Raw genomic sequence first — 57,671 nt, 5'->3', positions numbered from 1 at the left:
GACCCAGCTCATTATGAATGCAGTTGTGGCGCACGTAAATAACACCTTTAAGACAGAAAAAGGTTTTATATGAGCATTGATAAAAAAACTCCGCAATGGAGTTTTTTTGCGACTACCAACTGCAAAAATTCTATCACGGAGGAATGACAAATGAATAAACAATATTCAGATGTCTTATATAGTTTGTCATACTCGCTATGGAGTTGTAAATATAGGGTTTATGCACAACTTGCCATTGTGAAAAGCAGTTTTCGGTAAAATGATAGAATATCGTGAAAAAGATTATAAAAAAATCTTTTTTGAAAGCGGTTATATTATGGAAAATGGTGTATAATAGAAGAAGATATAAGGGGTCGAGGTCATGAAAGAGAAGAAAGTAATGTATCCTTACTTTATCGTGGCATTGCTTACGGTATTTATCATTGGAACAATGGCTTATTTTTATATGGACTATTTGAATGCACAGATTGGTGAAGAAACCATGATCAGTATGAATGAAGTTAGTCAGAAGAATGCTGCAACTATAGAAAATCGTATCAAAGATAATCTGCAAATGGTAGATTCTTTATCTGAAGTTGTCATTTATGAAGATCTTAATAAGCCGCAAGAAATTGTTGAAAAGATGAAATACCTGGCTGAAAAAAATCATTTAAAGCGTATTGGTATTGCGGATGTAACGGGTGATTGCTATACCACGGATGATGAACATTTAAATATTTCCCAACGTGAATATTTTCAGAAAGCTTTAAAAGGTGAAAGCAATGTTTCGGAAGTAATAACAGATAAAATAGGTGCTGGAGATAAAATCAACGCATATGCAACACCAGTGATGCGTAATGGAGAAGTCAAGGCGGTTTTTTTCTATGTAAAAACAGTGGAAGATTTTTCACAGGATATTCTGATTACCAGCTTTGGTGGAGAAGGGCATTCTATTTTAAGTGATACAACAGGTAAAATTATTTTACGATGTGATGATTATGATGGCTTTGATGGAATCGATACAATGAAAGATTTGTGTTATTCAGGTAAAACGAAATATTTTGACGATGATAATGACAGTGGATTTATTAAATTTATCGATGCGAAGAGTGAAGACTGTTACTTATCTTTTGAAGGTATTGATTATAATGGCTGGTTTGTATTGACAGTTGTACCGGCTTCTGTTGTGACCGCAAGAATTACTTCTTTTTCAAAAATTGCCTTCCTCACATGGTTTATCATCATTCTGGTTGCGGTAATATTCTTTGTGGTATTCTATCATTTCCGTCGTCGTTCTCAGCGTCAGATGGAGGCAGCACTTTATAATGATCCATTGACTGGTCATAAGAATTTTAATAAATTTAAAACAGATGTATCGTTATTGTTGGAAACATCACCAAAACGTGATATCTTCAGTATCGTGGAATTTGATATTTGTGAATTCAAGATGTTTAATAAAATCTATGGCTATGCTTTTGGGGATGATTTGTTAATTACGATCATGTATGCAGTCAATCTGCATTTACGCTTCGGAGAGCATGCGGCACGTATCAGTGAAGATCGATTTGTCGCATTGCTACAGGAACATGAGGAAGAAGAAATCACCAAGCGAATATCTAAAATTTATGCGGAAATACAAAATGACTATACAAGGCATCATCCTGGCAGCAAATTTGCCATGCAGTTTGGTGTTTATCAGATGCATATGTATGATTATGATTTGATGAAATGTCTGGATAAAGCCATTTATGCGAAAAACAATAAGAAAAATGATCCTAAAGCATTTATTTCATTCTATAGTGAAGAAATGTATCAGGATATCGTAAGAAAAAAACAGATTGAAAGTCGTATGCAAAGTGCGATGGATCATGGAGAATTTGTTGTATATTTCCAGCCAAAGGTAGATATTGAAACAAATAAAGTGGTTGCTGCGGAAGCTCTTGTGCGCTGGAAAGATCCACAAAATGGATTGATTTCTCCAGGAGAATTTATACCGATTTTTGAAAAGAACGGATTTTTGGAAATTCTGGATATGTATGTCATTGATACGGTATTGACCTATATGTCCTCATGGCGAGGAAAATATGCGCCAATCAGTGTATCTGTCAATCTTTCTAAAACATATATTTTCCAGGAAGGATTTGCCCAGCGAATATATGACATGACACAAAAACATGGAATTGAAGCGAAATATCTGGAATTAGAGATTACAGAAAGTACGATGTTAGATAACAGTGAACGTCTGATAGCGTTAATTAAGGAATTAAAATCCTTTGGCTTTTTGATATCCATGGATGACTTTGGCAGCGGCTATTCTTCTTTGAATATGTTGAAGGAGATGCCAATCGATATCATCAAATTGGATCAGGTATTCTTACGCAGTAATGAACAGACAAGAGAAAAGAGTAAACTGATTGTTGAAGGTATTATGGATATGATCAATCTGTTAGGTATTGACAGTGTGGCAGAAGGTGTAGAAACAAAGGATCAGCTACAGCTGTTATATGATGTACATTGTCGTATTGCACAGGGATTTTATTTCTATAAACCAATGCCAATATCAGAATTTGAAAAATTATTGTAAAGGGAAACGCAAATGTTTCCTTTTTTTTCGACAACTTGCCATCTTGCTATCGCTTATAATGCAATAGGAAAGGATGAAGGGTATGGAAGGATATATAGAAGTCAGTTTTCTTTTTTGTTTTCTTACCATCTATTTATCGGTGAAGCTTGCCTGCTTCAGCTGTTTGAAGATGATCAATAAAAAACAGATGCTGTTCTATAGTGCCATCACAGCAATCCATGGATGTCTGTTTTTTGATAACGCATGGATATGTTTGATCATATGGGAGTGGTTGTGCTTTCTTCAGATATTTAAAAGCCGTAGAAAGGTTTATTTTATGGCATATGCTATTCGCATTCTTCTGTTTTTCAGCGTATTTGCATGGTATCATGGAAGCTTTCATAATGGCATGTATTATCTACCAATAGATGAACATATGTGGATGGTGTGGTTGCTTTATGCATTCCTCTTTTTTATGCTGAAAAGAAAATGGCATACCTTGCTGGCACAGGGCAATTATGTATATCCTGCGACATTATCCTTCGCCGAAAAGAAACTGCATATCAAAGGGTATCTGGACAGTGGCAACCTGCTTCGTCATAAAGATTTGCCGGTTGTTTTTCTGGATGCGAAATATGCGTCATATTTTGATGAAAAAAACATAGAATTGGTAGTAATGGATACCATACAGAAAACAGGCATGATGCAGTGTATGAAAGCACAGCTTTACATGGAAGGAGCTGGTACACAGCTAGTATATGTCAGCTTTGCGAAAACATTGCATTTACCTTTTGATTGTGAGGTACTCTTAAACATGAACGTGATGACGTTGGGGTGATGAACATGAAAAGACTATGGAAGTTATGGAAGCTGTTGTTTGGAAAAGAAACAGCAATGGATGTATTTTACATCCAGGGAAGTGATGTATTACCCAAGCCTTTGAGCAAGGAAGAAGAAACAGCTGCATTGATTGCATTGGAAGATGGAGATGAGGAAGCAAGAAACACATTGATTGAGCATAATCTAAGACTTGTTGTTTACATAGCAAAACGCTATGAAACCAATCCGATTTTTATGGAAGATCTGATCAGTATTGGTTCGATTGGACTAATCAAGGCAGTCAACACTTTTAAACGGGATAAAAATATTAAACTAGTCACATATGCCTCCCGATGTATTGAAAATGAGATCTTGATGTTTTTACGTAAAAAAAGCAGAAGGAAAGTGGAAGTCAGTTTTGATGAACCTTTGAATGTGGATTATGATGGCAATGAACTATTGTTGAGTGATATTCTGGGTACCGATGATGATCTGGTCACAAAGGAATTTGAAAAGAATGAAAATAAGCGGGAACTGATTGCCGCCATGAGCACCTTAAAAGAGCGGGAACGTATGATTCTACAAATGCGTTATGGTATTGAGCATGAAGAACTGACGCAAAAAGATATCGCTCAAAGACTTGGCATATCACAATCATATATCTCCCGTTTAGAAAAACGTATCCTAAAGAAATTGAAGGTACAGATGAAGCAAAATCAAAGATAAACAAATAAAAAAATTAAAAAATGTATTGACAGCAACCGCTTACAGTGATAAACTGAGGATGTAAAAATTGAACGGAACGTGTGTTACTGGTAAAGCAGGCATTAACGATTAAAGCATGATACAAAGGATATTTGTATATGTGGAGAAGTTAGTGCCTTTTTTGTTGGATTGCGCGCGTTCAACAGGGCACCCGTCAGTTTTACTTGATAAAATAAAAGGAGAAAAAAGTTATGAAAGATAAAATTTTCGGTGTTCTGCAACGTGTAGGTAGAAGCTTCATGCTTCCAATCGCAATTCTTCCAGTTGCTGGGTTATTCTTGGGAATCGGTGGTTCCTTTACAAATGCAACTATGATTTCTGCGTATCATTTAGAATCCATCTTAGGTCCTGGTACCTTCTTATATGCAATTTTAACAGTTATGAGTAAAGCCGGAGATATCGTATTTGCGAATCTTCCAATCATCTTCGCAATGGGTGTTGCCATCGGTATGGCAAAGAAGGAAAAAGAAGTAGCAGCACTTGCTGGTGCAATCGGCTTCTTCATTATGCATACAGCTATTGGTGCTATGTTAGATATCACTGGTGCTGCCGCAACAATGCCTAATGGTTCTGTTACACAGGTTGTTGGTATTACATCCTTACAGATGGGTGTCTTCGGTGGTATCATCGTTGGTCTGGGTGTTGCTGCATTACACAATAAATTCTATAAAATCAAACTGCCTCAGGTATTAAGCTTCTTTGGCGGTACACGTTTTGTGCCAATCATCACAGCAGTTGTATATTTGTTTGTAGGTATCGCCATGTTCTATATCTGGCCATTCATTCAGGAAGGCATTTATGCAATCGGTGATGTTGTACGAGGTTCAGGTTACTTTGGAACCTTCATCTATGGTGTTATGGAACGTGCATTGATTCCATTTGGTTTGCATCATGTATTCTATCTTCCATTCTGGCAGACAGGTGTTGGTGGAACAATGATGGTTGCTGGCAAAACAATCGAAGGTGCACAAAATATCTTCTTTGCTCAATTAGCTGATCCTAATACAGTTAAATTCTCAGTAGAAGCTACTCGCTTCATGTCTGGTAAATTCCCATTAATGATCTTTGGACTTCCAGGTGCTGCTCTTGCAATGTATCGTTGTGCAAAACCTGAAAAAAGAAATGTGGTTGGTGGTTTATTGATTTCCGCTGCCTTAACAAGTATGTTGACAGGTATTACGGAGCCATTAGAATTCACCTTCTTATTCGTCGCACCACTTCTGTATATCATGCACTGTGTATTAGCAGGACTTGCCTATATGTTTATGCATATCTTCCAGGTAGGTGTTGGTATGACATTCTCTGGTGGCTTGATCGATATGTTCTTATTTGGTATCCTGCAGGGTAATGATAAGACAAACTGGATCTGGATCGTAATCGTTGGTATTGTTTACTTTATCGTATATTACTTCCTGTTCACTTTCGTTATCAAAAAGATGAATTTAAAAACACCTGGCAGAGAAGATGACAATGAAGAAACAAAACTATATACTCGTGCAGATGTAAATGCGAGAAAAGAAACATCTACTACATCAGGAAAAGCAGATGAAAACAGTGTTTCTGCTATGATCTGTGATGGCTTGGGTGGAAAAGACAACATCTCTGATGTAGATTGCTGTGCTACCCGTTTACGTACAACTGTAAAAAATCCTGACCTTGTAAAAGAAGATGTTTTAAAAGCAAGCGGTGCTGCCGGTGTCATTAAAAAAGGCAATGGTATCCAGGTCATTTATGGGCCAAGAGTTACTGTGATTAAATCAGACTTAGAAGATTATTTATCAAAATTATAGGAGGAATCACGTATGAAGCTATATTTGAAACGCATGTGCGCTTATGCAGTAGATTTATTGATCACTGCGGTTGTATTAAACATCTTTCTGTTTTCCTATCAGGTATTTCAACTAGATCCACAAATGGCAGTCAAAGGAAATTATATGCTGTTGTGTGCAGTTTTAAGCATATTGTTTCTATTCATTTATATCCCAACCAAACAAAATGGGCAAACGATTGGGAAAATGCTGTTTCATTTACGTGTCGTAAATACAAACGGACAAAAACGTACATGGTTTCAAAGCTTCCTGCGTGAATGTGTATTAAAGTTTTCATTCATTGTATTCTTGATTCCTATGGATATCGTGTATACAATCATGGAAAGCATTCGTCAAAGAAAAATTATAATCTGTATCGGGCATGATGCATTATTGAATACTGAAGTATTAGGAGGATAAAGATATGGGATTATTTAACAGAGGTAAAAAAACAATTGAACTACAGGCAATCTGTCAAGGTGAAGTAAAAGATATTATCGAAGCCAGTGATGCGGTGTTTTCTCAAAAGATGATGGGAGATGGTGTGATGGTTATTCCAGAAAGCGGGGATATCTATGCGCCATGTGATGCCACTATCGCTATGGTATTTCCAACCAAACATGCTATGGGTTTAAAATTAAAAGATGGTAGTGAGCTGTTATTGCACTTTGGTATCGATACGGTAAACTTAAATGGAGAAGGTTTTACAGTGTGTGTAAAAGAAGGCGATCAGATCAAAGCTGGTGATGCATTATGGCATGCGGATTTAGCCTATATCAAGGAGCATGCGCCTAGTGAAGCGATGATGATCGTAGTAACTTCACTTGCGGATGGAAAAACGTTAAAAAAAGTACTTGGCAACAAAAAAACAGGCGAAAAGTTTTTGGAAATTCGTTAAACCGTGTTACAATAAATACGTAAGGTAGGGAAGGAAGTGTCATATGTATCAGATACAAAGAGTTCTAAATAATAATAGTGTACTGGTATGTGATGAGCATCAGGAACAGATCATCTTTGTGGGTAAAGGGATTGGTTTTCATCGCAAACCGACTGAATCCTTTCAATATGAAGACTGGATGGATGTCTTTCGCTTTTCAAAGAAAACGGAAAAGGGCGATGCCATGGAAATTATTGAAAGTGTGGATCCTGTGTTCATTGAAGCAGCTGCCGCTATCATTCATGAGGCACAAAAGGTGTTTGAAAAGGTGGATACCAATATATTGCTGCCATTAGCTGATCATATTGCCTTTTCCTATGAACGTATCAAATCAAACATGGTGATTTCAAATCCATTCGCAAATGAAATCCGCTTACTGTTCAATGATGAATATGAGGTTGCTTTAAAAGGCAAAGATATCATTAAGCAAAAGTGCGGTTTTGAGATCAATGAAGATGAAATCGGCTATATTACATTGCATGTTCATTCAGCAGCGTGTTCAGAAAAAGTGCCAGAATCCATGCAGGCTGCCATCATCATCAAAGAAAGCATTGAACAGGTAGAAAAAGATTTCCATATCCGTATTGATGTAAATTCTATGTCTTATATCCGATTGATGAATCATATGAAATTTCTGTTATGGCGCTTACAGACAGGTGAAAAGCTACAGGTAGATTTAAGTGATTTTGTGGCTGAAAAATTTCCGTATGCGTATCAGACCGCAGAAAAAATTTGTAAAGATTTATCAAAAGCATTAAAAAAGGAATTAAGTGAAGTAGAAATTGGTTATCTTGCGATTCATATCGAACGAATTAAATCAAGTGAATTAGAAAAAATAAAGTAAAAAGTCAGTTGTACAGAAGAAATGGTTTCTGTATAACTGTTTTTTTAATGGTATTCTTTATCTATTTTAAAAGTAAAACACCTGTGAATAAGATATCCTTGTTTTACATTTACAGGATAAATGCAAGAGGGTGAAATATCCACCGTTTGTACTGGAAATAATTATAAAAAGCTTTTGGTTTTCTGCTATTCATTATTAGAAAAATATGATAAACTAATACTGATGTTTTTAAAGGAGTTGGACCTATGTTAGGATTATTTACCCCCAATTATTATATACATCGATTCAATGCATTACGTCCTGCATATCTAAAGGAACATGGTATTGAGCTTTTGGTGTGTGATATAGACAATACCCTTGTGGCGCATGATATTGCAGTACCTGATCAGGATGTATTGGATTTTCTTACAGCGATAAAAGAAGCAGGCATACAAATTGTATTTATTTCCAATAATGTAGAAGAGCGTGTCGCAACATTTGCGAAAGGATTAGATATTCCCTATTATCCTTTTGCGTTAAAACCACTTCCTAAAACTTATTGGAAGATGCTGAAGGATTATAAAATAAATAAAAAACATGTCGCAGTTCTTGGCGATCAGCTGATGACAGATATTTTGGGTGCTAATTTTGTAGGCTTGCATACCATCTTGACTGCACCAGTTGTGGAACGTGATCTTGCATGTACAAAAATCAATCGTAAGTTTGAAAATATGGTATTTAAATTATTGAAGAAAACAAAGCGATTGACGAAAGGAGTCTATCATGAGTAAAAAATGTAAGGGCTGTGGTGTTACATTACAGACAACAGATAAAAACAGTATTGGATATACACCGAAAGCAGATGCGGATTATTGTCAGCGTTGTTTTCGTATCCGTCATTATGATGATGTGACCATCAGTATGAAGCAGGGCGTTGATGGTGATCAGGTGCTGGCACAAATTGCGCAAAAAGATGCTTTGATTGTTTGGGTTGTGGATCTGTTTGATTTTGAGGCAAATTTGATATCTGGATTAAATCGTCACTTGTTAGGGAAAGATATTATCATGGTGGCGACAAAACGCGACTTGCTGCCAGAAACTGTTGGTAATGAAAAATTAGGACAGTTTATCTTATCCCGATTGAAAGAAAACGGCATTATTGTACAGGGAATCGTAATTTGTGGTGATTTAGCAAAGCATGCAAAACGTGAAGATAACGCTTCTGTAGAAGAAGTAGAATATGCAATCGATCAATATCGTCATGGCAGAGATGTTGTGGTTATGGGAATGGCAAATGCTGGCAAGAGTACATTATTAAATGCAATCTGCGATAATCAGGAGTTAACAACTTCTCGTCATCCTGGTACCACACTTGATTTTAATGAAATTGAAATGGATGGATATACTTTGTATGATACACCGGGTATTACACGTATGGATAGTATTTTAACTCATGTGGATGATGACTTGTTGAAAACAGTGATTCCGTTAAAACCATTAAAGGCAAGAAATTATCAGTTGTATGAAGATCAGACATTATCCATTGGTGGACTGGTTCGTTTAGATTTGATAGGTTGTGAACAGGTAAGCTGTGTTTGTTACTTTTCTGAACGATTAAAGATTCATCGTAGTAAACAGGCTAAAGCAAATCAGTTATGGAGTGAGCATATCGGGGAATTATTATCTCCGGCGATGTGTGACAACTATACAGAAATGAAAACTTTTGAATTACATGACATTCATGAAAAAACGGATGTGGTAATTCATGGACTTGGATGGTTTTGTATCAGTGGACATGTAGAACATATAAAAGTATTTGTACCTGCGCAAAGCAGTGTAACATTTAGAAAGGCGATGATTTAATGTTAACAGGAAAACAAAAAAGCGAATTAAGAGGAATTGCACAGACAAAAAAAGCATTGTTTCAGATTGGTAAAGATGCAATATCAGAAAATATGGTAAAAACCATTGGTGATTCATTAGAAGCACACGAATTAGTAAAAATCAATTTATTAAAAACCTGCGCATTAAGTGCAAATGAGGCAGCTATCGAATTAAGTGCTGCAACACATAGTGAAGTAGTACAGGTAATTGGCCGTACATTCACTTTATATCGTAGAAGTAAGAAAAATAAACTGGGGATGTAGTCTTATGAGAATTGCGGTGTTAGGCGGAAGCTTTGATCCCATTCATAAAGGACATATCCAGATTGCGAAAATGGCGTTGAAAAAAATGCGAATTGATCAAGTCTGGTTCATGCCGGCAAAAGACGCTCCATTAAAGGATCATCAAAGTGTATCTTTTTATGATCGCTGTCAGATGGTCAGATGTGCCATACGACCATATCGTCATATGAAGCTTTGTACCCTGGAAGGCGAGCGGAGTGAAAAATCATATACGATTGATACAGTAAAAGAATTAAAACGACGTTATCCTAACGATGAATTCTGCTGGCTGATCGGAGATGATCAGGCAAAACAGTTTTCTGCATGGAAGGATCATGAACAATTATTGAAAGAAATCGACTTCTATGTATTCTCAAGAGAAAAAGATATGGAATTAGATGAACGTTTTCATCGGGTGACGATGCCTTTGATCGATGTATCTTCTTCACAGATACGTGAAGGAAAAAAACTTTATCAGCTTTGTAAGAGTGTACGTATATACATGGCAAAGCATGGGTTGTATTTTGACTTGATTACAGCAGCACACATGAGTGAAAAACGATATCGACACTCTTTATCTGTTGCAGATTTATGTGTGGAATTGGCAAGGGCACATGGATTAGATGAAAAGAAAGCCTATACGGCTGGCTTGATTCATGATGTGTGTAAACAAATGCCAGTTGATCAACAGCGTATTTGGATGAAGTATCATTTACCACAGTTTTTAGATGAAGCAAGTGCTATCTGGCATGGATATATTGGCGCATATTATGCAAAACACACATTGTATGTAACGGATAAAGATGTAATTCACAGTATTTATCATCATGTCAAAGGAAGAAATATCAACGATTATGAAAGAATTTTGTTTATTGCGGATAAATTGGATCCTTCTCGTGGATATGATTCTTCAAAAGAAATCAAAATCAGTAAACAGAATTTAAAAAAAGGCTATGAAGTTGTGAAACAACAACAGCAGGAATATCTGAAGAAAGAAGGGAGTATTGCCTAAATGAGCGAAATGTTAGAAGTATTAAGAAAAGCAATCGATGAAAAAAAAGGAGAACGTACCATCATTTATGAATTCAGTTCTTTGAATCCATTTATTGATCATGTCATTATTACCGAAGCAAGCAATCTGCGTCAGGTCTATGCCATCGCAAGTAATATTGTAGATCGTATGAAAGAACATAATTTCCCTGTAAGAAGCATGGAAGGGGATAAGGACAGCCGCTGGGTCTTAGTAGATTTACATAGTGTGATTGTACATGTGTTCTTAGATGAAGAACGTGATCATTTCCAATTGGAAAAATTATATGCAGATTTACCTTGTGAGGACTTTTCTTTATGATGTATCAGGTACTTGCCAAGTATTATGATGCATTGGTCAAGGACGATGAAGCAACAGCTGCATGGGTGGATCTAATCAAAGCACATATGCCAAAAGGCGATATTATGGAGCTGGCATGTGGAAGTGGTGAAATCACAATTGCACTTTCTAAAGAAGGCTATCATGTATCTGCCAGTGATTTGAGTCAGGATATGATCAATGCCGCAAAGTCAAAACCGGGAAGTGAAGCAATCAGCTGGTCTGTAATGGACATGAGTGAATTTGAAGATGAACATACCTATGATGGTATTCTTTGCCTGTGTGACAGCTTTAATTATCTGTTAAGTGATGAACAGGTAGATCATATGTTTACAAAGGTCTATGAACATCTACGTGAGCATGGTGTTTTCATTATGGATATGCACTCCATGGATCGTTTAGATGAATTTGAAGAAGAATACAATGAAGCAGGCAAAATCATGTCACATGAATATCAGTGGACAATTTATGCAGTAGAAGATCGGATCTATCAAAACTTTGCTTTTTACGATGAAGAAGGCAGAGTTACATTGGAACAGCATATCCAAAGAGTATATGATCCATTGGATATCAAGACACGTTTAGAGAAAACAGGCTTTCAGGTAGAAATTTATACGGATTTTACAGAAGAAGGAATCTGTGAAGGTGAGAAACAGTTTTTTATCTGTAGGAAGGAGTCATTATGATTGCAGTCATTGCGGCTATGGATTCAGAAGTTTCCGCAATCGTATCAAAAATGAACGCAGAAGCTAAAAAAATACAAGGCATTGAATTTTATGAAGGAACATTAGAAAATAAAGATGTTGTGGTCATGAAAAGCGGTGTTGGAAAAGGCAATGCAGCGATGTCCACAACAATTTTACTAGAGCATTATCCGGTAGAGCAGATTGTTAATATCGGGACTGCTGGTGGCTTAAAAGAAAATGAAAACATTTTAGATGCAGTTTTAAGTGAACGTGTTGTTCAACATGATTTTGATACCAGTCCCATTGATGGAGAAGCAGGAATTGGTCTATACTATGATGCTGATCCAAAACTTTTAGCAATTTGTGAAGCAGCGTTAAAAGATTTAGATGTGACAGTACACAAAGGCCTTGTGGCAAGTGGAGATCAATTTATTGCGGGGGAAGCGACAAAGAATTTATGCGATAAATTTCCAGATGCTATGTGTGCAGAAATGGAAGCTGGCGCTATTGCGCAGGTTAGCGCACATTATCAGGTACCATTTGTAATCTTAAGATCATTATCAGATGTCGCATGTAAACCTGATTCTCATATGGATTTTCAAGAATATGTAAAACATGCAAGTGAGCGAAGTGCAATGTTTACACAAGAACTAATGCGAAGATTATAATTCGCATTTTTTTATATTCTGAATTGCGGTGGATATAAAGACAAAAAGCGAAAAATTGTGTATAATAATACCATATGTGAAAGGAGTTCTTTTCATGAAATTTAATGGAAAATCAATAGCATTTACCACTTTGCTGGTAATCATATTACTGGCAGTGATTTTTATAGAAATCGCATTATTTATTACTGGTCCATCTGCCAAATATGATGCGAAAGTTGAAAAACAAATACAAAATATACAAAAAAACTATGAGAAAATTGAAAATATACAGCGTCATGTATTCCACTATATCATTTATATTGGAGAAGATGAGGATAATATCGTTTGGTTTAACGAAGAAGGAAAGCCAATCGTTACCAAAGAAAAAGCTACTTTACAAAAAGATAAGGCTGCGCAAGAAGCACAAAAACTATATGGCTGGAAAGATGTAAAAGTAACACTTGGATATGGTTATGATCAGCCGGTATATGTAATAGAAGCAAATAACTGTGAAGTTTTATTAGATTATGATACCTTAAAGGTGGTATATTATCTGGATAAGGATGTGAAGTCATGAATACAAAGTGGTATAAAGAAAAATTTATTAACCGGAGAAACTGGATATTGGATCATTTAGATGAATTAAGTGTAAGTGCAGAAGAAACTCTCGTATTGTTGCTGATTGATTTTATGAATGAATATCAAATTAGTGTATCGCATCAGGTATTAGCAAAAAAACTGAAAAAAAGTGATGATGAAATTGATGATATTTTATCAAGACTTAGCGCAAAAGGTTTTTTAAATCTGGAACTAAGAGATGGAAGGATCATTTTCGAAATCGATGGGATTTTTGAAGGTGAACAAGAAAAGCCAATCGCTATGGATACTTCCTTGTTTGATCAATATGAAACAGAATTTGGCAGACCATTATCCCAAATGGAAATGCAGCGACTGGCAGAATGGACAAATACATATCATCAAAAAATGATTATCTATGCATTACGTGAAGCGCTTACCTATGATAAGAAAAGTTTTGATTATATCGAACGTATTTTGATTGAGTGGAAGAAGCGAGGCTTAACACCAGAAGAATACGAGGAAGGGAAACGATAATGACAACGGATGAAATTTTAGATATTTTAGAAGAAATGTTTCCAAATGCAGAATGTGAATTGATTCATAAAAATGCGTTTGAATTATTGATTGCGGTGGTATTGTCTGCACAGACTACCGATGCATCCGTAAACAAAATAACTCCGGGTTTATTTGAGGCATTTCCTACACCACAGGCATTAGCAGATGCAGATATTAAAGATGTAGAAAATAAGATTAGAAGAATTGGATTGTATCGTAATAAAGCACGTTCTATCAAAGAATTAAGCAGAGCGCTGGTAGAGAACTTTGATGGTGTGGTACCAGAAACGATGAAAGAACTGAAAAGTCTTGCAGGTGTTGGACGTAAGACAGCCAATGTTGTACGCAGTGTCTGCTTTGATATCCCAAGCATTGCCGTGGATACCCATGTAGAGCGGATTAGCAAACGTTTAGGACTTGCCAAGCCACAAGACAGTGTAGAAAAAGTTGAAGAAAAGTTAAAACGAAAAATCAAAAGAGAACGCTGGAATCGTGCACATCATTTGTTTATCTTTTTTGGAAGATATCATTGTACTGCCAGAAATCCTAAATGTGAGAGTTGTCCTTTTCAATCATTCTGTAAGAAAGACAAGTTAGAAGCATATAAGAGTAAATTAAAGGTAAAATCTTGATTTACTCTTTTTTTTCACAAAGAAAAAGGGAAGCGCGAAATTGCGTTTCCCAAATTTTTTAATCCTTATGGAGCAGGTGTTTCACCTTGATTGTCTGCAGGTGGTGTTGGTGCTTCCGGTGTATTTTTTACCAATCCATTTACTGCATTCTGCAGGTTGTTTAATGCCTGATCAACTTCTGCTTGAGTAGCACTTGTGTTATCCATGACAATTTTTGCAGCCTGTCTTGCGGAATCAAGTGCCAGCCAGCTTTCTGGAGTATATTCTGCATTATTCAGGGCAGATGCACTTTGATATAATGAACTTAATGAATCTTTGCTAACGGCAGCAGTTGCTGAGATTTCTACACACTTCTCATTTGATTTTGCTTTCGCATCATCAGAGTTCTTGTACTGATAGAAACCACAAACTTTTCCAGTTTTTCCTTCAGGAATAGCACCAGATATTCTACCAGTTGTCGATGTGTAAGTTTCCTGTTTTGTTACACTGCCATCAACTGTAATCACAACTTTATAAACAATGTCACCATACATCTTAATCATATCACTGTTCTTATCACCAGGATAAGCACCGAATGTGAAGTCGATATCTGTTCCTGCAGCATTTGCTTTTGTAACAACAAAGTTCACAAGATTAGATGGTGGAGTAATGGTAGCATTTTCTAAATTCTTTGCATATTCAGATTTGATCAATCCAGAGATTGCATCTTTTGCACCTTTTGGCGCCAGCTTATAAGGATACATACCTTTCATGACAGTGATATCGGATAAGCCACTTGGTCTTTGTATTGGACCAGCGCCTCTTGATACAGTTTTTAACATCGTACTACAAATCTTTCCAGGTGTTCTTGTTGCTAATAAATCTTCATAGCTAATATAAGTGGTTCCTGTTTCAGCACCTCCATCAAAGCCTGTCCATGTCGCACATACATAATTGCTTGTATAGCCAATCATCCAGTTATCTTTGATAGCCATAGGTTCTATACCATAACTGTTTTCACCCCAGTTTGTTGTACCTGTTTTACCATATGCAGTATAAGAAGAATCTAACAGATCTCGAAGGAATGCACCCTGTACACTGTATTTTCCACTTACCGCTTTATTTAACAGATCACTCATCATATAGGCTGCCTGCGGTGACATGATAGAAGTCTTTTCATATTTAGGATCAAGGATTTTACTGCCATCTTTGAATTCTACTTTTGTGACCATATGTGGTTCTATATAATAACCACCATTCGCAAATGAGGCATAAGCCGCAGCCATTTGCGTAGGGGAAGCTTCCATTTCTGAACTACCTATACCAAATTGTGTATTAAAGTTTTCTGTGGTTATATTGTTAAATCCAGCTTTATTCATATATTCTACAACACCATCTACACCAATTTTTCCGATGATTGCTTGTAAAGATTTAATTGCTGGTGGGTTAAATGATTCTGTGATTGCCTGTTCCATAGAAACATCTCCATGATATTTTCCATCAGCATTTACTAGATTATAACCACCCATATCCACTGCTTCATCTTTTAATGTGTGAGCTGTAGACCAGCCTAATTTATCAAATGTCAATGCATAATCTAATACTGGTTTGATACTAGAACCAGGCTGTCTTGGTTCAATAGACATATCTTTCCAGTTGCCGCTTGCATAATCGACATTTAAACCAGGTCCGATTGCAACGATTTCACCTGTCTGGTTGTTCATCATTGTGAAACCAAACTGATAATACTTGTTGTCTAATAAGGTTAATCCTTCACCAGAACAAAGCTTTGTTGCCTGTTCCTGTGCATCTAAATCAATAGAAGTATAAATCTTCATCGGTGTGGTATAAGGATCTTGTCCAGTTAATTTCTGTACTTCTTTTGCGACTTGATTGGTAATGGCGTTGAAAGAAGAATCATCAGATGATGAGCTGCCACCTGCTAACTGGAATGCCAGTTTTGTAGATTTTGCCAGGGCTGCCTCTTCTTTTGTGATATAGCCATGATTGACCATCATATCCAATGTTTCATTACGTCTGTTGGTTGCGGCTTTATAATAATTGACATTACCCACAACACCGTTATAAGGGTTAAAGGCATTTGGCGCATTGATGACACCGGCTAAGAATGCACTTTCACTTAGATTTAACTCTTCTACATTTTTGCCAAAGTAATATTGAGCACCCTTTTGAATACCACGTGCATGCTGACCAAAGTTGATCTGATTTAGATAAGCAGTGATGATATACTCTTTACTTACATCATTATCTAATGCCATACTCAGATAGATTTCTTTGATCTTACTGACGATTTTATCCAGACTGCTGTAAGTTACACCATTCTTCTTATCTTCTTCCTCTTTTGGCTTGATAATATAGTTATCAATTGTCTGCATCGTTAATGTAGAACCACCCTGAGATAAATCTTTATTTTTCAGGTTGTTCATGGCACTACTGATGAAACGTGGAAGGTCAAAACCATTGTGTGAATAGAAACGGCTGTCCTCAATCGCCAAAAAAGCATCAATTGTGACCTGTGGAATCTGTTCATAGGTAATTACTTCACGACTTTCTCCACCAATTTCATTCATTAATACTTGTTTGCCATTTCTTACCCCATATATTTCTGATGGTTCCTTGCTTACAATTTTTGATGGAAGATCTTTGGTTTCTACTTCAGATACAATTTTAGCGAATACACCAAATACACTTACACCGCCAATTAATACCAGCGCCAGAAAAACAATGATCACACGATCAAGTATGCTTCTTCTGGGTTTTTTCTTTTTAACAGTTTTCTGTTTGTTATCAGGATTCTTTTCCATATGATTCCTCCTCTTTGAAGTATATTGCATCAACATTGTCCAGATAGCGAAGTCTTGGTGTTAGACTTTCTTTGATTAAAGAGCCACATTGCTGAACCTCTTGATAAGTGATTGATTTTTTCCCTTCATCCCACATTCTGATGATGATTCCCGCATCAATCAGGAATGTTTGCCCATAAGATGTGAAACGGATAATAAAAAATCCAATTCCCTTATGATAGAGAACCTTGCGCAGATGCTCTATCTGATGCTTATGTATACTTTTAAATGGGAAAGACGTTTTTGACTTTGTTTCTTTTGCCTCAAAATCGATCGGTTTCCCGCGATAGATGCCATTGTAATCTGTTGTACTTGGCGTTTTATAATACGCTTCACAGATCCTGGCGGCACTTCGTGCAGGATACTCCACTTTTACCACCTGAATCGGTGTCGGCTTTTTATGAATCAGGGCACGATCAACATGTTCATAATACGTATTGGAATCATTGAGATCTTTTTCAAGATTCATTCCACGTCCCATATGATTATCGCTTTTTTGTACCGGCTGTTCCATTTGTTTTCTATTTGGATATCCTATCAATACTATCACCATTTCTTATTATATACAATTTCACTTTTAATTTCCATAGTTAAACGAAATTCATGTGATTTTAAGAATCCTGTAAGAATTGGGAAAAACCACTTGGCAAAGATGAAAAGAAATGCAGAAATCTAAAATTTCACTTGCAATTTGTCATCTTTTTTGAGAAACTATTTAGGTGGAAGGTGAGACAGATGGAAAAAAGATTTAATTTGACTGTACAGGAAGTACTTGATAAACAGTTCAATGTGGACTTTAAGGGATACTCTTCTGTAGAAGTTGATGAATTTCTGGATCTGGTCATTGCAGATTATCAGGAATATGATGAAATGATCTCTACTTTAGGGGATAAACTTCAGGAGTATGAGAAACAGATCAATACATTAAAAGCTAAAATTATTGAATTAGAAGGAAAACAGGATCTGGCGGAGGATGCTTCAGCAATTGCCGGCAGCAATGTGGATATTCTAAAACGTCTGACTCGCTTGGAAAACGCAGTGTTTAAAAAGCAGTAAAGTAAAAACAGTTCATGACGACAGTCGCTGGCCATTATGGTTAGAGGAAAGTCCATGCTCGCACGATCTGCGATGATCGTAGTGTTTGTGCTGGATGAAAAAATAAATCCAGGCAGTGTTAAACTGACGGCTGAAGGATGCCTAAGGCTTCATGCTATGGCATAACTTCTTTAAAAGTGCCACAGAGACGAGCTTTAAGAGAAATCTTAAAGATGGAACGGGTAAACCCCGCAAGCGAGAAACCCAAATTTGGTAGGGGAATCCTTCTTTGGTGAAATGAAACCATTGGGGAACATGAGCAATCATGTAGATAAATGACTGTCACCTTGAAAAAGGCTACAGAACATGGCTTATGAAATGAACTGGTAAAAGCTGTCAGAAGACAGCTTTTTTTCTTACGAAAATTAATGGAAATTTAAGGATATAAGATTTACATATCAAAAAATGAATGCTACAATAATAGAGATTAGCAAATCAGGTCATAGTAATACAGAATAAGAGGTGCTCTATGGAAAACATCGGTAAATTATTGAAAGAAAAAAGATTAGAGCTGGGGTTGACCATTGAAGAAATCAGTGAGAAAACCAGATTAACTACAAAGCATATTAAAGCGCTGGAAGAAGGAGATATTTCATTTTTTAAGAATGATCTTTCATACCTTCGCTTTTTTGTGAAATCCTATTGTGAAGCAGTAGGGATTGATTTTGAAGATGTAAAAGATGATCTTCGTGAATGTGTAGATGACTATACAATGGCATTTACCAATACCATGACGATGGAACATGAGGAAATGGAAAAACGCATTTCTAAAACAGAATTAAGCAAAGTTTCAAAAACTGAAGAAGATGGGAAAAAAGTATTGCATCATGCGCATACAGTGAGAAAGAAAAATAAGAAGAAAATGAAAAAGCCTGATTTTTCTTTAGTATCTTTGATTGCTGTAGCAGCAGTTGTTGCAATCATTCTTATGGCGGCATTTGTCATTTATCTGAATTCCAGCAAAAAAGATGATTCTCCGGATGTAAAACCGCCAGTGGCAGATGTACCAAGTGAAGGTGCAACGAATACATATCCAAAAGAAGATGAAAAACCAAAAGAAGAAGAAGAGAAAAAAGAACTGACGATTACTAAAAATGACGCAACCCACTATACCGTCACAGATTATAAAGAAGGCGATGAAATAACGATTGGCACTTTATTTATCGGATGTGATACAGCTTATAGTGTAACGGTTGTAGAAGATGGTAAATCAAATGTTTTAAGTGATCCTGCAGGAATTATTTATTATTCAAAAGATCATGCTGAAAAACCAGTCGATGCGAAAGTGACTGCCAAGAAGGGTACAAAAGTACAACTATACTTTGGACACATTTACAATATTGGTGTAAAAGTGAATGATAAGTCATTAAAAATTGATGAATCTGTGATGTATTCTGGAGGTTCTTATACTCTGGAAATCACGTTTGGGTAATGCGTATGAATCTGCCTAATAAATTATCTATGTTTCGTATCATACTGGTACCGGTAATCGCTGTTTTATATCTGCTGCCTTATGATATGGGCACACTGGTTTGGGAGTTTCAGGGAGTAAGTGTCAGTGTGGCACCTATGGATCTTGTGGTCTTAGTATTATTTGCCATTGCTTCATTCACAGATTTTCTGGATGGAAATATTGCCAGAAAGAATAATCTTGTAACATCTTTTGGAAAATTCATTGACCCAATTGCGGATAAATTGCTGGTAAATACCATGTTTGTGCTATTTGCAGTGCAGGGTGTTGTCAGTGTGATTCCCGTTATTGTCATGATCTGGAGAGATACAATTGTAGATGGACTTCGTATGAACGCCAGCAAGTCAGGTGTTGTTGTGGCTGCTGGATGGCCGGGTAAAGTAAAAACCGTTTTACAGATGTTTGCGATTATTTTCCTGTTACTACATAATATCCCATTTGCGTTCTTTGAACTGCCTGTTGCGGATATTTTGGTATGGGGAGCAATGATTGCTTCTGTGATTAGTGGAATCAAGTATTTCATGGAATTAAAAGATATCATAATGGAGACGATGTAAATGCAGGAACTGATTGCATTATTGAAAGCAAAAAATTTAACAATAGGAAGCTGTGAAAGCTTTACGGCAGGCTTGTTTTGCGCAAGCCTTGCTTCTGTTTCTGGGGCAAGTGCGGTTTTGAAGGGTGGCGTAGTGACTTATGCAACCTGTATAAAAACGGATGTTGTACATGTAGATAAAAATATCGTTGATACCTATGGGGTCATCAGTAAAGAATGTGCAATAGAAATGGCAAAAAAAGCCCAGCAGCTATTAGATGTGGATATATGTGTTTCTTTTACTGGTAATGCTGGTCCATCAGCAATGGAAGGCAAGCCGGCAGGAGAAGTATATTGTGCAATTGCTGATCATGATGATGTAATTGCTTATCAGCTTCAAATTCAGGAAGAACGAAATAAAGTGCGTGAAGAAGCGGTGCGTTTCATGTGCCAAAAGCTTTGCGAACGCTTATCATAATAAACACTTTAGAAAGGATGACAACGGTAGAACTTATGGATGAAAAAAAGAAAAGTGCAAGTGCAGAAAAAGCAGCACAGAAAAATGATGCGGCACTAAGTGAAGCTATCAAAACAATTGAAAAAGCATATGGAAAAGGTAGCATTATGCGCTTGGGGGATCGAGCAGCAGTAGAAGTGGATGCCATTAGCAGTGGCTCATTGAAAATTGATGAAGCACTTGGAATCGGTGGATATCCAAAAGGCAGAATTATTGAAATTTATGGCCCTGAATCAAGTGGTAAAACAACCCTTGCTTTACATGCCATTGCGGAGGTACAGAAAAAGGGTGGACGTGCTGCATTTATTGATGCAGAAAATGCAATTGATCCTATTTACGCAAAAAATTTAGGTGTAGATATTGATGATTTGATTCTTTCTCAGCCAGATAGTGGAGAACAAGCACTAGATATCACAGAAATGCTGATTAAAAGTGGTGCGATTGATTTAGTCGTTGTAGACTCTGTAGCAGCGCTTGTACCACAGGCAGAATTAGATGGGGAAATGGGAGATTCACAGGTAGGTTTACAGGCTCGTTTAATGTCAAAGGCAATGCGTAAATTAAGCGGCGTCATGAATCGTAGTGAATGTACCGCAATCTTCATCAATCAGTTGCGTGAAAAAGTAGGCATCATGTTTGGTAATCCAGAAACAACGCCTGGAGGAAGAGCATTAAAATTCTATTCTTCTGTGCGTTTGGATATCAGAAGAAGTGAAGCAATTAAAAATGGTACAGAAATCATTGGTAATAAAGTAAATGTAAAAGTTGTAAAGAATAAAGTGGCGCCACCTTTTAAGACAGCGGCCATTGAAATTATGTATGGAGAAGGAATTTCTTATGTGGCAGAGCTGCTAGATTACTGTGTAGATTATGATATCATCGCTAAAAGCGGTGCTTGGTTCTCTTATAATGGAGAAAAAATCGGACAGGGTAAAGAAGCTGCGAAAAACTATTTAAAAGAACATCCTGATTTTATGAAGGAAGTAGAAGGCATCTTGAAAGAAAAGATGAATCCTAAACCTGCGGAAGAAGAAACAGCAAAGAAAAAAACAGAGAAAAAAGAAGAAAAGAAAGAAGAAGCACAAGGGTAAATCCCAGCTTCTTCTTTTCCTTTTGCGATAAAAATTATGGAAACGCTTTAGCTTTTAGCATTTTGTTTGGGAAATGTTACACTTTTCTGTTGTGAAATTTCTATTTTTTAGGTACAATAGAATACAGGAAGAAACTTACTTCCTAAAATAAACACAAGATGAATGGAGGAGATATGCTATGAATAATGGCGTAATCATCTTTTTATCTGGGTTGACAGGTCTTGCTTTAGGAATTATTGTAATGATCGTAATTTCAAAAGCGGGTTTAAATAAAGATCAGCAAAAGGCTAATCTAATGCTTAAGGAAGCAGAATCAAAAGCTGATTCTATGGTAAAACAAGCAGTATTAGATGGTCGTACACAAGCACATGAATTAAAGATTGCAGCAGAAAAAGAAATCAAAGAGAGAAAACAGGAAGTAACAGATATGGAAAACAAACTGTTACGCAGAGAAGACAACCTGAATTTCCGTGATGAAACATTAACAAGTAAAGAAAAACAAATTGATGTGAAAAATGCGCAATTAGCTGATAAAATGGCAATGCTAGATAAAAAAGATAAAGAATTACAGGCAAAGATTGATGTACAGGTACAGGAATTAGAACGTGTAGCAGCGATGACCACTGCAGAAGCGAAAGAAGAATTATTCGCAATCACTGAAAAACGCATGGAAAAAGAATTAGTATCTTACATTAAAGAAAAAGAAGAAGAAGCAAAGGCGACAGCAGATGAAAAAGCTAGAAATATTGTGGCATTAAGTATTCAACGCTTAAGCAACGATGAAGCAATTGAACGAACTGTTTCTGTTGTTGCACTACCAAGTGAAGAAATGAAAGGTAGAATTATCGGACGTGAAGGACGTAATATCAAGGCAATTGAACAGGCGACTGGTGTTGACTTGATTATTGATGATACACCGGAAACAATTACCGTCAGCTGTTTTGATCCAATCCGTCGTGAAGTTGCAAGACTTGCATTAGAGCATTTGATTAAAGATGGAAGAATTCAACCAGGACGTATTGAAGAAGTTGTCAATAAGATCAAACGTGAAATGGATACTAATATTATGAAAACTGGTGAAGATACAGTATTCAAACTTGGTATTGGTAAAATTGATCGTGAAATCGTGAAGATGATCGGACGTTTAAAATATCGTTATTCTTATGGACAGAATGCATTACAGCACAGTATGGAAGTTGCTCACTTAAGTGGTATGATGGCCGCAGAACTTGGCTTAAACCAACAATTGGCAAAGCGTGCAGGTCTGTTACATGATATCGGTAAGGCAATGGATTTTGAAGTTGAGGGAAGTCATATTGAACTTGGCTATAAATTCTGTAAGAAGCATGGTGAAAAAGAAGTTGTATTAAATGCAATCCAGTCACACCATGGGGAAGTAGAACCAGAATTCTTAATTAGTAATCTGGTTATTGCAGCAGATACATTAAGTGCAGCCCGTCCAGGTGCACGTTATGAATCTTTACAGAACTACATCAACCGTCTGGAAGAACTGGAAAAGATCACAAAATCATTTGATGGTGTGGAATCCAGTTATGCAATTCAGGCTGGTAGAGAAGTACGTGTCATGGCAATTCCAGAAAAAATGGATGATATTGCCTGCCACAAATTAGCTCGTGATATCAAAGACAAGATCGAAGCTGAATTGACATACCCTGGTCAAATCAAGGTTACTGTCATTCGTGAAACTAGATCATGTGAATTAGCAAAATAGTATGAATGTTTTATTTATTGGAGATATTGTTGGTGCCAGTGGCAGAGAGGTTGTAAAAAATCTGCTGCCCGAATTAAAGGAACGCTTTCAAGTGGACCTGGTGGTTGCCAATGGTGAAAACTCCGCACATGGAAAGGGTATTACCCGTAAGATTTATCATCAGCTGTTAAGTTATGGCGTAGATGTCATCACAATGGGGAATCATACATTTTCCAAGAATGATATCTATACTTTCATTGAAGATGCTGATCGAATGGTACGTCCAGCCAATATGGAGCCATGTGATTACGGAGAAAGTACTATTGTCGTGAATGTTTTAAATAAAAAAGTTGCGATTACAAATCTATGCGGTGAGATATGGATGAACGATGTTGTAGATTCTCCTTTCTATTGTATGGAAGATGTATTGCAGGATATTGATGCGGATATTTATCTTGTGGATCTGCATGCGGAGGCAACCAGTGAAAAAATTGCTTTTGCGTATAACTTTGCCGGACGTATCGGGGCAGTTGTAGGGACACATACACATGTGCAGACAGCCGATGAGCGTATCATAGGTGGAACTGCTGCTATTACCGACTTGGGAATGTGTGGTGCATATACCAGCGTGTTAGGTAGAGATGTGGATGAGATATTGACACGCTTCATGACAAATGAGAAAACACGATTTACAATAGCGCAAGGTCCAGCAATATTTTGTGGGGCACTTGTTAGCTTTGATGATAAAACAAATCAGGCAATTGCGATAGAACGAATTCAAATTCGACCAGATGAGAATTAAGGGAACCTTGTGTTCCCTTTCTTTTTTACAATGTAAGCATATCAATGTTGCGAAATAACATAAAAATGTTGCGTTATGAGCGTTTTTCCGCTATAATAGAAACGGTTGTAAAGGAGGAATAAAGAATGCCAGTTAATGTAAATGAAGATGCTTGCATCGGTTGCGGTGCTTGTGTAGGGGTTTGTCCAGTTGGCGCTTTATCAATGAATGGTGACGGCAAATCTGTATGCGATGAAGGAACTTGTATTGACTGCGGTTCATGTGTAAGCGCATGCCCAGTTGAAGCAATCTCTCAGTAAACCAAGCAAACGCTTGGTTTTTTTAAGGTATTCTTTAAAAATATACATCATAGATAAAAAGGAGTTGTGATCATTATGAAAAAACAGCCAGGTTGGGCACTTCCAGATTTAAAGGAAGCACAAAAAAGAACAAATGCAGAAGCACACATAGAAAAAAATCTGTTTCAGATTCCTGAACAGATCAAAATGCTTGGACAGGGTAAAAAATATTATTTGCGTACCTATGGATGTCAGGCGAATGAACGTGATTCTGAAACATTGGCAGGCATTCTGGAAGAAATGGCATTTACGCCATGTGATAATCCAGAGGATGCTGATTTTATCCTGTTAAATACCTGTGCGATAAGAAAAAACGCTGAAGATAAAGTGCTGGGGGAATTAGGCTCTTTAAAACGTTTAAAAAGAGAAAAACCAGATATTGTATTTGGATTATGCGGCTGTATGGCGCAGGAAGAAGAAATCGTAAAAACACTATTGGAAAAATATCGTCATGTTGATTTGATTTTTGGAACACATAATATCCATCGTCTGCCTGAATTATTATATCAGGTTATGATGAATGGAAAACGTAGTGTGGAAGTGTTAAGCAAGGAAGGCGATGTTATTGAAAATCTTCCTGTCAGACGCTTTGGCAAACATAAAGCATGGGTAAATATCATGTATGGATGTGATAAATTCTGTACCTATTGTATTGTGCCATATACCAGAGGAAAAGAACGTTCCCGTACTATGGAGGATGTATTGGATGAAATCCGTACATTAAAACAAGAAGGATTCAAAGAAGTAACATTGCTTGGTCAAAATGTAAATTCATATGGAAAAGATCTACATATTGCAGGTGGATTTGCGAAACTGTTGGAAGAAACTGCGAAAATCGGTATAGAACGTATTCGTTTTACAACAAGTCATCCATGGGATTTCAGTGATGAAATGGTCGATGTCATTGCTCAATATGACAATATCATGCCATTTATCCATCTTCCAGTGCAAAGCGGTGACAGTGATGTATTAAAGCTAATGGGTAGACGTTACTCTATTGAACAATATAAAACGCTGTTTCATAAGATTGAAGAAAAGATTCCCGGATGTGCAATATCTACAGATATCATCGTTGGTTTCCCAAATGAAACAAAAGAACAGTTCCAGCATACGTTGGATTTAGTTGATGAATGTAAATTTGATAATGCATTTACATTTATTTATTCTCCAAGAGAAGGAACACCTGCGGCACGAATGGAAGATAATATTCCTTTAGAAGAAAAACAAGAACGTTTACAGCAGTTAAACGAACGTTGGAATAAGTATGCATTAGAAAAAAATCTGGCATATATCGGTAAAACAGTAAAGGTGCTGGTAGATGGTCCAAGTAAGAAAAACAAAGACATTTACAGTGGATATACAGACACCAATAAACTTGTGAACTTTGTAAGAAAAGATGCAGAGCCAGGAGATATTGTAGAAGTCAAAATTACGGATGCGAAAACCTTCTCTCTGGATGGAGAACAGCTATAAAAAAGTGAGTAATCACTTTTTTTCTTGGAAAAAATTTTGAAAAATAAGCAATAATCGCCTAAGAGATGTAAAAACGTGGTATAATATAACCAGTTTATCGTGCTTTTGAAGAATTATAATCAGCAAAACATAATAACAACTATAAATTGGAGGTAAAACTATTATGGATAAAGTACGCATTTTTGCGCTTGGCGGACTTGACGAAGACGGAAAAAATATGTACGTTGTAGAAGTCAATGAAGCTATATTTATTATTGAAGCCGGTTTAAAATATCCGGATACAGACCAGTTAGGAGTGGAATTTATCATTCCGGACTTTACGTATTTAATTGAAAATAAAGATCGAATTCAGGGTATCTTTATTACACATGCACATGACGATGTCGTTGCGGCGTTGCCATATCTTTTAAAACAAATCAACATCCCTGTCTATACAGGACCATTAACTGCGAACATCATTCATGAAACACTGAAAAAAGAAGGTGTGAAGAATGCGAAGATTCATCGCATGAAACGTGCCAGCAAACAGGTAATTGGTGGTGTCAAGGTAAGAACATTCCCAATGACACATGCATTTCCTGATAATTTTGGTCTGGCTATTCAAACAGATCAGGGGTATATCGTGTATACAGGTGAATTCATCGTTGATTACGATATGCTGCAGGAAGAATTCCTGTGTGATTTAAATGAATTAAGTGATATTGGGAAAAAAGGTGTATTATGTCTTTTATGTGAATCCCAGTATGCAGATAAGAGTGGACATACAGCACCAAAACATCGTGTAACTTCTTTGATTGAACCAATCTTTGAAGAAAGCAGAGGAAGAATATTGATTTCCAGTTATTCACAGAGTTTATTCCGTATTATTGAGATTATCGAGCTAGCTAAAAAATTCAATCGTAAGATTTTCTTCCATGATAAAGATATGCGCGATATGTTAAAGATTTTAGAAGAAATGAAATACTATCGTGTACCAAAAGAAATGCAGGTTACAGAAAAGAATTTCGATGATGAAATGGAAGATATCGTGATCCTGTTGACAGGAAGTGGTAAAAACTTATTCCGTACGATGTCAAATATCGCCAATCATGAAGATAAATTTGTATCCTTTAGAACAAGTGATACCATTATTGTCGCAAGTCCTATTGTCAGTGGTACTGAAAATGATGCCAATGTCATGGAAAATGAAATCTATAAAGAAGGCGGAAAAATCTTTACACTGGATGGAAAAACGGTTTTATCCATGCATCCAAGTAGTGAGGATTTAAAGATGATGCTGTATTTATTCCGTCCAAAATACTATATTCCGGTAAAAGGTGAATATCGTCATTTATATGTTAATGCGAACCTTGCGACCAAGATGGGATATGGACCAGATAAGATTTTAATTCTGGACAATGGACAGGTTGCACAGTTTGAAAACAAAGTGTTGACCAGTGTTGGTGAACGTCTGGAATTGGAAGATACACTGATTGATGGTAAAGAAAACTGGGACGTTACCGGTGTTGTATTAAAAGATCGTGAAGTGTTATCTACGGATGGTGTCATGGTAGTTGGTGTAGGTGTCAGCTTTAAGACAAAAGAAGTCATCAATGGACCAGATGTACAAACAAGAGGTTTGATCTATTTAAAAGATGCAGAATATATTATCAAAGAAGTTGGTAATATTATGGAACGCTGTATTGAAGCTGCTGTCAAAGAAAAACGTTATGACAATTTGCAGGTTCGTGCAGAAGCAAGAGATAAAATCAGTAAATATCTGATGAAGGAAACAGGAAAACGTCCAATGGTGTTGCCTGTAATTCTAGAAATTAATATTTAAAATTTTATGTAGGAAGGGGCGAGGTTTGCGTTGGCAAAGGCTAAGACTAGAAAATCAACGAAACAGAAGCAGAAACTGGAGAATGAAATTCTGGTATACATTTATGCCCTGGTGCTGATTACGTTATCCATTATTGGTGGATTACAAATCGGATTCATTGGAGAAACAACGACTGGAATTATTCGCTATGTATTTGGAAACTTATATGGAGTTGTTTATGCCCTCGTCATCATTGGCAGTATTGCCATGATGTTGAAAAAAAGCATGAAGGATATTCCTGTAAAATACCTTTTAGGTATCGGAGTGTTGCTTCTGGCATGGATCATTGCGGCCAGTGTACCAGAAGATACGACATTAAAAGGTATGGATATTTTCAGTAAGTTTTTAAAAGACAGCATGCTTGTATTAAAAGGTGAAATTGCCGCAAAAGGTGGCTTGATTGGTGCTTTCCTGGTATCTTTAAGTACCTTTCTGTTTGATTATAAAGGAACATGGATCGTTGTCGGCGCACTTGTTATCTTAGGTTTGATTTTACTGCTTTGTGGGGCGCCGTTTGCTTCTATGAAGGCAATGGGTGCCAATATGGTGAAACCCTTTCAAACATGGAAAAGCAATGGTGGACAAAGAAAACAAAAGCGAAATGATAAACAAGAACAGCGTCGCAGAGAAAAAGAAGCCAGAGAACAGGAAGCAAGAGAGCGTACCCAGCAAAAACATGAAACCATGCTTGGGAAAATCAGTCTGGATGATCGAGTAAAACCTGGTCAGGTATCTTTTCTGGATATCGATGATGATTTTGATATCGAAAGCAGTAAGGAGCATATACCAGTAGAACCAGAACCGGAAGAAGAACCTTACATACCAAACAGCGATGTTGTGGTTGGATTCCATGAACATAAAAAACAGGATGATAAACGAATCATCGAAGAAACAATCGGTAAAGAAGATACCTTTGTATCGGAGTTTGCTCAGGATTTTAGTAAGTATAAACTACCGCGTTTAACCTTATTAAAAGATCCTGGCAAAAAGAATAAAAATATGAACAACATTGCGGCGGCCAATGACAGTGGCCGCAAGCTGATTGAAATACTGGATGAATTTGGTGTCAAAGCCACCCTTGTAGCGACACATATTGGTCCAAGTGTCACAAAATTTGAAGTAAAACCAGATCTTGGCGTACGTGTAAATAAAATCAGTAATCTTCAAAACGATATCAAAATGGCGTTGGCAGCCAAAGATATTCGTATAGAAGCACCAATTCCTGGAAAATCTAGCGTGGGTATTGAAATTCCAAATGTAGAAAAAACTACGGTAAGCATGAAGGAATTGATGAAGAATGTACCCGAAAAATATGCGGACAGTAAATGCCTGTTTGCACTTGGAAAAGATTTGATGGGAAACTGTGTTTATGGGGAATTAAACAAGATGCCGCATTTATTGATTGCAGGTGCGACAGGTAGTGGAAAGTCCGTATGTGTGAATTCCATTATTACATCTATCCTGATGCGTGCAAAACCAGATGAAGTCAAGCTGCTTCTGGTCGATCCCAAAAAAGTAGAATTTACACCATATCAAAAGGTACCACACTTGATTGGTCCAGTCATTACAGATGGAGAAGAAGCAAATCGTGCATTAAAAGTCATTGTGACAATGATGGACAACCGCTATGAGTTATTTTCCATGGCAGGTGTTAGAAATATACAGGGATATAATGCGTATCTGGATGCTCATCCTGAAGAACAGTTACAGCGTTTGCCTTGGATTGTTGTCATTATTGATGAGTTAGCTGATTTAATGCTTGTGGCCGCAAAAGAGGTAGAAGGCAGTATCCAGCGTATCACACAGCTGGCACGTGCTGCTGGTATTCATTTGATTGTCGCAACACAGCGTCCTAGTGTGGATGTCATCACTGGTGTAATCAAAGCAAATATCCCAAGTAGAATTGCATTTGCTGTTTCCAGTGCTGTTGACTCAAGAACAATTCTTGATCAAATGGGCGCAGAAAAACTGTTAGGTTATGGAGATATGCTGTATGTACCTGTTGGAGAAACTGTCGCAACACGTGTACAGGGAGTATTTGTATCAGATGATGAAGTTCAGGCAATCTGTGATTTTGTGTCAAAACAGGCAAAACCTAAATATGAAGACGCATTCCTTCGGTTAGAAGCGTTAGATAACAGTATGGGCTCCTCTGGCGATGATGTCAGTGACCCTCTTTATGAAGAAGTAAAAGAATTCATTATACAGACCAGAAAAGCAAGTACATCACTGATTCAGCGTAAATTCAGTATTGGATATGCGAGGGCAGCACGTTTAATCGATACCCTAGAAGAAAAAGGAATCGTTGGACCAAGCCGTGGCAGTAAGCCAAGAGAAGTGTACGCAAAGAGTGAACAAGAAGAAATGGAATAACTCCTGACATTCAGGAGTTGTTTTTTTGAAACAGACAGTGTTTAAAGATACTGTTTGTGTTAAAATAGTAATACATGTTTATACTAAGGATATGGAGGTTTTAGAATGGACATAACAACAGGAGTCAGACTGCATAAAATACAGACAAAGAAATTTAAAGATATTGGAATCAGTATACGTTTTCAAAATACCTTGGAACGAAAAACAGCATGCGCAAGAAGTCTTTTGGCATTGATGCTGTGTGATCGCAGTAAACACTATGATACAAAGAAAAAAATGAGTGATGAACAGGATGCCTTATATGGAGCTACCCTGAATGCACAGACGGCAGGATATGGTTCAAGTCAGATCATTGAAATCAGAAGTAAAATTATACATCCCTGTTTTGTGGATGAAAAGGAAGATATCCTTACAGAATGGCTGAGCTTTTTAAAAGAAATCTTGTTTTCTCCTTTATTAAGTGAGGAAGCATTTGAAGAATCAAAACATATTTTATTATCAAAAATTAAACGAATGTTAGATGATCCGGCACAATATGTCATTAATGAGTGTTTAAAGCTGGCAGGTAAAAATACTTCTCTGGGTATTTCTGCACTAGGTGAAAAACAGGATGTGGAAGCCTTATGTTTAGATGATATCAAAAAGGTTTATGAAGATATGATTCAACATGATCAAATTGATATTATGATTTGTGGCGATATCCAAGAAGATATGATGGAAACCATCGCTTCCCAGTTGAACTTTACACCAAGAAAGACCGCTTTTGAAAGCTATTATGTAGCCCAAAATGATTTACATGCGGAAGTGGCACAACAGTATAAAAATATTTCTCAAAGTTATATCATGATGACATGGTTCACCAACACAAGTGCAGTTGATAAAGATTATTACGCCTTGCGTGTTGCGAATGCAATGTTTGGTCAATATTCTACAAGTCTTTTGTTTCAGGAAGTACGTGAGAAAAACAGTTTATGTTATTCTATCTTCAGTAATCTTATCAGTTATGATGCTGCACTGGGTGTAACAACGGGTATAGAAAAAGAAAATATTGAAAAGACTAGAACACTGATTATGGAACAGTTTGAACGATTAAAAAATGGCGATTTTAAAGATGAATTAATGGAAGTAAGTAAAACGATGATCATCAATTCTCTTCGAGCAAGTGATGATTCTATGAATTCATTGATTGCTCTTGCATATCAAAACACACTTTTACAACGCAATTATACAAGTGAAGATATCATTTCACTTATACAAAAAGTCACAAGAGAAGACGTGCTTCGCGTGATTTCCCGTTGTGAATTGAAACAAACGCTGATTGTCACAAAGGAGGATGATGCTCATGATCAAGAAGGAGAATAAACGTTATCAGGAAAGTTATGTAGAAGAAACCTTGGATAATGGATTACATGTTGTTTTATGGCAGAAACCAGATTATGCGAAAAGTCTGTTTATGATGGCAACGCCATTAGGGGCGTTAGACATGAAACAAAAGGATGAAAATGGGAAAGAATATGATTTTCCTGCAGGTATCGCACATTTCTTAGAACATAAAATGTTTGAAATGGAAGATGGAGATGTTATGGATTTATTTTCTAATATGGGTGCCAATGTGAATGCATTTACCTCTTATACAGAAACAGTATATTATTTTTCTACCACAGCAGATGTCATCCAGCCTTTACATTTATTATTAGATTTTGTACAAGATTTATCCATTACGAAGGAAAGCGTAGAAAAAGAAAAGGGAATTATCATACAGGAGCTGAATATGTATAAACAGATGAGTGATCAGCGCCTGCTGATGGAAACATTTTCATCTTTATATAAACACCATCCACTACGCTATGATATCGGTGGTGATGCAGAAAGTGTCACATCCATCACTTTGGAACAGTTAAAACAGTGTTACGATATTAATTATCATCCAGGTAAGATGATTTTGGTGGGTGTCAGTGCACAAAATCCTGAAGTTTTATTGAAAGAAATCAAGAAAAACCAACAGGCCAAAACTTTTCCAGCAGGTAAAAAGGTAATAAGAATGATGCAGGAAGAGCCTTATGAACCAGCCAGAAAAGATTTTGAATTTCAAATGGATGTCAGTATGCCAAAGCTTTCCATTGCGTATAAGATGCGTGGTGTAGAAGATATTTATGAACGTATCAAAAAGGAGTGGGCAATCCGTATGGTATTGGATGCGACCTTCTCATCATTAAATCCAGACTTCCAGAAATGGCTGGATGAAGGTATTATCAATGATTTTGTGGGCAGTGATGTCGATCTGGGTAAAGATTATGGCATGATGATGTTTTATAGTGAAACAAATAAAAAAGAAGCATTCTTAGCGATTGTAAAGGATATTGTTCAAAAGATTAAGCAGGAAGGTATTTCTGAAAGTTTACTTGAACAGTTGAAAAAGCGTTACTATGGACAATCTTTACGAAGCTTAAACTGCTTTGATGATATTGCGATTACCATGGTACGTAATTATTTTGATCAAAGCGATTTCTTTGCTTCTATGGATGTATTATATGATATTACACTACAGGATGTAAAAGATGCCTGTCAGATGATAGATGTCGACAATTTCTGTGTGATTGATCTTTTACCAGAAAATAAATAAAAAAAGTCCGTATTTGCAGATTCATCAAATAAATTTACATTTTTATAACTGAAATCAGGAAAAAATGTAAAAAAAGATGATTTTTATGCAAATACGGATTTTTGCATTCCTTTTGAATATCCATCATAATAGATAAAAAGAAAGGAATGATGAAAATGAACGTAGTAGCATTTGTAGGTAAAGTAAAAGAGATGCCGGTATTGAAAGAATCCAATGCAGGCAATAAGTTTGCGACCATGATCATGGAGGTTAACCGTAACTTTCAAAACAGTGATGGAACCCTTGATACAGATAAGATATCTGTGACGTTATGGAAGGGAATTGCAGAAACAACGATCAATACCTGCCGTCCGGGTGACTGGATTTCTGTAAAAGGTAGATTACAGGCACATGAATATGAAGGCAGAGATGGCATGATGCGCAGTGCATATGATATCATTGCAGAACATGTATCTATATTGCAATAAAAAAACAACCAAATCGGTTGTTTTTTTTAAGACTATCTGTTGTAGAATTCTACTACAAGCAGTTCGTTGAATTCCTGGTTTAATTCAGAACGTTCTGGAAGACGAAGGTAAGTACCTTTCTTAGCGTCTTTGTCAACGTCAACGAATGCTACAGTATTTAAGCTAGCTTCTAAAGCTTCTGTGATAGCTTTCATGTTTTTAGATTTTTCTTTAACTTCGATTGTCATACCAGGTTTACATACGAAACTTGGGATATCAACTTTTTTACCATTTACTAAAATGTGTCCGTGGTTAACCAGCTGACGAGCTGCACGACGAGTTCTAGCAAATCCTAAACGGTAAACGATGTTATCTAATCTTGATTCAAGTAATGCTAAGAAGTTGTCGCCCTTAACACCTTTCATTTTACTAGCTTTCTGGAAAGTGTTATAGAACTGACGTTCATTTAAGCCATACATGAAACGAATTTTCTGTTTTTCACGTAACTGCATACCATAGTTGGTAAGTTTTACACGTTTTGTAGGTCCGTGCTGACCAGGTGCATAAGCACGTTTCTGTAATTCTTCTCCAGTTTCTAAAATTGAGAAACCAAGACGGCGGGATGTTTTCCAAACCGGTCCATTAATTCTTGACATTTTATGTCCTCCTTATTGTTTTATAAGCTATAAAACAATAACAGTACGATACAAATCATCATTACACTGTGTTTCTGCTCACGATATCTTCGCCTGGCAGCCAGGTTACACAATATCCCGTATAACACGTCAGAAACGCTAAACTATGCAAGACTTTGTATGCTGCTATCAATTTTACGCCACTTTACTATAACAAATCTAACTTTTGTTGTCAATCAATTTTCAGGATTATTTTCTTATATTTCCTATTTAAATTACGTTTTATAACGGAGAAAAATATGATACAATATAGGCAATGAGAAATAAAGAGGTGTCGGCATGGAAAACTTTATCAACAATATCAAAAACGTCGTTTCAATTGATATACTGATTTACATTATTATCGCATTGATCGCATTGATTATTTTGACGATTGTCATTATGGCGTTAAGAAAAAAGAAAGCACGTAAAATGCTGGAAGATATGGAACTTCGATATAACACATTGAAAGGTGTGCCACTGGCATTTAAACTGAATAAAGCAGTTGCTTTATCCCGTGTAAATGAAATGATAGCAGAAGCAGTGGACAGCTGTAAGAGTGCTTTTGATATCGTACAGGAAAAACTAAAGGATTGTAGTGTACAGTTAGCGGAAATTGATGATTTGATTTATGTACACAAAAGCAAAAAAGCCAGAAATAAAATGCAGGAGTTGGAGGAAGATCTGAAAGTATGTGAAGAAAACGTAAATAAGATCAATGAAACACTGGATGGAATTCTGGAGCAAGAAAACGAACAACGTGTGCATATCAATCGTTTAAAAGAGAAATTCCGTTCATTGAAGAAAAAAATCGCAGATAATAAAACTTCTTATAATCAAAGCAATGAATATCTGGATAAAGAAATCGTACGTATAGAAAAGATGTTCTCATCTTTTGAAGAATGGATGTTTGCGTCTGAATTTAATAAAGCAGCAGATCAGCAAAAAGAAATCGGTGATGCTATCAAGGCATTAGAAGAATTAACAGATGTATTGCCTTCTATGTATGAACGTGCGAAAGGTGTTTTGCCAAGAGCAATCGATGAAGTGGGATACAATTATGCACAAGCTAGAAATAAAGGCATTTATTTAGAACATTTAGAAGTAAAACGTAATTTGGAAGTTATCAGCGATATGCTGAAGAATGATTTAAATAAATTGAGAAATGGAGATCCACAGGGTGTTCATGAAGATTTGAATGATTGTGAAAAACGTATTGTTCAGCTGCAAGAACAGATTTCCAAAGAAGAAAAAGCATTTGAAGAGGTCAGCAGTAATATTGATATCCTTTATGATAGTATTCGTACCATCAATCAGGATGTAGAAGATATCGAAAAGCTGTATGGAAAAGTTTATGAACGTTTTGGCTTTGAAAACTGGACATTGCGTTTGAAAGAAACAAGTGAAAAGCTGGCAGCATTAAATGATATGAAACGCAGTGTTGATAGAATTATGAGTGAACATAGTGTACCATATTCTACCTTGCTTATCAGTTATCGTGAACTTGAACAAAGTACTGCAGTGTTTGCTGGTGAAGTTGTGGAGATGAAAACTAAGCTGAACAACGCATGTAGTGATGAAGAACGTGCGAAAAAACAGCTTGTAAAATTACAGTTGATTGTAAATGAGATTCAGGTGAAAATGCGTAAACACAGACTTCCTAGCGTATCACAGAAATACGAAGAAGATCTGCATAAAGCAGAGCGCATGATCAAAGATATCAAAGTGATTTTAGACAACTCTCCATTGGATGTGAAAGAGCTGAATAAAGAATTGAAAGTTGCAATTGATTATATTTATACCTTATACAATAGTGTGAATAATCTGGTTGGTATGGCAATTATGGTTGAAAATACGATTGTATTTGGTAACCGTTACCGCAGTACGTATCCTGAAATAGATTCAGAATTAACACGTGCAGAACTGTGTTTCCGTAACGGACAATATACAAAGGCTTTAAAGATTGGTATCCAGTGTATTGAAAAAATGCATCCGGGAGCATATGAAAAACTAATCAATAAAGACGACACAAGTTTATTACGACAGGAGGCATAAAAGATGATTTATTTAGATTATGCTTCAACAACGCCAATACGTAAAGAAGTATTAGATACATATACAATGTTATTATCAAAATATTATGGGAATAGTGATTCTTTACATGATATCGGACGTGAAAGTGCCAGATTGATGGAACAAAGCCGTGCAAATATTGCACAGCTTTTCCATGTTCAGAAAGATGAGATATTTTTCACTTCCTGTGCAAGTGAATCTAACAATTATGCGACAAAAGCATATGCATGGGCAAATCAAAGAAAAGGCAAACATTTGATTACGACCTGTGTGGAGCACAGTTCTATTACCAATGCAATGAAACAGTTAGAGGAAAGCTTTGGCTTTGAAGTGACGTATTTACCAGTCAATGAGAAAGGCGTTGTTTCTTTAGAAGATTTAAAGAAAGCATTACGTAAAGATACCATATTAGTATCTATGATGATGGTAAACAATGAAACAGGGGCAATCAATCCAATCAAGGAATGTGCTGATTATGTTCATCAAAATTCACGGGCAGCTTTTCATATGGATGGGGTACAGGCATTAGGAAAAATTCCGGTAGATTTAAAAGATGTAGATATGGCTACTTTTTCTGCGCATAAAATCTATGGTCTAAAGGGCAGCGCCTTATTTTATAAGAAGAAAAACATACAGGTTTTGCCTTTAATCAGTGGTGGTCAACAGGAAGAAGGACTTCGTGCAGGCACTAGCAATGCGCCAGCGGATATCGTATTGGCTAAGACATTGCGTTTAGCACTGGAAAGTCTGAATGACAATTATACCTATGTAAAAAAACTGAATACATGGCTTCGGGAAGCATTATCAACATGTGAAGATATTGTGATCAACTCACCAGAAGTGACATCTCCTTATATATTAAATATATCTGTGTTGTGTATTGGCAGTGAGGTAATGTTGAATGCTTTAAATGATAAAGGGTTTGCGGTATCTGCGCAAAGCACCTGTTCATCAAAGAGTAAAGCAATATCCCATGTATTATTGGAAATGGGACTTGGGGAATTAAGGGCAACACATGCCATACGTATTTCCATGTCACATATGACCACAATGGAGGAATTAGAATTATTCGTGAAAGCAATCAAGGAGGTTATTCATGACTATCGAACAAAATAAACTACAATACGACCATATATTGGTGCGTTTTGGAGAATTAAGTACAAAAGGAAAGAACAAAAAAGATTTTATCAAGCGTCTATTAACCAATGTGAAAAATGCATTGCGTGATTATGACAAATTAACTTATGAGCGTACTCATGATCGTATGTATATCATGCTGCATGGGGAAGATCCACATGAAGTAAGTGAACATTTACAGAAAGTATTTGGTATTTCTTCATTTTCATTTGCGATAAAAGTTGCGACCGATATTGAAGAAATGAAGAAAACAGCATTGATCATTGCCCAGCAAAGCGACGCAGAAACATTCAAAATCATTGCACGCAGAAGCTTTAAGCGTTTTCCAATGATTTCTGATGAAATCAATCGTGAATTAGCGGGAGAAATCCTGCGCAACACATCTTTACGCGTAAATGTAAAAGAACCACAGCTTCGTATTCAGGTGGAGGTACATGAATTTGATACCTATATCATGACCGGCAAAATTGCTGGTGCAGGTGGATATCCTGTTGGTGTAGGTGGAAAAGGAATGGTCATGCTTTCTGGAGGAATTGATTCACCAGTCGCAAGCTATCTGACGATGAAGCGTGGCGTTGCAATTGAATGCATTCATTATGCATCTCCACCATATACCAGCAAAGCGGCTCAGGAAAAAGTTTTACAGTTAGCCACAAAACTTGCGCCATACCAGGGGCATATCCGTGTACATATTGTACCATTTACGGATTTACAGCTTGCCATTTACCAAAACTGTGATGAGTCTTATGCAATTACCATTATGCGACGTATGATGTATCGTATTGCCCAGCGTTTAGCTGAGAAACAAAACTGTCTAGCGATTGTGAACGGTGAAAGTATTGGACAGGTTGCCAGTCAGACATTAGAAAGCATGCAGACAATCAACTGTGTAACCAATATGCCAGTGATTCGTCCAGTGGCATGTCTTGATAAATTAGAAATCATCGACATTGCGAAGAAGATTGATACATATGATATCTCTATTCAGCCTTTTGAAGACTGCTGTACGATCTTTACTCCAAAAAATCCAGTGACAAAGCCTACAATACACAAGGCGGAACATCTGGAATCCAGATTTGACTGGGATAAATTAATTGATGAATGCATAGAAAAAACAGAGAGCATCAATTTATATCCAACCAGCAAGATTGGTGAAGAAGATAACGAAAATATTTTTTAGTATAAATCTTGAAATCATCTCCATACTATTATCGAGGTGATAAAAATGGAAAGAAGAAATCAGCATAACGAACAAGTTCAACAGGACTTATATCAGTACGAAATGGGTATTGAATTAGGCGCAGATGTAGAATCTGAAAAGAGAAACCATCAGCGTGAATATGATGTTGAAAATTGCGGAAAAGACTTCAAAAACGAAGCCAACAACAAAATGAACAACAATCAGAGAAACAATAACCAGAACAACAACAAGTTCAACCAGAACCAGGATCGTTAATAAAGGAGAAGGATTTTTCAATTCAGAAGAATCCTTCTTTTTTTGTCGTCTGAGGTATGGTAAAATAAGAAAGAATGGAGAGAAGAAAATGTTAGAATGTCCAAAATGTAAAAGTGAATTAATAAAAACGAAACACTGTTATCAATGTGTGAACCATCACAGCTTTGATATAGCCAAACGCGGGTATGTTAATCTTTTGTTAGGCAATCATAAAGCAACCGGGGATGATAAGGAAATGGTGAAGGCGAGAACGATTTTTTTAAGCCATGGATACTATGCTCCTTTAAAAAATCGTTTGATTGAACTATTAAAAGATAAACAAATAAAGACACTGGCAGATGCAGGATGTGGTCAGGGCTTTTATACCAATGCCATACATGACGCATTACAATGTGATACCTATGGCTTTGACTTATCCAAATATGCAGTGGATGAAGCTTGTAAAGCACACAATGGGGTATTTTATGGTGTGTGCAATATTTTTCATATGCCATTATCAGATGAAAGCTGTGATAGCGTACTATCTGTATTTGCGCCAGTGGATATGAAAGAAAATGCCAGGGTGTTAAAACCAGGTGGATACTTTATCAAAGTAGGACCTGGTCCTAAACATCTGTTGGAAATGAAACAGGAGCTATATAAAGATGTATATGAAAATACTGTAGAAACTGGTTATGCAGGGTTTACATTATGTCATGAAGAACTGTTGGAATACACCATTGATTTACAAAATGCACATGATATCAAAGCATTATTTCAAATGACACCTTACTATTGGCGTACACCAAAGGAAAGCGTGGAACATCTGCTTTCTTTATCTGCGTTGACCACAAGGGTATCATTTCATATTACGATATATCGAAAGGAAGAGGCATGATGGATAGGAAAACAATGATACAATCGTACTTTGAAAGCTGGCTGATACAAGATCGTACGATCTGGCCGGAAATATTTTCAAATGATATTACATATTATGAATGTTATGGACCGTATTATCGAGGATTGGAGCAAATACTCAAATGGTTTGATGAATGGATGCGTTTTGGGAAAGTGATCGTATGGGATATTCATGATTATATGGAATGCGGCAATAAAAGTATTGTGACATGGTATTTTCAAACATTATATGATGGAGATGAAGATGCTTTTGAGGGTGTATCTTTGATCACTTTTGATGAATTTGGCCGGATATGTGAAGTGAGAGAATATCAATCCACACTGCCACATGTAGAAATTACCATGAAATAGCTTTTATAAACAATTTTGCTATGATATAATAAACAAGAATGTAATGAGAAAGGCGGAATTTAATAATGGCATTTGAATCATTAAGTGATCGTTTACAGAAAACGTTTAAAAATATAACAGGAAAAGGTAAGTTAACAGAAAAAAATATGAATGACATGCTACGTGAAGTACGTATGTCTTTATTGGAAGCGGATGTCAACTATGGTGTCGTTAAAGATTTTATTGCCCGTGTAAAAGAAAAAGCAATGGGCACGGAAGTTATGACATCATTAAATCCTGGACAGATGGTCGTAAAAATCGTTCATGATGAAATCGTTGATTTACTTGGAACGCAGGATGCGCCATTAAATTATAAGGCAATGGGTCTAACAACCATCATGATGGTTGGTTTACAGGGTACTGGTAAAACCACAGCCAGTGCAAAAATTGCGAATGTAATCAAAAAGAAACAAAGCCGTAATCCATTATTGGTTGCATGTGATGTAATTCGTCCAGCTGCAATCGAACAGTTAAAAACACTAGGAGAAACCATCGGTGTTGAGGTTTTCTCTTTAGGTGTAGAAACAAAAGCATTGGAAACTGCTCAGAAAGCAATGGCGTATGCACAGGAAAAAGGCTATGATACGGTGATTTTTGATACCGCCGGCCGTTTGCATATCGATGAAGAACTAATGCAGGAATTACAGGATATCAAAGCATATGTACATCCAGATGATATCTTATTGACAGTGGATGCAATGACTGGTCAGGATATCGTCAATGTGGCAAACAGTTTCCATGAACAATTGGATGTAACAGGTCTTGTTTTAACAAAGCTTGATGGTGATTCTCGTGGCGGTGGAATTTTATCTGTACGTGCAATTACCAATGTACCTGTTAAATTCGTTGGTTTAGGTGAAAAAATTGAAGATTTGGATGTATTCCATCCAGATCGTATGGCAGATCGTATTCTGGGTATGGGAGATATCTTATCACTTGTGGAACAGGCACAGGAAAAGATGGATATGGAAGCAAGTGCAAAGAGTGCAAATCGTATGATGAATGGTCAATTTACTTTGACTGATATGCTGGTACAATATGAACAAATTGAAAAAATGGGTTCATTAGGGGGCATGATGAAGCTGATTCCTGGCTTCTCACAGATGGCAGGGCAGATTGATGAAGATAAAGCAGACAGTAAATTAAAGAAAAGTAAAGCCATCATTTTGAGTATGACACCAGAGGAACGTGAAAATCCTAGTATCTTAAGAGCAAGCCGCAAAAATCGTATTGCCAAAGGTAGTGGAACAAGCGTTGCGGATGTTAATCGCTGTATCAATGAATTTGAAAAAATGAAGACTGTTATGAAGCAGATGTCCAGTATGGCAAAAGGTGGCAAAATGCCTGGTATGGGTGGCATGGGTGCTCTTGGTGGCATGAAACAAATGCGTGCTATGAATAAAGCCATGAAAAAAAATAAGAAAAGAAGATAGAAAGTAAGGAGAAATCCTTGCTTTTTCTATGGAATACGAAAAAAATGCAAGGTGTAAAGTAAAAATACTTGACACCCTTAAAATCTATGGTATACTAAGACAGGTAAAAAGATAAATAGGAGGAATTAACATGGCTGTTAAATTAAGATTAAAAAGAATGGGTTCTAAAGGAAAACCTTTCTACAGAATAGTAGCTGCTGACTCACGTTCACCTAGAGATGGACGTATTATCGAAGCAATCGGTACTTACAATCCAACAACAAACCCTGCAAACGTTACATTAAATGAAGAACTTGCAATGAAATGGTTGAACGATGGTGCTCAGCCTACAGATACAGTTCGTAACATCCTGTCAAAACAGGGTATCATGAAACGTTTCCACGAAGAAAAAAACGCTAAATAATCATGATCGATTACGAAAAAGTTTTATTGGATCTTGTAAAACCGATGGTAGAAGACAAGACGAACGTTTCCGTTAAACAGATGGATTCTTTAGACGACAACGAAATTTTACTGTATGTATACGCAAACAGTGAAGATGTTGCACGTTTAATTGGACGTCGTGGTATGATGGCAAGCAGTATTCGTCAAATGATGTCTGTGGCATCACGTAAAGAAGATAAACGTGTAACCATCAAGTTTGAATCTTATTAGGATGCACAATGCATCCTTTTTTTGGAGGAATAATATGAAACAGATAAAAATCGGTGTTTTAGTGAATACACATGGATTAAAAGGGGAAGTAAAAGTAAAACCAATGACAGACTTTCCTGATATCCGTTTTCAGAAGGGCAATACAATCAATATCCAATATCAGGATAAATTGATTCCGGTTGCAATTAAACATGTTAGAGAACAGAAGGATTTGCTGCTATTGACATTTGAAGAATATGATGACATCAATCAGGTGGAACCTTTTAAGGGCAGCGTATTAAGTATAGATGAATCACAGTTACATGAACTGGAAGAAGATGAAGCTTATTATTTTGAACTTCAGGATTGTGAAGTATATGATGAAACAGATCATTTGATCGGTACCGTTTGTGAAGTAATTGAAACAGGTGCGAATGCAGTTCTTCGTGTAAGGGGAGAAAGAGAATATCTGATTCCTTATGTGAAAGCATTTGTTACAGACTTTGACGCGCAAACAAAACGTATCACAGTAAAGATGGTGGAGGGTTTATGAAAATAACCATATTGACCCTGTTTCCAGAATTTTTTGACAGCTTTCAAGCAACATCAATTATCAAACGGGCATTAGATCGTCAGCTCGTTGAATTTGAAACCGTTGATTTTCGCCAATATACCTTAGATAAACATAATCACGTGGATGATACACCATGTGGTGGTGGGCAGGGTATGCTGCTATCTTGTCAACCAATCGTGGATTGTATCAAAGCCGTAAAAACAGAAGGCTCTTTGGTTGTTATGATGTCACCACAGGGAAAAACGTTCACGCAGAAAGTGGCACATGAATTCGCAAATGTAAACCATTTGATTTTATTGTGTGGACACTATGAAGGTTTTGATGAACGTATTCGAGATTATGTCGATATGGAAATCAGCTTGGGCGATTTTGTATTGACAGGTGGAGAAGGGGCAGCTATGGTAATATCCGATGCAGTAATCCGTCTGTTGAATGGTGTGATTCTGGAAGAAAGCCATGCAGATGATTCTTTTGAAAATGGATTGTTAGAGTATCCTCAATATACAAGACCTGTAGAATACGATGGAAAGCGTGTGCCAGATGTATTGTTAAGTGGACATCATGCCAATATACGTAAATGGCGGTTAAAACAATCATTGATCAGAACGATGGAAAAACGCCCGGATTTATTAGAAAATCGTGTATTTACAAAAGAAGAAGAGAAATTAATGCAGGAAATCAAGGCAGAACGTGCCTTAGAGAAAGAAAAGTAAAATAAACAGGTAATAAAATCAATAATATAAATTATGTAAAATCACTTTTCAATTACTATTGAAAATGGTATGATTAATACATGAAAGTACCCGTAAACTTTCTTAATAACGACGACAAAAAACAGATGTAAAAAAATGAAAAAAACAATTGCAAAGACGATGATCCTATGATATTATTATAAAGCCTATTGGCACGCGGTTCCGCTGAACATATTCTGATTTATGAACCTCAACGTAATATATGATAGAAAAGGAGCGCCGTGAATTATGAACATGCAATTAGTTAACGAAGTAACAAAATCACAATTGAAGAAAGATGTACCTTTCTTTAAGCCAGGTAGCACTGTACGTGTACACGTTAAGATCAAGGAAGGTGACAAGTCACGTATCCAGATCTTCGAAGGATTGGTAATCTCTAAACAGGGTGGAGGAATCGCTGAAAACTTCACAGTTCGTAAGATTTCTAACCAGATTGGTGTAGAAAGAACTTTCCCTATCCATTCTCCAATTGTTGAGAAAATTGAAGTTGTACGTAACGGTAAAGTTAGAAGAAATAAATTATTCTACTTACGTGGACGTTCAGGAAAAGCTTCTCGTATCAAAGAAATTCGTTAGTAAAGGAAAAGTCGGGTGTCTACTCGACTTTTTCATTAGCTTTTTCGCCTACTGGAGGAATGAAAGATGGCTCGCGAAAACAACAGACATAAAGGAGATTCCAAAGAAACCTTAGGAAAAGTGATCGCTTCAAATTTGTTTTCTTTATTGAAAATCTTTTTGTTGTGTCTTGTCGCAGTCTATGGAACATTTAATTATCTTGTGAAACCAACATGGATCTATGGGGTAAGTATGTATCCAACATTAAAAGATGGTGCTTTTGTGGTAAGCAATGCCTTTGTGGGACATTTTATGGATGTTCACCGACAGGATATTGTCATTGCCTATGATTCAAAATTTGCGCCAGTCGTGATTGTAAAACGTGTCATTGGCCTTCCAGGAGATACCATTTATGCGAAAAACGACATTGTATATGTTAATGGAAAGCCATTAGATGAGCCATATCTAGAAAGTGACTATGCCAGAACGTTTCGAGAACTGCAAGGCAGCTTTACAAGTGACTTTGGTCCGGTCACATTAGGGGAGGACGAATATTTTCTGATGGGGGATAATCGTGTGAAATCAGAAGATTCCCGTGTGCGGGGACCAATCAAACGTGACGCAATCAAGGCATGTGGTACCTTTGTCATACTGAAGGGAAAATAATAGGAGTAGTTTATGAAAAATCGAAAAGAAAAAAAACAAAGGGATCGCTTGGATATTCTTTTGACGATTTGTGATTATGCAAGGGTTTTTGTGATTGCGATATTGATTTCCCTGCTGGTATTCACCTTTGGTGTTAGAAAAAAAGTAGTATCCGGAAACAGTATGTATCCCATACTGCAGGATAAAGAAGATGTATTGATCAATGTGGCCGCTAGCTATCTGACAAGTATTGACCGTTTTGATGTGGTAGTGGTAAAAAATGAAAATGAAGAACATGATCTATGGGTAAAACGTGTCATTGGCCTTCCAGGTGAAACCATTGCCTACAAAGATGGAAAACTGTACGTTAATCATCAGGTGGTAGAAGAAACATTTTTAGATACAACATATATGGAAAAGGCAATGAAAGAAAAATCCCTTTCTGTATTTACACAGGACATGGAGGAAATAACACTTCAAAAGGATGAATACTTTCTGGCTGGAGATAATCGTGTAAATTCATTAGACAGCCGTACACCAAGTGTTGGTCCTTTTCATAGAAATCAAATCATTGCGAAAGGTGTACTGGTGTATTCACCTTTGTCGAAAGTGAGGTATATATCAGATGGAAAATAAAGAAAGTAAAATACGTATTCAATGGTTTCCCGGTCATATGACCAAAGCAAAACGGGAAATGCAGGAAAAGATGAAGATGGTAGACATGGTCATTGAATTAAGAGATGCCCGTATACCGAATGCCAGCAAAAATCCGATGATTGAAGAATTATGTGGACAAAAGCCACATCTGATCATCTTATCTAAAAAAGATAAAGCGCAGGATGTGATCACCAAAAAATGGATGGATGCATTAAGTAATGAAACTACCAAAGTCATTGCCTTAGATATCATCAAAGAAAATATCACACCCAAAGTAGTCGCAGCCAGTAAGGAGCTGATGAAAGCGAAGATTGATCGTATGATCAAGCGTGGCATACGCCCGCGTGCAATCCGTGCGATGGTGGTCGGTGTACCTAATGTTGGAAAGAGCACCTTTATCAATCGTATTGCGAAAAAGAAAGTTGCAGTGACAGGTGATCGCCCTGGGGTAACAAGATCGCTTCAATGGTCAAAGGTTAACCAGGATTTAGAATTATTAGATACTCCGGGTGTATTATGGCCAAAATTTGAAGATGAAACCGTAGGTGTACTATTGGCTATTACAGGAGCCATACGTGATGAAATTCTTCCATTGGAAGAAATTGCGGCATGGGCAATGCGTTATCTGATTGCCCATCATCCAGACGCACTTGTCAAGCGTTATGGTGTAGAAATCTGTGATAATCCATATGAGATGTTGGAACGAGTTGCCAGAAAACGGGGATTTATGCGTAATCAGGAAATGGATGAAAAACGTACCATTGAAACATTCTTAAGAGAGATTAGAGATGACAAGCTGGGCGCAATCAGCTGGGAGGTACCAAATGAAATGTGAAAATGAATATGAAATCGCATGGTGGAACCAGGGAAAAAAGAAAATCATAGGAATTGATGAAGCAGGACGAGGACCAATTGCTGGTCCTCTTGTTGTAGCTGCAGTTAGTTTTCCTGTTGGTTTTTCCCATGAAGAGATTTATGATTCAAAAAAAGTAAGTGAAAAGAAGCGAAAACGTTTATTTAAAGAAATCATTACGTTGGCAAGTGAATATCATATCGCCATCATTGAGCCACCAATCATTGATGAACTGAATATTTATCGTGCAACCCAAAAGACTATGCAAAAGTTAAGTGAAATGTTTGTAGACGGGGATGGGGTGTTGACAGATGCGATGCCTCTTCCTGAAAATAAGCTGGATGTCATATCCTTGGTAAAAGGTGATCAAAAAAGTGTTAGCATTGCGGCAGCCAGTATTTTAGCCAAAGTCACGCGTGATGGCATCATGCAGGCATATGATAAACAATATCCCCAATATGGTTTTGGCAAACATAAAGGATATCCAACAAAAGGTCATATAGAAGCTTTGCATACTTATGGTGTGATAGAAAAACTATACCGGAAAAGCTATGGACCTGTCGCAGAAATGAATCAATTGACACTGGATATTTAGAAATAAAATAAGAAAAATAAGAAATATAAAAATATGATTGCAAAAAAATAAGAAAGAGAATATAATGAAGATAAGAAAGGTGGTGGCAGTATGTTAGAATGGGTGAAAGGCAATGTGTACACGCTGGTATTGACATTATATCCCAACAACATAACGCTGAACAGCAGCGCTGCTTCTTACTTCAAGGATGTAAGATGGTCGATGATTGGACTGGATAAGGAAACACATCTACTGGCAATTAAGCCGGTAACAAAAAGAGAGGTGGATCTGCAATTAGTACCTTTGGATCAATTGCATAAGGTATCTGTTGGAAAAGGTTATGCAAGGATTTCAAATAAGACGATCATCGAAGAAATATCGTATATGATTGATGCAGATATTGATGGGCTAAAAGTAAATGCTACATTTGATGAGAAGGAAAATATGCTGATTGCAGATTTATCGCTTCTCGTAAAAGACAAGGGGTGAAATTATGATAACTTTCATTTGGATTGCCATTAGTGTTGGTGCTGTGGTACTAGAGCTGATCACACCAACGGCCTTAGTCAGTATATGGTTTGCTGTAGGTGGCATCATTGCAGTTATCTTGGCTGCATTAAACATGCCATTATGGCTTCAGATTGCAGCATTCGTCATTGTATCTTTTGTCAGCATGCTGGTGGTAAGACCAGTCGCTTCCCGTTATCTTCGTGGAAATACCGTTGCGACAAACGCTGATCGCTGTATTGGCGAAATTGGAATCGTGACAAGAAAAATCAGTGAAGATGCATGGGGAGAAGTGAAGGTAAATGGTGCATTATGGAGTGCTGTTTCCGTAGAACATGATACAATCGAAGAACATGAAGAAGTAAAAGTAGTCGCTATTGAAGGTGCTAAACTGCTTGTTAGAAAAGTGGTTTAACATAGATAAAAAAGGAAAGACAGGTGAGTTATATGAGTTTATTTTGGATTATTGTATTAGTAATTTTAGCATTGATTGTCATTGGATTATTTGCATATCTTGTACGTATCGTGCCACAGGCAAAAGCGTACGTTATTGAACGTTTGGGTGCTTATCATACAACTTGGAATACCGGGGTGCATTTTTTAGTACCATTTATTGATCGTGTATCTAATAAAGTGACCTTAAAAGAAGTTGTAAAAGATTTCGCGCCACAGCCAGTTATCACAAAAGATAATGTTACGATGCAAATCGATACCGTTGTTTATTTTGCGATTACCGATCCTAAACTTTATACGTATGGTGTCGTAGGACCAATCACAGCAATTGAAAATCTTACAGCAACAACTTTGCGTAATATCATTGGTGAACTGGAATTGGATGAAACATTGACATCTCGTGATATCATCAATACAAAGATGCGTGCGATTTTGGATGAGGCAACAGATCCTTGGGGCATCAAGGTAAATCGTGTAGAAGTAAAAAACATCATTCCACCACGTGATATTCAAGAAGCCATGGAAAAACAGATGCGTGCAGAACGTGAACGTCGTGAATCTATCCTTCGTGCGGAAGGGGATAAACGTAGTGCTGTTTTAACTGCTGAAGGTGAAAAAGAAGCTATGGTACTGCGTGCAACTGCAAAGAAAGAAGCAATGATTGCGGAAGCTGAAGGTCAGGCACAGGCAATGGAAAGAATCTATCAGGCACAGGCTCGTGGTATTGAAATGATTAAAAATGCCAACCCTACAAAAGAATATTTAAGCTTAAAGAGTCTGGAAACTTATGAAAAGATGGCAGATGGCAAAGCTACAAAGATCATTGTGCCAAGTGAACTTCAAAACATGGCCAGTGTATTAACCAGTGCTAGAGAAATCTTGATTGATGATGCTGAAAAAGAAGTAGAAACATTGATCAAAGGTAAAAAATAAGGAAGAAAAAGCAGGTATTTGAAAAAATATCTGTTTTTTTAAAACTTTTTTAGGATTTTCACACCTTTTTTACGTATATAAATAGTAGGAGGTGTTTTTTTTATGAGAGAAAAGCTTTTGTATTATGCGGTAAAGTATGATGGTGATTATCAAAAGATCAAAAAAGCCATAGAGAAGGATGAACCATGGGAGAAGATTACCTATGATGGTTGTTACCTGACCATAGTGGATGCGATGTATCCAAAGAAACTCAAACGGCTGCAATATGCGCCATGGGTATTGTTTTATGAAGGGGATCTTTCTTTGATGGAGCGTAATGCGTGTGGGATTGTAGGCAGTCGAAATGTATCTGCATATGGAGCACAAATGTGTCGTATCATCACAAATATTTTGAAAGAAAAATATACCATTGTATCCGGTCTTGCCAAAGGGGTAGATGCTTTATCTCATCGATATGCATTAGATACCCATACCATCGCCGTCATCGGCTGTGGCTTAGATGTAATATATCCCAAAGAAAATGCATGGCTGTATGATAAAATACGCAAACAGCATTTACTATTGAGTGAGTATCCCAAAGGCAGTAAGCCTTTTGCTTATCATTTTCCATGGCGAAATCGTATCCTGGTTGGTTTAAGTGATCAATTGGTTGTGGTAGAAGCCCGTAAACGAAGTGGAACCATGATCAGTGTAAATGAAGCGCTCGCAATTGATATACCAGTATATTGTGTGCCACATGACTTTTTGAAAAAGGAAGGAGAGGGGTGCAATCTACTCATATCCCAAGGGGCGAATATCCTAGTGGATGAAGAAGATATTCGCAACATTTGAAATAAAATGTTTGACAAAATCAAAATATACGCTAATAATAGGATACGTATATTTTATCAAGTAGGAGGCTATAATGAAAAATTTAGTAATTGTGGAATCACCTTCCAAATCTAAAACAATAGAAAAATATTTGGGGGAAGACTTTCATGTCGTTTCTTCCAAAGGACATATTCGTGACCTTGCGACAACAGGGAAAGGCGGCTTGGGGATTGATGTTGATCATGACTTTGAGCCAACCTATAAAATCAGTACAGACAAAAAAGCAGTCGTTAAAGAATTAAAAGAACTGGCAAAGAAAAGTGAACAAGTGTATCTAGCAAGTGACCCCGACCGTGAAGGAGAGGCAATTGCATGGCATTTGGCAAATGTATTAGAACTGGATATGGATCAGGATAATCGTATCATTTTTCATGAAATCACGAAGAATGCAGTGACAGATGCTTTTCAGCATCCAAGGAAAATCGATCAGAATCTTGTGAAATCACAAGAAGCAAGACGTATGCTGGATCGTATCATCGGATTTAAATTAAGCAAGCTGTTACAAAGTAAGATCAAAAGCAAGAGTGCTGGCCGTGTACAATCTGTCGCATTGCGTTTGATTGTAGAACGTGAAAATGAAATTCGTGCATTTAAGAGTGAAGAATACTGGACACTTGCGGCAAATATCACAAAAGATGGCAAGATGTTTGCGGCTTCTTTAAATAAGGTAGATGGAAAAAAAGCTGAACTGAAAAATCAAGAACAGGTAGATGCCATCATCAATCGCTGTCAGGATGATTTTACAGTAGCCAAGATTGAGAAAAAGGTTCGTAAAAAAGAAGCAAAAATGCCTTTTATCACTTCTACATTACAGCAGGAAGCAAGTACAAAGCTTGGCTTTGGCGCAAAAAAGACCATGCAGATCGCTCAAAAGCTGTATGAAGGTATTGCATTAAAAGGCGGCTCACCAGAAGGTTTGATTTCCTATATGCGTACCGATTCTACACGTTTAAGTGATATCTTCGTAAAAGATGCAGAAGATTACATCGAACAAACATATGGAAAAGAATATAAAGGAAAAGCCAAACAAAAAAACAGCGAAAACGCACAGGATGCCCATGAAGCTATTCGTCCAACCAATATTTTAAATACACCAGAATCTGTGAAAGAATATTTGACGAATGATCAATATAAGTTATACAAACTGATCTATGCACGTACACTTGCATCCTTAATGGCACCTAGTAAATCTGATGTTGTTAATGCGCAGATCGTATGTAATGGCTGTGAATTTAGTGCAAATGGATCAATCTTGACATTTGATGGTTATTTAAAAGTATATAGTGCTTATGAAAGTGTAAAAGATGAAATGCTGCCTGCCTTAAATGAAGCAGAAATATTAAAAGAAGTCGAGCTGGAAGGCAAACAGCACTTTACAGAACCACCACTTCGTTATAGTGAAGCACGTTTGATCAAAGATCTAGAAGAAAAAGGTATTGGACGTCCTAGTACGTATGCCATTATCATTGATACCTTACAGGCAAGAGGCTATGTTTCATTAGAACGTGCCAGCGAAGGCAGTAAGACAAAGGTGTTTTTCCCAACAGAACAGGGAGAATTAACTGATACCAAACTACAGGAGTTTTTCAGTGGAATCATCAACGTTTCTTATACGGCGGATATGGAGCATCATTTAGATGAAATCGCAGCTGGTAAACGTGACAATATTGAAGAAGTGCGTACCTTCTATCATGAATTTGAACCATTGCTTGAAAACGCATATGAAAACATGGAAAAGAAGGAATTAGAACGTACAGGAGAAATGTGCCCGGAATGTGGCAGTGAATTGGTCTATCGTGTGGGACGCTATGGTAAATTCATCTCTTGTATTAACTTTCCTACCTGCCGTTATACCAAGGGAGAAGAGGATGATGAAAATCCTACAGATGAAGTATGTCCAAAATGTGGTGGAAAATTAGTGACCAAAAAAGGACGTTTCGGTTCATTTTTAGCGTGTGCAAATTATCCTGAGTGCAAATATATCAAAAGCAACAAGCCAAAAGAAGAACCTGTACCTACAGGAGAAATGTGTCCAGAATGCGGGCATGAATTGGTACAGCGTAAATCACGCTTTGGCACAACTTTCATTGGATGTAGCAATTATCCAAAATGCCGTTATATCAAAAAAGAACCTAAGAAAACAAAAGAAAAAGACGAAACAGAAGAAAAAAAGACAACAGCCAAGAAAACCACAAAGGCAAAAACAACAAAAGCTAAGACGACAAAGAAAACCACAACCAAAAAAGTGGTAAAGAAAAAATCTGAAGCAGAAAAGGAAGCGTAAAATATGCAGAAAGTAACTATTATCGGCGCAGGACTTGCGGGAAGTGAAGCTTGTTATCAGCTGATCAAACGAGGCATACCCGTACGTTTGATTGAAATGCGCCCTGTTCATACATCGCCTGCGCATCAAAGTGATCGTTTTGCGGAGCTGGTATGCAGTAACTCTCTGCGCTCTGATTCTTTAAATAATGCAGTAGGTATTTTAAAAGAAGAAATGCGTCATTTAGATTCTTTGATCATGAAATGTGCAGATGAACACCGCGTTCCTGCAGGCAGTGCCCTGGCAGTCGATCGTGTTGGCTTTGCGCAGGCAGTGACTGATTATCTAAGTCAGCATCCCTTAGTAGAAGTCGTGCATGAAGAAGTTGATCAGATACCTGAAGGACCGCTGATCATTGCCAGTGGACCATTAACCAGTGATGCATTAGCAAAAGCAATTCAGGAATATACCCATGAAGATTATTTTCATTTCTATGATGCCGCAGCACCAATTATTGAAAAAGACAGCATTGATTTTTCCAAGGCTTATATCAAATCACGTTATGATAAAGGTGAGGCAGCTTATATCAACTGTCCTATGACAAAGGAAGAATTTGATGCATTTTATCAGGCGTTGATTCATGCGGAAACTGCAGAATTACATGACATTGATCATCAAACATATTTTGAAGGCTGTATGCCATTTGAAGAAATGGCAAGACGGGGAGAAAAAACATTGTTATTTGGACCAATGAAGCCGGTAGGCTTGGAAAAGCCAGATGGTACTTTGCCCTATGCTGTTGTTCAACTGCGTCAGGATAATGCCGTGGCAACTTTATATAATGTGGTAGGATTTCAGACGCATTTAAAATGGGGAGAACAAAAACGTATTTTATCTATGATCCCGGGACTGGAAAATGTATCCATCGTTCGCTATGGCGTCATGCATCGAAACTCCTATCTATGTGCACCTAAGGTATTAAGAGAAACGTATCAGCATGTGTGTCGGGATGATTTATTTTTTGCTGGTCAGCTAACTGGTGTAGAAGGCTATGTAGAAAGTGCTGCTAGTGGATTGCTGGCTGGCTTAAATATGGCAAATCTAATCAAGGGCAAACCTGCAGTTGCACTACCGGATACCTGTGTGATTGGTTCTATGGCACATTACATCACACATGCATCTGCGAAATACTTCCAGCCAATGAATGCCAATTTCGGTATCATGACATTGAAAGAAAAAGTCAAAAAGAAAGATCGAAAAGAAGCATTTGGTAAACAGGCATTAGCCGTTATTGATGAATATAAGGAGCAATTTACAGACTAATGTACCCCTCTGTATTTGAAAATTATCTTGACCGGTTTTTAGACTATAATCAAGCCATGAATACCGGCAGTATTCATACCTTGGATGCATATCGTCGTGATATCTGTGAGTATTTTGACTTTTTGATGGCAGAAGGTATAGAAAGCTTGGAGGATGTGGATCGTAAAATCGTTATGAACTTTATTTCTTCTTTACGTATGAAAGATGGTCAATATGGTACGTTGAAGAATTCCACCATCGCAAGAAAACTATCTTCTCTTCGCTCTTTCTATCGCTATCTGAATGAGTATATTGGTATAAAAACCAATCCGTTTCTTTATATGAAATCACCCAAGCAGGGAAGAAGGATTCCAGAATTTCTTTTTCTAGATGAAATGGAGTTGTTTTTGAATTCATTCGATGAACATGATGATGCAGCCATTCGTGATCGCGCAATGTTTGAGATTATGTATGCCTGTGGTCTGCGTGTAAGTGAAGTGGTCAATCTGCGCTTTGATGATATTGATTTTAATGATCAAATATTGCGAATCCTTGGTAAAGGAGATAAAGAGCGTATTGTACCTTTCTATAAACAGGCAGGCGATCAGATCCAGTATTATGTTGGACATGTACGTAGCAAATGGGTCATAAAGGAACATGGCTTTGTATTCGTCAATCAGCGTGGAGCAAAAATGACAACACGTGGGGTACAGTATCGGATGCAACAGCAGGCAAACCAATGCGATTTACATATCCATATACATCCACATATGTTTCGCCACAGCTTTGCGACACATTTGTTAGATAATGGGGCTGATTTGCGCCTGGTTCAGGAATTATTAGGGCATGCCTCTTTGTCTACCACACAGATTTATGTGCATGTAAGCAAGGAAAGATTAAAAAACGCTTACTTTGCGGCACATCCTCGAGCAAAAAAGTAGGAAAAATTAAGAAAAGTATTTGAAACAATAGAAAAATATGGTATAATCAACAATGGCGTTTAGAAATACGTCAATACACACATCATGGATTCGCATGGCCCGTGCTTTAGCTGAATGAATCAGCAATGATAAGTTGCCATGGTTTGAAATGATGGAGGTTAAACGGAAAGTGAGGAAATTTAAATGTCAGTAGTAACAATGAGAAAATTATTGGAATCTGGTGTACACTTTGGACATCAGACACGTAGATGGAACCCTAAAATGAAACCAAACATCTACGCAAGCAGAAATGGTGTGTATATCATCAACCTTGAAAAATCAATGGAACAGATCGATACTGCATACGCTGCAATGAGAGATATCGCTGAAAAAGGCGGTAAAGTATTATTCGTAGGAACTAAAAAACAGGCACAGGCTGTGGTTGTGGAAGAAGCTTTACGTTCAGGAAGTTTCTTTGTTAACCAGAGATGGCTTGGTGGATTGCTTACAAACTTCCGTACAATTCAGAAACGTGTAAAACGTTTGGTTGAAATTGAAGAAATGGAAGCTAGTGGCGTATTAGATGTATACCCTAAGAAAGAAGTTGCTCAGATCAAGAAAGAAAAAGCAAAACTGGAAAACTTCTTAGGTGGTATCAAAGAAATGAAAAAACTGCCAAACGCATTGTTTGTTATCGATCCAAAAGAAGAACACAATGCTGTAGCAGAAGCTAAAAAATTAGGTATCCCTGTATTTGCTATGGTAGATACAAACTGTGATCCTGAAATGGTAGATTACCCAATCGCTTCTAATGATGATGCTATCCGTTCAGTAAAACTGATCACTACTTTGATGGCTGATGCAATCGTTGAAGCTAAAGGTGGATTATTAAGTGTAGCTCACAATGTAGATGAAAACGAAGAAGATGTAACAATGAAAGATGTTATCATCAACGTTGAAGAACAGATCGCTGAAAACGAAAGACGTCGTCGTCAGAGAAATGAAGAAAGAAGAAACCGTCGTCCTTATGATCGTAACCGTAACGGACGTGGTGGAAAAGCTCCTTACCAGAAACGTGAAAACGTTAAACCTGCTGAAACTACAAATGAAGAAGCAAAACCAGCTGAAACTCCAGCTGCTGAATAATTAGGAAACTATAGGAGGTAAGATCATGATTACTGCACAGATGGTAAAAGAACTGCGTGAAAAAACAGGCGCAGGTATGATGGACTGTAAAAAAGCTTTAACTGAATGTGATGGAGATATGGCTAAATCAATCGACTGGCTGCGTGAAAAAGGTATCGCAAAAGCAGCTAAGAAGAGTGATCGTATCGCTGCTGAAGGTTTAACTCGTGTTGCTGTTGAAGGCAATACAGGTATTGTATTTGAAGTTAACTCAGAAACTGACTTCGTTGCGAAAAACGAACAGTTCCTTGCTTTATTAGATACAGTAAGAGATGTATTATTAACTGAAAAACCAGCTGATTTAGATGCTGCTTTAGCATGCACAGTAAATGGTGAAACAGTTGCTGATATTATCACAACTGCAACAGCTACAATCGGAGAAAAAATTACACTTCGTCGTTTCGCTGTTGTTGAAAAAGCTGATGATGAATTCTTCGGTGCTTACATGCACATGGGTGGAAAAATTTCTGCACTTGTTGTATTAAAAGGTAAAGAAGATGCAAAAGTTGCTAAGGATATTGCTATGCAGGTAGCAAGTATGAATCCTCAGTACGTGTCACGTAATGACATGCCAGCTGAAGTTGTTGAACACGAAAGAAAAGTTCAGACTGAAATCGTTAAGAACGATGAAAAACTAGCTAGCAAACCTGAAAAGGTATTGGCTGGTATCATCGAAGGTAAAGTTAGCAAGAACCTGAAAGATTCTTGTTTAGTTGAACAGGAATTCTTCTTGAATCCTGATCAGAAAGTTGGACAGTACCTGAAAGAATCAGGCGTTGAAGTACCTAGCTTTGTACGTTACGCTGTAGGTGAAGGTATTGAAAAACGTGAAGATAACTTTGCTGAAGAAGTAATGAGTCAGGCATTTGGTAAATAGGACACACATCGTGTCCTTTTTTTGAGGAAAAGATGTAACTTTCTCTTTTCTTTTGTAAGCTTTTTCTTTATAATAAAGAATAGAGGATAAAATCCGGAAGGTTAATAAAAAAGGTGGATGAATATGTACAAAAGAGTGTTATTGAAATTGAGTGGAGAAGCACTTTCTTCTCCTGGAAATTCTTTCGATCCCCAGATTTTAAAATCACTGGCACAGGAATTGAAAGAAGTTCACGAATTAGGGGTTGACCTTGCTATCGTAGTAGGCGGCGGTAACTTCATTCGTGGCAAAATGGCAGAAACTATGGGCATTGAACGTGTACAGGCAGATTATATGGGTATGCTTGCTACTGTTATCAATGCGCTGGCTGTTCAGAGTGCTTTGGAGCAGGAAGGTGTTCCTACGCGTGTTCAGACTGCAATTGAAATGCAGAAAGTTGCTGAACCATTTATCGTTCGTAGAGCAATTCGTCATTTAGAGAAAAATCGTGTGGTTATTTTTGGCGCAGGTACAGGTAACCCATATTTCTCAACAGATACAACAGCAGCACTTCGCGCAAGTGAAATCAAGGCTGATGTAATCCTGATGGCGAAAAACGGAGTAGATGGTGTTTACAATGCGGACCCTAAGACGAATCCGGATGCAGTAAAATACGATTCACTTACATATATGGATCTGATTCAGGAAGGTCTTGCAGTCATGGATACAACTGCAACAAGTATGTGTATGGATAACGATATTGACCTTGTTGTATTCAATATGAATGAACATGGCAATATCTTAAAAGCAGTAAAAGGTGATATCACTGGTACTGTGATTTCTAAAGAAAGGAACTAAATTTATGGAAAATGTAATCGAAGTAATGAATCATAAAATGGAAAAAGCTGTTTCTGCATTAGAAGAAAACCTAAAGACCCTTCGTACAGGTGTTGCAAATGCATCTTTGTTAGATCATGTACATTTTGACTATTATGGAAGTCCTACACCAATCAATCAGGTTGCTAGTATCAAGGTTGTAGAAGGTAGACAATTGATGATCAAACCTTATGATAAATCATCATTAAAAGACATCGAACGTGCAATTTCAACAAGTGATGTTGGTCTTGTGCCACAAAACGATGGAGATGTTATCCGTTTGAATGTACCTTCTTTAACAGAAGAAAGACGTAAAGAACTGGCAAAACATGCTGGAAAATATGGCGAAGAAGCAAAAATTGCTATTCGTAATGTACGTCGTGAAGGTATGGAAGCAATTAAGAAAGATAAAGAATTAACAGAAGATGATAAGAAGGAAATGGAAAAGGATATCCAGAAAGTTACAGATAAGTTTGTAAAAACTGTGGATGCTGCTGTTTCTGCAAAAGAAGCAGAAATCATGAAAGTATAATTACTTTTTCATTCTGATATTTGTAAAATTATATGGGAAAAGGACATTTGATTGAGAAATGTCCTTTTTTATACGTTTTCGCATGGTTTTGCGTATAGAAATAGATTGTTTTATGGTATAATACAAGGGAATATTTATGTATATAGGAAAGTTTAGGAGGAGCGC

The 57,671-nt window shown here is 37.1% G+C and carries 62 protein-coding genes and 1 other RNA gene (1 of these 63 only partly in view); 60 read left to right on the top strand and 3 right to left on the bottom strand.

All coding sequences use genetic code 11. The features are described 5' to 3' along the window. From DW114_RS03025 to nth, 18 genes are all read left to right on the top strand, one after another. Window positions 1-42: the final stretch of a hypothetical protein gene (locus DW114_RS03025; RefSeq protein WP_117452289.1), read on the top strand. 969 nt of this gene lie to the left of the window's left edge; the window shows 42 of its 1,011 coding nt (coding positions 970-1,011); its start codon lies off the left edge, out of view; the stop codon is at window positions 40-42. Window positions 43-361: 319 nt separating this feature from the next. Next, window positions 362-2,563 (top strand): EAL domain-containing protein, encoded by a 2,202-nt coding sequence (locus tag DW114_RS03020; protein ID WP_117452287.1) that lies wholly within the window; start codon window positions 362-364, stop codon window positions 2,561-2,563. 82 nt (window positions 2,564-2,645) lie between these two features. Beyond that, window positions 2,646-3,380: a sigma-E processing peptidase SpoIIGA gene (locus tag DW114_RS03015; RefSeq protein WP_158552162.1), complete on the top strand. Its 735-nt coding sequence runs from the start codon at window positions 2,646-2,648 to the stop codon at window positions 3,378-3,380. Continuing rightward, window positions 3,380-4,087 (top strand): RNA polymerase sporulation sigma factor SigK, encoded by a 708-nt coding sequence (gene sigK, locus DW114_RS03010; protein WP_178695117.1) that lies wholly within the window; start codon window positions 3,380-3,382, stop codon window positions 4,085-4,087. Before DW114_RS03015 ends, sigK begins: the two co-directional genes overlap by 1 nt. 230 nt (window positions 4,088-4,317) lie before the next feature. Further along, window positions 4,318-5,916 carry a maltose/glucose-specific PTS transporter subunit IIC gene (locus DW114_RS03005; protein ID WP_117452282.1) on the top strand — a complete coding sequence of 533 codons (1,599 nt, stop codon included), beginning with the start codon at window positions 4,318-4,320 and terminating at the stop codon, window positions 5,914-5,916. Between the two features lie 12 nt (window positions 5,917-5,928). After that, a complete protein-coding gene (locus DW114_RS03000) occupies window positions 5,929-6,354 on the top strand; it encodes an RDD family protein (RefSeq protein WP_117452280.1) in 426 nt (141 codons plus the stop codon). A gap of 4 nt (window positions 6,355-6,358) precedes the next feature. After that, window positions 6,359-6,832: a PTS sugar transporter subunit IIA gene (locus DW114_RS02995; RefSeq protein WP_117452278.1), complete on the top strand. Its 474-nt coding sequence runs from the start codon at window positions 6,359-6,361 to the stop codon at window positions 6,830-6,832. A gap of 43 nt (window positions 6,833-6,875) precedes the next feature. Further along, window positions 6,876-7,715 (top strand): PRD domain-containing protein, encoded by an 840-nt coding sequence (locus DW114_RS02990; protein WP_117452276.1) that lies wholly within the window; start codon window positions 6,876-6,878, stop codon window positions 7,713-7,715. A 245-nt stretch (window positions 7,716-7,960) separates the two neighbouring features. After that, complete coding sequence (locus DW114_RS02985) at window positions 7,961-8,485, top strand: YqeG family HAD IIIA-type phosphatase (RefSeq protein ID WP_117452274.1); 525 nt, start codon at window positions 7,961-7,963, stop codon at window positions 8,483-8,485. Beyond that, complete coding sequence (gene yqeH / locus DW114_RS02980; RefSeq protein WP_117452272.1) at window positions 8,478-9,557, top strand: ribosome biogenesis GTPase YqeH; 1,080 nt, start codon at window positions 8,478-8,480, stop codon at window positions 9,555-9,557. The genes DW114_RS02985 and yqeH overlap by 8 nt, the downstream gene beginning before the upstream one ends. Beyond that, a complete protein-coding gene (locus DW114_RS02975; RefSeq protein WP_117452270.1) occupies window positions 9,557-9,841 on the top strand; it encodes a YhbY family RNA-binding protein in 285 nt (94 codons plus the stop codon). Before yqeH ends, DW114_RS02975 begins: the two co-directional genes overlap by 1 nt. A 4-nt stretch (window positions 9,842-9,845) precedes the next feature. Next, complete coding sequence (gene nadD, locus DW114_RS02970) at window positions 9,846-10,871, top strand: nicotinate (nicotinamide) nucleotide adenylyltransferase (RefSeq protein ID WP_117452268.1); 1,026 nt, start codon at window positions 9,846-9,848, stop codon at window positions 10,869-10,871. Beyond that, entirely contained in the window at window positions 10,872-11,210 is a 339-nt protein-coding gene (gene rsfS, locus DW114_RS02965) for a ribosome silencing factor (RefSeq protein ID WP_117452266.1), read from the top strand. Beyond that, window positions 11,207-11,914, top strand: coding sequence for a class I SAM-dependent DNA methyltransferase (locus DW114_RS02960; protein ID WP_117452264.1), 708 nt, complete (start codon window positions 11,207-11,209; stop codon window positions 11,912-11,914). The genes rsfS and DW114_RS02960 overlap by 4 nt, the downstream gene beginning before the upstream one ends. Next, a complete protein-coding gene (locus tag DW114_RS02955) occupies window positions 11,911-12,582 on the top strand; it encodes a 5'-methylthioadenosine/adenosylhomocysteine nucleosidase (RefSeq protein ID WP_117452262.1) in 672 nt (223 codons plus the stop codon). Before DW114_RS02960 ends, DW114_RS02955 begins: the two co-directional genes overlap by 4 nt. Window positions 12,583-12,676: 94 nt before the next feature. Continuing rightward, complete coding sequence (locus tag DW114_RS02950; protein WP_117452260.1) at window positions 12,677-13,138, top strand: hypothetical protein; 462 nt, start codon at window positions 12,677-12,679, stop codon at window positions 13,136-13,138. After that, window positions 13,135-13,674, top strand: a complete 540-nt coding sequence (locus DW114_RS02945; RefSeq protein WP_117452258.1) for a DnaD domain-containing protein — start codon at window positions 13,135-13,137, stop codon at window positions 13,672-13,674. Before DW114_RS02950 ends, DW114_RS02945 begins: the two co-directional genes overlap by 4 nt. Continuing rightward, window positions 13,674-14,327 (top strand): endonuclease III, encoded by a 654-nt coding sequence (gene nth, locus DW114_RS02940; protein ID WP_117452256.1) that lies wholly within the window; start codon window positions 13,674-13,676, stop codon window positions 14,325-14,327. Before DW114_RS02945 ends, nth begins: the two co-directional genes overlap by 1 nt. A 65-nt stretch (window positions 14,328-14,392) precedes the next feature. Here the strand turns inward: nth and DW114_RS02935 are convergent, their stop codons facing one another. Continuing rightward, window positions 14,393-17,131 (bottom strand): transglycosylase domain-containing protein, encoded by a 2,739-nt coding sequence (locus DW114_RS02935; RefSeq protein WP_158552163.1) that lies wholly within the window; start codon window positions 17,129-17,131, stop codon window positions 14,393-14,395. Further along, the gene (recU, locus tag DW114_RS02930; protein ID WP_233509525.1) at window positions 17,115-17,651 is read right to left on the bottom strand and encodes a Holliday junction resolvase RecU; all 537 of its coding nucleotides are present in this window, start codon (window positions 17,649-17,651) and stop codon (window positions 17,115-17,117) included. The genes DW114_RS02935 and recU overlap by 17 nt, the downstream gene beginning before the upstream one ends. A 254-nt stretch (window positions 17,652-17,905) precedes the next feature. Between recU and DW114_RS02925 the strand changes: the two genes are divergently transcribed. The 15 genes from DW114_RS02925 to DW114_RS02855 all read left to right on the top strand — a co-directional run bounded on the left by DW114_RS02925 (window position 17,906) and on the right by DW114_RS02855 (window position 33,527). After that, the gene (locus DW114_RS02925; RefSeq protein ID WP_117452250.1) at window positions 17,906-18,226 is read left to right on the top strand and encodes a DivIVA domain-containing protein; all 321 of its coding nucleotides are present in this window, start codon (window positions 17,906-17,908) and stop codon (window positions 18,224-18,226) included. Between the two features lie 12 nt (window positions 18,227-18,238). Next, window positions 18,239-18,584: RNase P RNA component class B (gene rnpB / locus DW114_RS02920), an RNA gene on the top strand. A gap of 150 nt (window positions 18,585-18,734) precedes the next feature. After that, window positions 18,735-19,697: a helix-turn-helix domain-containing protein gene (locus tag DW114_RS02915; protein WP_117452248.1), complete on the top strand. Its 963-nt coding sequence runs from the start codon at window positions 18,735-18,737 to the stop codon at window positions 19,695-19,697. Window positions 19,698-19,702: 5 nt separating this feature from the next. Beyond that, window positions 19,703-20,293, top strand: coding sequence for a CDP-diacylglycerol--glycerol-3-phosphate 3-phosphatidyltransferase (gene pgsA, locus DW114_RS02910; RefSeq protein ID WP_117452470.1), 591 nt, complete (start codon window positions 19,703-19,705; stop codon window positions 20,291-20,293). Next, window positions 20,294-20,749, top strand: coding sequence for a CinA family protein (locus DW114_RS02905; RefSeq protein ID WP_117452246.1), 456 nt, complete (start codon window positions 20,294-20,296; stop codon window positions 20,747-20,749). A 35-nt stretch (window positions 20,750-20,784) separates the two neighbouring features. After that, window positions 20,785-21,879, top strand: coding sequence for a recombinase RecA (recA, locus tag DW114_RS02900; RefSeq protein WP_117452244.1), 1,095 nt, complete (start codon window positions 20,785-20,787; stop codon window positions 21,877-21,879). A gap of 178 nt (window positions 21,880-22,057) precedes the next feature. Next, a complete protein-coding gene (rny, locus tag DW114_RS02895; RefSeq protein ID WP_117452242.1) occupies window positions 22,058-23,611 on the top strand; it encodes a ribonuclease Y in 1,554 nt (517 codons plus the stop codon). Between the two features lies 1 nt (window position 23,612). Continuing rightward, window positions 23,613-24,392, top strand: coding sequence for a TIGR00282 family metallophosphoesterase (locus DW114_RS02890; protein ID WP_117452240.1), 780 nt, complete (start codon window positions 23,613-23,615; stop codon window positions 24,390-24,392). A gap of 125 nt (window positions 24,393-24,517) precedes the next feature. Continuing rightward, entirely contained in the window at window positions 24,518-24,691 is a 174-nt protein-coding gene (locus tag DW114_RS02885) for a 4Fe-4S binding protein (protein WP_117452238.1), read from the top strand. 75 nt (window positions 24,692-24,766) lie between these two features. Then, the gene (gene miaB, locus DW114_RS02880; RefSeq protein WP_117452237.1) at window positions 24,767-26,203 is read left to right on the top strand and encodes a tRNA (N6-isopentenyl adenosine(37)-C2)-methylthiotransferase MiaB; all 1,437 of its coding nucleotides are present in this window, start codon (window positions 24,767-24,769) and stop codon (window positions 26,201-26,203) included. Window positions 26,204-26,366: 163 nt separating this feature from the next. Next, window positions 26,367-28,025, top strand: a complete 1,659-nt coding sequence (locus tag DW114_RS02875; protein WP_117452235.1) for a ribonuclease J — start codon at window positions 26,367-26,369, stop codon at window positions 28,023-28,025. Window positions 28,026-28,055: 30 nt separating this feature from the next. Further along, window positions 28,056-30,437, top strand: a complete 2,382-nt coding sequence (locus DW114_RS02870) for a DNA translocase FtsK (protein WP_117452233.1) — start codon at window positions 28,056-28,058, stop codon at window positions 30,435-30,437. 105 nt (window positions 30,438-30,542) lie between these two features. Then, window positions 30,543-31,799, top strand: a complete 1,257-nt coding sequence (gene yfmF, locus DW114_RS02865) for an EF-P 5-aminopentanol modification-associated protein YfmF (protein WP_117452231.1) — start codon at window positions 30,543-30,545, stop codon at window positions 31,797-31,799. Beyond that, window positions 31,780-33,060, top strand: coding sequence for an EF-P 5-aminopentanol modification-associated protein YfmH (gene yfmH, locus DW114_RS02860; protein WP_117452229.1), 1,281 nt, complete (start codon window positions 31,780-31,782; stop codon window positions 33,058-33,060). Before yfmF ends, yfmH begins: the two co-directional genes overlap by 20 nt. 155 nt (window positions 33,061-33,215) lie before the next feature. Then, entirely contained in the window at window positions 33,216-33,527 is a 312-nt protein-coding gene (locus tag DW114_RS02855) for a single-stranded DNA-binding protein (RefSeq protein ID WP_117452227.1), read from the top strand. Between the two features lie 32 nt (window positions 33,528-33,559). Here DW114_RS02855 and rpsD read toward each other — a convergent pair whose 3' ends face one another. Further along, window positions 33,560-34,162: a 30S ribosomal protein S4 gene (gene rpsD / locus DW114_RS02850; protein WP_117452225.1), complete on the bottom strand. Its 603-nt coding sequence runs from the start codon at window positions 34,160-34,162 to the stop codon at window positions 33,560-33,562. Window positions 34,163-34,480: 318 nt separating this feature from the next. On the opposite strand from rpsD, the gene DW114_RS21450 reads away from it, so the two are divergent. The 27 genes from DW114_RS21450 to frr all read left to right on the top strand — a co-directional run bounded on the left by DW114_RS21450 (window position 34,481) and on the right by frr (window position 57,506). Next, window positions 34,481-36,235, top strand: coding sequence for a septation ring formation regulator EzrA (locus DW114_RS21450; RefSeq protein WP_117518938.1), 1,755 nt, complete (start codon window positions 34,481-34,483; stop codon window positions 36,233-36,235). A 3-nt stretch (window positions 36,236-36,238) separates the two neighbouring features. Next, window positions 36,239-37,369 (top strand): cysteine desulfurase family protein, encoded by a 1,131-nt coding sequence (locus tag DW114_RS21445; protein ID WP_117518939.1) that lies wholly within the window; start codon window positions 36,239-36,241, stop codon window positions 37,367-37,369. Further along, window positions 37,350-38,570, top strand: a complete 1,221-nt coding sequence (gene thiI, locus DW114_RS02840) for a tRNA uracil 4-sulfurtransferase ThiI (protein ID WP_117452223.1) — start codon at window positions 37,350-37,352, stop codon at window positions 38,568-38,570. Before DW114_RS21445 ends, thiI begins: the two co-directional genes overlap by 20 nt. A gap of 45 nt (window positions 38,571-38,615) precedes the next feature. Continuing rightward, entirely contained in the window at window positions 38,616-38,846 is a 231-nt protein-coding gene (locus DW114_RS02835; protein WP_117452221.1) for a hypothetical protein, read from the top strand. An 88-nt stretch (window positions 38,847-38,934) separates the two neighbouring features. Beyond that, the gene (locus tag DW114_RS02830; RefSeq protein ID WP_117452219.1) at window positions 38,935-39,723 is read left to right on the top strand and encodes a putative RNA methyltransferase; all 789 of its coding nucleotides are present in this window, start codon (window positions 38,935-38,937) and stop codon (window positions 39,721-39,723) included. Continuing rightward, window positions 39,720-40,094, top strand: coding sequence for a nuclear transport factor 2 family protein (locus DW114_RS02825; protein WP_117452217.1), 375 nt, complete (start codon window positions 39,720-39,722; stop codon window positions 40,092-40,094). The genes DW114_RS02830 and DW114_RS02825 overlap by 4 nt, the downstream gene beginning before the upstream one ends. 65 nt (window positions 40,095-40,159) lie before the next feature. Then, entirely contained in the window at window positions 40,160-41,566 is a 1,407-nt protein-coding gene (gene ffh, locus DW114_RS02820; protein WP_117452215.1) for a signal recognition particle protein, read from the top strand. Window positions 41,567-41,696: 130 nt separating this feature from the next. Next, a complete protein-coding gene (rpsP, locus tag DW114_RS02815; RefSeq protein WP_117452213.1) occupies window positions 41,697-41,969 on the top strand; it encodes a 30S ribosomal protein S16 in 273 nt (90 codons plus the stop codon). A 2-nt stretch (window positions 41,970-41,971) separates the two neighbouring features. Next, a complete protein-coding gene (locus DW114_RS02810; protein WP_117452211.1) occupies window positions 41,972-42,220 on the top strand; it encodes a KH domain-containing protein in 249 nt (82 codons plus the stop codon). Window positions 42,221-42,254: 34 nt separating this feature from the next. Continuing rightward, complete coding sequence (gene rimM, locus DW114_RS02805; protein ID WP_117452209.1) at window positions 42,255-42,752, top strand: ribosome maturation factor RimM; 498 nt, start codon at window positions 42,255-42,257, stop codon at window positions 42,750-42,752. Continuing rightward, a complete protein-coding gene (trmD, locus tag DW114_RS02800) occupies window positions 42,749-43,486 on the top strand; it encodes a tRNA (guanosine(37)-N1)-methyltransferase TrmD (RefSeq protein WP_117452207.1) in 738 nt (245 codons plus the stop codon). The genes rimM and trmD overlap by 4 nt, the downstream gene beginning before the upstream one ends. Window positions 43,487-43,753: 267 nt before the next feature. Then, the gene (gene rplS / locus DW114_RS02795) at window positions 43,754-44,101 is read left to right on the top strand and encodes a 50S ribosomal protein L19 (RefSeq protein WP_117452205.1); all 348 of its coding nucleotides are present in this window, start codon (window positions 43,754-43,756) and stop codon (window positions 44,099-44,101) included. Between the two features lie 66 nt (window positions 44,102-44,167). After that, window positions 44,168-44,746, top strand: a complete 579-nt coding sequence (lepB, locus tag DW114_RS02790; protein WP_117452203.1) for a signal peptidase I — start codon at window positions 44,168-44,170, stop codon at window positions 44,744-44,746. Between the two features lie 12 nt (window positions 44,747-44,758). Continuing rightward, window positions 44,759-45,361: a signal peptidase I gene (lepB, locus tag DW114_RS02785; protein WP_117452201.1), complete on the top strand. Its 603-nt coding sequence runs from the start codon at window positions 44,759-44,761 to the stop codon at window positions 45,359-45,361. After that, on the top strand, window positions 45,351-46,217 hold the full coding sequence (gene ylqF / locus DW114_RS02780) for a ribosome biogenesis GTPase YlqF (protein WP_117452199.1): 867 nt from the start codon (window positions 45,351-45,353) through the stop codon (window positions 46,215-46,217). The genes lepB (DW114_RS02785) and ylqF overlap by 11 nt, the downstream gene beginning before the upstream one ends. After that, window positions 46,207-46,830, top strand: a complete 624-nt coding sequence (locus tag DW114_RS02775) for a ribonuclease HII (protein ID WP_117452197.1) — start codon at window positions 46,207-46,209, stop codon at window positions 46,828-46,830. The genes ylqF and DW114_RS02775 overlap by 11 nt, the downstream gene beginning before the upstream one ends. A 90-nt stretch (window positions 46,831-46,920) precedes the next feature. After that, window positions 46,921-47,298 (top strand): hypothetical protein, encoded by a 378-nt coding sequence (locus DW114_RS02770; protein WP_117452195.1) that lies wholly within the window; start codon window positions 46,921-46,923, stop codon window positions 47,296-47,298. A 7-nt stretch (window positions 47,299-47,305) separates the two neighbouring features. Beyond that, window positions 47,306-47,731 carry an NfeD family protein gene (locus DW114_RS02765; protein ID WP_117452469.1) on the top strand — a complete coding sequence of 142 codons (426 nt, stop codon included), beginning with the start codon at window positions 47,306-47,308 and terminating at the stop codon, window positions 47,729-47,731. A 32-nt stretch (window positions 47,732-47,763) separates the two neighbouring features. After that, window positions 47,764-48,702 carry an SPFH domain-containing protein gene (locus DW114_RS02760; RefSeq protein ID WP_117452193.1) on the top strand — a complete coding sequence of 313 codons (939 nt, stop codon included), beginning with the start codon at window positions 47,764-47,766 and terminating at the stop codon, window positions 48,700-48,702. A gap of 102 nt (window positions 48,703-48,804) precedes the next feature. Continuing rightward, complete coding sequence (gene dprA / locus DW114_RS02755) at window positions 48,805-49,533, top strand: DNA-processing protein DprA (protein ID WP_117452191.1); 729 nt, start codon at window positions 48,805-48,807, stop codon at window positions 49,531-49,533. Between the two features lie 73 nt (window positions 49,534-49,606). Beyond that, a complete protein-coding gene (gene topA, locus DW114_RS02750; RefSeq protein WP_117452189.1) occupies window positions 49,607-51,856 on the top strand; it encodes a type I DNA topoisomerase in 2,250 nt (749 codons plus the stop codon). 3 nt (window positions 51,857-51,859) lie between these two features. Beyond that, the gene (trmFO, locus tag DW114_RS02745; protein ID WP_117452187.1) at window positions 51,860-53,158 is read left to right on the top strand and encodes a methylenetetrahydrofolate--tRNA-(uracil(54)-C(5))-methyltransferase (FADH(2)-oxidizing) TrmFO; all 1,299 of its coding nucleotides are present in this window, start codon (window positions 51,860-51,862) and stop codon (window positions 53,156-53,158) included. After that, on the top strand, window positions 53,158-54,078 hold the full coding sequence (xerA, locus tag DW114_RS02740) for a site-specific tyrosine recombinase/integron integrase (protein ID WP_117452185.1): 921 nt from the start codon (window positions 53,158-53,160) through the stop codon (window positions 54,076-54,078). The genes trmFO and xerA overlap by 1 nt, the downstream gene beginning before the upstream one ends. 183 nt (window positions 54,079-54,261) lie before the next feature. Then, window positions 54,262-55,203 (top strand): 30S ribosomal protein S2, encoded by a 942-nt coding sequence (gene rpsB / locus DW114_RS02735; RefSeq protein ID WP_117452183.1) that lies wholly within the window; start codon window positions 54,262-54,264, stop codon window positions 55,201-55,203. Window positions 55,204-55,228: 25 nt separating this feature from the next. Continuing rightward, window positions 55,229-56,119 (top strand): translation elongation factor Ts, encoded by an 891-nt coding sequence (gene tsf / locus DW114_RS02730; protein ID WP_117452181.1) that lies wholly within the window; start codon window positions 55,229-55,231, stop codon window positions 56,117-56,119. 123 nt (window positions 56,120-56,242) lie between these two features. After that, complete coding sequence (pyrH, locus tag DW114_RS02725; RefSeq protein WP_117452179.1) at window positions 56,243-56,956, top strand: UMP kinase; 714 nt, start codon at window positions 56,243-56,245, stop codon at window positions 56,954-56,956. Between the two features lie 4 nt (window positions 56,957-56,960). Further along, window positions 56,961-57,506: a ribosome recycling factor gene (frr, locus tag DW114_RS02720; protein ID WP_117452177.1), complete on the top strand. Its 546-nt coding sequence runs from the start codon at window positions 56,961-56,963 to the stop codon at window positions 57,504-57,506. Window positions 57,507-57,671: the final 165 nt, after the last annotated feature.

It is taken from the genome of Absiella sp. AM09-50, assembly GCF_003433845.1.
Taxonomy (GTDB): Bacteria; Bacillota_I; Bacilli_A; order Erysipelotrichales; family Erysipelotrichaceae; genus Hoskinsella; species Hoskinsella hominis.
The sequence above is the reverse complement of the archived record's forward strand: the minus strand, read 5'-3'. Positions and strand labels throughout refer to the sequence as shown.

What these genes read in the sequence shown, in the direction of transcription:
- DW114_RS02905 (WP_117452246.1), top strand. Translation starts at nt 20,294, where the DNA reads ATGCAGGAACTGATTGCATTATTGAAAGCAAAAAATTTAACAATAGGA.
- topA (WP_117452189.1), top strand. Translation starts at nt 49,607, where the DNA reads ATGAAAAATTTAGTAATTGTGGAATCACCTTCCAAATCTAAAACAATA.
- trmFO (WP_117452187.1), top strand. Translation starts at nt 51,860, where the DNA reads ATGCAGAAAGTAACTATTATCGGCGCAGGACTTGCGGGAAGTGAAGCT.
- miaB (WP_117452237.1), top strand. Translation starts at nt 24,767, where the DNA reads ATGAAAAAACAGCCAGGTTGGGCACTTCCAGATTTAAAGGAAGCACAA.
- nadD (WP_117452268.1), top strand. Translation starts at nt 9,846, where the DNA reads ATGAGAATTGCGGTGTTAGGCGGAAGCTTTGATCCCATTCATAAAGGA.
- DW114_RS02875 (WP_117452235.1), top strand. Translation starts at nt 26,367, where the DNA reads ATGGATAAAGTACGCATTTTTGCGCTTGGCGGACTTGACGAAGACGGA.
- tsf (WP_117452181.1), top strand. Translation starts at nt 55,229, where the DNA reads ATGATTACTGCACAGATGGTAAAAGAACTGCGTGAAAAAACAGGCGCA.
- DW114_RS02935 (WP_158552163.1), bottom strand. Translation starts at nt 17,131, where the DNA reads ATGGAAAAGAATCCTGATAACAAACAGAAAACTGTTAAAAAGAAAAAA.
- yfmH (WP_117452229.1), top strand. Translation starts at nt 31,780, where the DNA reads ATGATCAAGAAGGAGAATAAACGTTATCAGGAAAGTTATGTAGAAGAA.
- recU (WP_233509525.1), bottom strand. Translation starts at nt 17,651, where the DNA reads ATGGGACGTGGAATGAATCTTGAAAAAGATCTCAATGATTCCAATACG.
- pyrH (WP_117452179.1), top strand. Translation starts at nt 56,243, where the DNA reads ATGTACAAAAGAGTGTTATTGAAATTGAGTGGAGAAGCACTTTCTTCT.
- rpsP (WP_117452213.1), top strand. Translation starts at nt 41,697, where the DNA reads ATGGCTGTTAAATTAAGATTAAAAAGAATGGGTTCTAAAGGAAAACCT.
- rplS (WP_117452205.1), top strand. Translation starts at nt 43,754, where the DNA reads ATGAACATGCAATTAGTTAACGAAGTAACAAAATCACAATTGAAGAAA.
- DW114_RS02915 (WP_117452248.1), top strand. Translation starts at nt 18,735, where the DNA reads ATGGAAAACATCGGTAAATTATTGAAAGAAAAAAGATTAGAGCTGGGG.
- DW114_RS02855 (WP_117452227.1), top strand. Translation starts at nt 33,216, where the DNA reads ATGAACGTAGTAGCATTTGTAGGTAAAGTAAAAGAGATGCCGGTATTG.
- DW114_RS03000 (WP_117452280.1), top strand. Translation starts at nt 5,929, where the DNA reads ATGAAGCTATATTTGAAACGCATGTGCGCTTATGCAGTAGATTTATTG.
- lepB (WP_117452203.1), top strand. Translation starts at nt 44,168, where the DNA reads ATGGCTCGCGAAAACAACAGACATAAAGGAGATTCCAAAGAAACCTTA.
- rpsB (WP_117452183.1), top strand. Translation starts at nt 54,262, where the DNA reads ATGTCAGTAGTAACAATGAGAAAATTATTGGAATCTGGTGTACACTTT.
- lepB (WP_117452201.1), top strand. Translation starts at nt 44,759, where the DNA reads ATGAAAAATCGAAAAGAAAAAAAACAAAGGGATCGCTTGGATATTCTT.
- DW114_RS02945 (WP_117452258.1), top strand. Translation starts at nt 13,135, where the DNA reads ATGAATACAAAGTGGTATAAAGAAAAATTTATTAACCGGAGAAACTGG.
- DW114_RS02885 (WP_117452238.1), top strand. Translation starts at nt 24,518, where the DNA reads ATGCCAGTTAATGTAAATGAAGATGCTTGCATCGGTTGCGGTGCTTGT.
- DW114_RS02835 (WP_117452221.1), top strand. Translation starts at nt 38,616, where the DNA reads ATGGAAAGAAGAAATCAGCATAACGAACAAGTTCAACAGGACTTATAT.
- DW114_RS02810 (WP_117452211.1), top strand. Translation starts at nt 41,972, where the DNA reads ATGATCGATTACGAAAAAGTTTTATTGGATCTTGTAAAACCGATGGTA.
- thiI (WP_117452223.1), top strand. Translation starts at nt 37,350, where the DNA reads ATGACTATCGAACAAAATAAACTACAATACGACCATATATTGGTGCGT.
- dprA (WP_117452191.1), top strand. Translation starts at nt 48,805, where the DNA reads ATGAGAGAAAAGCTTTTGTATTATGCGGTAAAGTATGATGGTGATTAT.
- DW114_RS03005 (WP_117452282.1), top strand. Translation starts at nt 4,318, where the DNA reads ATGAAAGATAAAATTTTCGGTGTTCTGCAACGTGTAGGTAGAAGCTTC.
- frr (WP_117452177.1), top strand. Translation starts at nt 56,961, where the DNA reads ATGGAAAATGTAATCGAAGTAATGAATCATAAAATGGAAAAAGCTGTT.
- yqeH (WP_117452272.1), top strand. Translation starts at nt 8,478, where the DNA reads ATGAGTAAAAAATGTAAGGGCTGTGGTGTTACATTACAGACAACAGAT.
- DW114_RS02955 (WP_117452262.1), top strand. Translation starts at nt 11,911, where the DNA reads ATGATTGCAGTCATTGCGGCTATGGATTCAGAAGTTTCCGCAATCGTA.
- DW114_RS02770 (WP_117452195.1), top strand. Translation starts at nt 46,921, where the DNA reads ATGTTAGAATGGGTGAAAGGCAATGTGTACACGCTGGTATTGACATTA.
- trmD (WP_117452207.1), top strand. Translation starts at nt 42,749, where the DNA reads ATGAAAATAACCATATTGACCCTGTTTCCAGAATTTTTTGACAGCTTT.
- ffh (WP_117452215.1), top strand. Translation starts at nt 40,160, where the DNA reads ATGGCATTTGAATCATTAAGTGATCGTTTACAGAAAACGTTTAAAAAT.
- nth (WP_117452256.1), top strand. Translation starts at nt 13,674, where the DNA reads ATGACAACGGATGAAATTTTAGATATTTTAGAAGAAATGTTTCCAAAT.
- DW114_RS02990 (WP_117452276.1), top strand. Translation starts at nt 6,876, where the DNA reads ATGTATCAGATACAAAGAGTTCTAAATAATAATAGTGTACTGGTATGT.
- DW114_RS21445 (WP_117518939.1), top strand. Translation starts at nt 36,239, where the DNA reads ATGATTTATTTAGATTATGCTTCAACAACGCCAATACGTAAAGAAGTA.
- DW114_RS03020 (WP_117452287.1), top strand. Translation starts at nt 362, where the DNA reads ATGAAAGAGAAGAAAGTAATGTATCCTTACTTTATCGTGGCATTGCTT.
- DW114_RS02825 (WP_117452217.1), top strand. Translation starts at nt 39,720, where the DNA reads ATGATGGATAGGAAAACAATGATACAATCGTACTTTGAAAGCTGGCTG.
- DW114_RS02985 (WP_117452274.1), top strand. Translation starts at nt 7,961, where the DNA reads ATGTTAGGATTATTTACCCCCAATTATTATATACATCGATTCAATGCA.
- DW114_RS02995 (WP_117452278.1), top strand. Translation starts at nt 6,359, where the DNA reads ATGGGATTATTTAACAGAGGTAAAAAAACAATTGAACTACAGGCAATC.
- recA (WP_117452244.1), top strand. Translation starts at nt 20,785, where the DNA reads ATGGATGAAAAAAAGAAAAGTGCAAGTGCAGAAAAAGCAGCACAGAAA.
- pgsA (WP_117452470.1), top strand. Translation starts at nt 19,703, where the DNA reads ATGAATCTGCCTAATAAATTATCTATGTTTCGTATCATACTGGTACCG.
- DW114_RS21450 (WP_117518938.1), top strand. Translation starts at nt 34,481, where the DNA reads ATGGAAAACTTTATCAACAATATCAAAAACGTCGTTTCAATTGATATA.
- xerA (WP_117452185.1), top strand. Translation starts at nt 53,158, where the DNA reads ATGTACCCCTCTGTATTTGAAAATTATCTTGACCGGTTTTTAGACTAT.
- rpsD (WP_117452225.1), bottom strand. Translation starts at nt 34,162, where the DNA reads ATGTCAAGAATTAATGGACCGGTTTGGAAAACATCCCGCCGTCTTGGT.
- rsfS (WP_117452266.1), top strand. Translation starts at nt 10,872, where the DNA reads ATGAGCGAAATGTTAGAAGTATTAAGAAAAGCAATCGATGAAAAAAAA.
- rny (WP_117452242.1), top strand. Translation starts at nt 22,058, where the DNA reads ATGAATAATGGCGTAATCATCTTTTTATCTGGGTTGACAGGTCTTGCT.
- DW114_RS02950 (WP_117452260.1), top strand. Translation starts at nt 12,677, where the DNA reads ATGAAATTTAATGGAAAATCAATAGCATTTACCACTTTGCTGGTAATC.
- DW114_RS02975 (WP_117452270.1), top strand. Translation starts at nt 9,557, where the DNA reads ATGTTAACAGGAAAACAAAAAAGCGAATTAAGAGGAATTGCACAGACA.
- DW114_RS02830 (WP_117452219.1), top strand. Translation starts at nt 38,935, where the DNA reads ATGTTAGAATGTCCAAAATGTAAAAGTGAATTAATAAAAACGAAACAC.
- yfmF (WP_117452231.1), top strand. Translation starts at nt 30,543, where the DNA reads ATGGACATAACAACAGGAGTCAGACTGCATAAAATACAGACAAAGAAA.
- rimM (WP_117452209.1), top strand. Translation starts at nt 42,255, where the DNA reads ATGAAACAGATAAAAATCGGTGTTTTAGTGAATACACATGGATTAAAA.
- DW114_RS02960 (WP_117452264.1), top strand. Translation starts at nt 11,207, where the DNA reads ATGATGTATCAGGTACTTGCCAAGTATTATGATGCATTGGTCAAGGAC.
- DW114_RS02775 (WP_117452197.1), top strand. Translation starts at nt 46,207, where the DNA reads ATGAAATGTGAAAATGAATATGAAATCGCATGGTGGAACCAGGGAAAA.
- sigK (WP_178695117.1), top strand. Translation starts at nt 3,380, where the DNA reads ATGAACATGAAAAGACTATGGAAGTTATGGAAGCTGTTGTTTGGAAAA.
- DW114_RS02925 (WP_117452250.1), top strand. Translation starts at nt 17,906, where the DNA reads ATGGAAAAAAGATTTAATTTGACTGTACAGGAAGTACTTGATAAACAG.
- DW114_RS02760 (WP_117452193.1), top strand. Translation starts at nt 47,764, where the DNA reads ATGAGTTTATTTTGGATTATTGTATTAGTAATTTTAGCATTGATTGTC.
- ylqF (WP_117452199.1), top strand. Translation starts at nt 45,351, where the DNA reads ATGGAAAATAAAGAAAGTAAAATACGTATTCAATGGTTTCCCGGTCAT.
- DW114_RS02890 (WP_117452240.1), top strand. Translation starts at nt 23,613, where the DNA reads ATGAATGTTTTATTTATTGGAGATATTGTTGGTGCCAGTGGCAGAGAG.
- DW114_RS03015 (WP_158552162.1), top strand. Translation starts at nt 2,646, where the DNA reads ATGGAAGGATATATAGAAGTCAGTTTTCTTTTTTGTTTTCTTACCATC.